General features: G+C 71.4%; 49 protein-coding genes and 2 pseudogenes (1 of these 51 cut by a window edge). 30 read left to right on the top strand and 21 right to left on the bottom strand.

All coding sequences use genetic code 11. The features are described from left to right. Both ACFU5K_RS16680 and ACFU5K_RS16675 read right to left on the bottom strand, forming a co-directional pair. Window positions 1-867, bottom strand: partial view of an NADP-dependent succinic semialdehyde dehydrogenase gene (locus tag ACFU5K_RS16680; protein ID WP_384061743.1) — the 5' portion only. Its footprint begins 540 nt before the window's first position; only the first 867 of its 1407 coding nucleotides appear in the window; the start codon lies at window positions 865-867; its stop codon lies off the left edge, out of view. Window positions 868-1016: 149 nt separating this feature from the next. Then, on the bottom strand, window positions 1017-1478 hold the full coding sequence (locus ACFU5K_RS16675) for an ATP-binding protein (RefSeq protein ID WP_384061740.1): 462 nt from the start codon (window positions 1476-1478) through the stop codon (window positions 1017-1019). Between the two features lie 405 nt (window positions 1479-1883). On the opposite strand from ACFU5K_RS16675, the gene ACFU5K_RS16670 reads away from it, so the two are divergent. From ACFU5K_RS16670 to ACFU5K_RS16655, 4 genes are all read left to right on the top strand, one after another. Then, the gene (locus ACFU5K_RS16670; protein ID WP_384061737.1) at window positions 1884-2819 is read left to right on the top strand and encodes a DUF3048 domain-containing protein; all 936 of its coding nucleotides are present in this window, start codon (window positions 1884-1886) and stop codon (window positions 2817-2819) included. 204 nt (window positions 2820-3023) lie between these two features. Beyond that, a complete protein-coding gene (locus ACFU5K_RS16665; protein ID WP_384061734.1) occupies window positions 3024-5963 on the top strand; it encodes an ATP-binding protein in 2940 nt (979 codons plus the stop codon). Window positions 5964-6502: 539 nt separating this feature from the next. Further along, window positions 6503-10165: a S8 family serine peptidase gene (locus ACFU5K_RS16660; protein WP_384061731.1), complete on the top strand. Its 3663-nt coding sequence runs from the start codon at window positions 6503-6505 to the stop codon at window positions 10163-10165. Next, window positions 10165-10806: a hypothetical protein gene (locus ACFU5K_RS16655; protein WP_384061728.1), complete on the top strand. Its 642-nt coding sequence runs from the start codon at window positions 10165-10167 to the stop codon at window positions 10804-10806. The genes ACFU5K_RS16660 and ACFU5K_RS16655 overlap by 1 nt, the downstream gene beginning before the upstream one ends. A 140-nt stretch (window positions 10807-10946) precedes the next feature. Here the strand turns inward: ACFU5K_RS16655 and ACFU5K_RS16650 are convergent, their stop codons facing one another. From ACFU5K_RS16650 to ACFU5K_RS16630, 5 genes and pseudogenes are all read right to left on the bottom strand, one after another. After that, window positions 10947-13043, bottom strand: coding sequence for a xanthine dehydrogenase family protein molybdopterin-binding subunit (locus tag ACFU5K_RS16650; protein WP_384061725.1), 2097 nt, complete (start codon window positions 13041-13043; stop codon window positions 10947-10949). A 65-nt stretch (window positions 13044-13108) separates the two neighbouring features. Next, the gene (locus tag ACFU5K_RS16645; protein WP_384061723.1) at window positions 13109-14104 is read right to left on the bottom strand and encodes an FAD binding domain-containing protein; all 996 of its coding nucleotides are present in this window, start codon (window positions 14102-14104) and stop codon (window positions 13109-13111) included. Then, window positions 14101-14673 carry a 2Fe-2S iron-sulfur cluster-binding protein gene (locus tag ACFU5K_RS16640; RefSeq protein ID WP_384061721.1) on the bottom strand — a complete coding sequence of 191 codons (573 nt, stop codon included), beginning with the start codon at window positions 14671-14673 and terminating at the stop codon, window positions 14101-14103. The genes ACFU5K_RS16645 and ACFU5K_RS16640 overlap by 4 nt, the downstream gene beginning before the upstream one ends. Before the next feature lie 35 nt (window positions 14674-14708). Further along, window positions 14709-15104: a hypothetical protein gene (locus ACFU5K_RS16635; protein ID WP_384061718.1), complete on the bottom strand. Its 396-nt coding sequence runs from the start codon at window positions 15102-15104 to the stop codon at window positions 14709-14711. 272 nt (window positions 15105-15376) lie between these two features. Then, a pseudogene (locus ACFU5K_RS16630) lies at window positions 15377-15532 on the bottom strand (LLM class F420-dependent oxidoreductase); the annotation flags it as partial. 88 nt (window positions 15533-15620) lie between these two features. On the opposite strand from ACFU5K_RS16630, the gene ACFU5K_RS16625 reads away from it, so the two are divergent. The 3 genes from ACFU5K_RS16625 (at window position 15621) to ACFU5K_RS16615 (ending at window position 17835) form a co-directional block, all read left to right on the top strand. Beyond that, window positions 15621-15956 (top strand): DUF6479 family protein, encoded by a 336-nt coding sequence (locus ACFU5K_RS16625; protein WP_384061717.1) that lies wholly within the window; start codon window positions 15621-15623, stop codon window positions 15954-15956. Between the two features lie 30 nt (window positions 15957-15986). Next, the gene (locus tag ACFU5K_RS16620; RefSeq protein ID WP_384061715.1) at window positions 15987-16901 is read left to right on the top strand and encodes a cation diffusion facilitator family transporter; all 915 of its coding nucleotides are present in this window, start codon (window positions 15987-15989) and stop codon (window positions 16899-16901) included. A gap of 109 nt (window positions 16902-17010) precedes the next feature. Beyond that, on the top strand, window positions 17011-17835 hold the full coding sequence (locus ACFU5K_RS16615; RefSeq protein WP_384061712.1) for a VOC family protein: 825 nt from the start codon (window positions 17011-17013) through the stop codon (window positions 17833-17835). A 5-nt stretch (window positions 17836-17840) separates the two neighbouring features. Here the strand turns inward: ACFU5K_RS16615 and ACFU5K_RS16610 are convergent, their stop codons facing one another. After that, window positions 17841-18428 (bottom strand): DUF6328 family protein, encoded by a 588-nt coding sequence (locus ACFU5K_RS16610; RefSeq protein ID WP_384061709.1) that lies wholly within the window; start codon window positions 18426-18428, stop codon window positions 17841-17843. Window positions 18429-18792: 364 nt separating this feature from the next. Between ACFU5K_RS16610 and ACFU5K_RS16605 the strand changes: the two genes are divergently transcribed. Next, on the top strand, window positions 18793-19179 hold the full coding sequence (locus tag ACFU5K_RS16605) for a VOC family protein (RefSeq protein WP_384061706.1): 387 nt from the start codon (window positions 18793-18795) through the stop codon (window positions 19177-19179). Between the two features lie 94 nt (window positions 19180-19273). On the opposite strand, the gene ACFU5K_RS16600 is transcribed toward ACFU5K_RS16605, so the two are convergent. Then, on the bottom strand, window positions 19274-19768 hold the full coding sequence (locus ACFU5K_RS16600; protein WP_384061704.1) for a GNAT family N-acetyltransferase: 495 nt from the start codon (window positions 19766-19768) through the stop codon (window positions 19274-19276). Window positions 19769-19811: 43 nt separating this feature from the next. Beyond that, window positions 19812-20216 (bottom strand): DUF1992 domain-containing protein, encoded by a 405-nt coding sequence (locus ACFU5K_RS16595; protein ID WP_384061701.1) that lies wholly within the window; start codon window positions 20214-20216, stop codon window positions 19812-19814. A gap of 232 nt (window positions 20217-20448) precedes the next feature. Here ACFU5K_RS16595 and ACFU5K_RS16590 point away from each other — a divergent pair, with 232 nt between their 5' ends. Next, window positions 20449-21024, top strand: a complete 576-nt coding sequence (locus ACFU5K_RS16590) for a hypothetical protein (RefSeq protein ID WP_384061699.1) — start codon at window positions 20449-20451, stop codon at window positions 21022-21024. Further along, a complete protein-coding gene (locus ACFU5K_RS16585) occupies window positions 21021-21644 on the top strand; it encodes a hypothetical protein (RefSeq protein ID WP_384061696.1) in 624 nt (207 codons plus the stop codon). Before ACFU5K_RS16590 ends, ACFU5K_RS16585 begins: the two co-directional genes overlap by 4 nt. A gap of 78 nt (window positions 21645-21722) precedes the next feature. Here the strand turns inward: ACFU5K_RS16585 and ACFU5K_RS16580 are convergent, their stop codons facing one another. Both ACFU5K_RS16580 and ACFU5K_RS16575 read right to left on the bottom strand, forming a co-directional pair. After that, window positions 21723-22520: a tyrosine-protein phosphatase gene (locus ACFU5K_RS16580; protein WP_384061693.1), complete on the bottom strand. Its 798-nt coding sequence runs from the start codon at window positions 22518-22520 to the stop codon at window positions 21723-21725. Between the two features lie 107 nt (window positions 22521-22627). Beyond that, window positions 22628-23122, bottom strand: a complete 495-nt coding sequence (locus ACFU5K_RS16575) for a DUF6325 family protein (protein WP_384061691.1) — start codon at window positions 23120-23122, stop codon at window positions 22628-22630. 190 nt (window positions 23123-23312) lie between these two features. Here ACFU5K_RS16575 and mutA point away from each other — a divergent pair, with 190 nt between their 5' ends. From mutA to meaB, 3 genes are read left to right on the top strand one after another with little or no spacing between them, the layout of a single operon-like run. Then, complete coding sequence (mutA, locus tag ACFU5K_RS16570) at window positions 23313-25169, top strand: methylmalonyl-CoA mutase small subunit (protein WP_384061689.1); 1857 nt, start codon at window positions 23313-23315, stop codon at window positions 25167-25169. Further along, the gene (gene scpA, locus ACFU5K_RS16565) at window positions 25169-27409 is read left to right on the top strand and encodes a methylmalonyl-CoA mutase (protein ID WP_384061686.1); all 2241 of its coding nucleotides are present in this window, start codon (window positions 25169-25171) and stop codon (window positions 27407-27409) included. The genes mutA and scpA overlap by 1 nt, the downstream gene beginning before the upstream one ends. Window positions 27410-27419: 10 nt before the next feature. Beyond that, window positions 27420-28439: a methylmalonyl Co-A mutase-associated GTPase MeaB gene (meaB, locus tag ACFU5K_RS16560; RefSeq protein WP_384061747.1), complete on the top strand. Its 1020-nt coding sequence runs from the start codon at window positions 27420-27422 to the stop codon at window positions 28437-28439. Window positions 28440-28542: 103 nt separating this feature from the next. Here the strand turns inward: meaB and pgm are convergent, their stop codons facing one another. Next, window positions 28543-30189, bottom strand: a complete 1647-nt coding sequence (pgm, locus tag ACFU5K_RS16555; RefSeq protein ID WP_384061683.1) for a phosphoglucomutase (alpha-D-glucose-1,6-bisphosphate-dependent) — start codon at window positions 30187-30189, stop codon at window positions 28543-28545. Between the two features lie 747 nt (window positions 30190-30936). Between pgm and ACFU5K_RS16550 the strand changes: the two genes are divergently transcribed. From ACFU5K_RS16550 to ACFU5K_RS16510, 9 genes are all read left to right on the top strand, one after another. Continuing rightward, complete coding sequence (locus ACFU5K_RS16550; protein ID WP_384061680.1) at window positions 30937-32112, top strand: glycosyltransferase family 4 protein; 1176 nt, start codon at window positions 30937-30939, stop codon at window positions 32110-32112. Beyond that, the gene (locus ACFU5K_RS16545) at window positions 32109-33596 is read left to right on the top strand and encodes a sugar transferase (protein ID WP_384061677.1); all 1488 of its coding nucleotides are present in this window, start codon (window positions 32109-32111) and stop codon (window positions 33594-33596) included. Before ACFU5K_RS16550 ends, ACFU5K_RS16545 begins: the two co-directional genes overlap by 4 nt. Before the next feature lie 3 nt (window positions 33597-33599). Continuing rightward, window positions 33600-34967: an O-antigen ligase family protein gene (locus ACFU5K_RS16540; RefSeq protein ID WP_384061674.1), complete on the top strand. Its 1368-nt coding sequence runs from the start codon at window positions 33600-33602 to the stop codon at window positions 34965-34967. Beyond that, the gene (locus tag ACFU5K_RS16535; RefSeq protein ID WP_384061671.1) at window positions 34964-36589 is read left to right on the top strand and encodes a lipid II flippase MurJ; all 1626 of its coding nucleotides are present in this window, start codon (window positions 34964-34966) and stop codon (window positions 36587-36589) included. Before ACFU5K_RS16540 ends, ACFU5K_RS16535 begins: the two co-directional genes overlap by 4 nt. Beyond that, entirely contained in the window at window positions 36579-37349 is a 771-nt protein-coding gene (locus tag ACFU5K_RS16530; RefSeq protein ID WP_384061668.1) for a polysaccharide deacetylase family protein, read from the top strand. The genes ACFU5K_RS16535 and ACFU5K_RS16530 overlap by 11 nt, the downstream gene beginning before the upstream one ends. Further along, window positions 37346-38491 carry a glycosyltransferase gene (locus tag ACFU5K_RS16525; RefSeq protein ID WP_384061666.1) on the top strand — a complete coding sequence of 382 codons (1146 nt, stop codon included), beginning with the start codon at window positions 37346-37348 and terminating at the stop codon, window positions 38489-38491. Before ACFU5K_RS16530 ends, ACFU5K_RS16525 begins: the two co-directional genes overlap by 4 nt. Beyond that, window positions 38488-39162 carry a YveK family protein gene (locus ACFU5K_RS16520; RefSeq protein WP_384061663.1) on the top strand — a complete coding sequence of 225 codons (675 nt, stop codon included), beginning with the start codon at window positions 38488-38490 and terminating at the stop codon, window positions 39160-39162. The genes ACFU5K_RS16525 and ACFU5K_RS16520 overlap by 4 nt, the downstream gene beginning before the upstream one ends. Continuing rightward, window positions 39159-40322 (top strand): GNAT family N-acetyltransferase, encoded by a 1164-nt coding sequence (locus tag ACFU5K_RS16515; protein ID WP_384061660.1) that lies wholly within the window; start codon window positions 39159-39161, stop codon window positions 40320-40322. The genes ACFU5K_RS16520 and ACFU5K_RS16515 overlap by 4 nt, the downstream gene beginning before the upstream one ends. 110 nt (window positions 40323-40432) lie before the next feature. After that, on the top strand, window positions 40433-40744 hold the full coding sequence (locus ACFU5K_RS16510) for a chaplin (RefSeq protein WP_384061658.1): 312 nt from the start codon (window positions 40433-40435) through the stop codon (window positions 40742-40744). Window positions 40745-40835: 91 nt separating this feature from the next. Here ACFU5K_RS16510 and ACFU5K_RS16505 read toward each other — a convergent pair whose 3' ends face one another. Then, a complete protein-coding gene (locus tag ACFU5K_RS16505; protein ID WP_384061655.1) occupies window positions 40836-41696 on the bottom strand; it encodes a tyrosinase family protein in 861 nt (286 codons plus the stop codon). 18 nt (window positions 41697-41714) lie between these two features. After that, window positions 41715-42170: a tyrosinase family oxidase copper chaperone gene (locus ACFU5K_RS16500; protein WP_384061653.1), complete on the bottom strand. Its 456-nt coding sequence runs from the start codon at window positions 42168-42170 to the stop codon at window positions 41715-41717. Window positions 42171-42505: 335 nt separating this feature from the next. On the opposite strand from ACFU5K_RS16500, the gene ACFU5K_RS16495 reads away from it, so the two are divergent. Then, complete coding sequence (locus ACFU5K_RS16495; RefSeq protein ID WP_384061650.1) at window positions 42506-43768, top strand: cytochrome P450; 1263 nt, start codon at window positions 42506-42508, stop codon at window positions 43766-43768. 137 nt (window positions 43769-43905) lie between these two features. Beyond that, window positions 43906-45099: a glycoside hydrolase family 26 protein gene (locus ACFU5K_RS16490; protein WP_384061646.1), complete on the top strand. Its 1194-nt coding sequence runs from the start codon at window positions 43906-43908 to the stop codon at window positions 45097-45099. A gap of 139 nt (window positions 45100-45238) precedes the next feature. On the opposite strand, the gene ACFU5K_RS16485 is transcribed toward ACFU5K_RS16490, so the two are convergent. Beyond that, entirely contained in the window at window positions 45239-46660 is a 1422-nt protein-coding gene (locus tag ACFU5K_RS16485) for a hypothetical protein (RefSeq protein ID WP_384061643.1), read from the bottom strand. A gap of 154 nt (window positions 46661-46814) precedes the next feature. On the opposite strand from ACFU5K_RS16485, the gene ACFU5K_RS16480 reads away from it, so the two are divergent. Beyond that, window positions 46815-48086 carry a molybdopterin-dependent oxidoreductase gene (locus ACFU5K_RS16480; RefSeq protein WP_384061640.1) on the top strand — a complete coding sequence of 424 codons (1272 nt, stop codon included), beginning with the start codon at window positions 46815-46817 and terminating at the stop codon, window positions 48084-48086. Window positions 48087-48396: 310 nt separating this feature from the next. Here ACFU5K_RS16480 and ACFU5K_RS16475 read toward each other — a convergent pair whose 3' ends face one another. The 3 genes from ACFU5K_RS16475 to ACFU5K_RS16465 are packed head-to-tail and all read right to left on the bottom strand — an operon-like array spanning window position 48397 to window position 50563. Continuing rightward, entirely contained in the window at window positions 48397-49182 is a 786-nt protein-coding gene (locus tag ACFU5K_RS16475; RefSeq protein WP_384061638.1) for a class I SAM-dependent methyltransferase, read from the bottom strand. Beyond that, on the bottom strand, window positions 49179-49829 hold the full coding sequence (locus tag ACFU5K_RS16470) for a DUF2064 domain-containing protein (protein ID WP_384061635.1): 651 nt from the start codon (window positions 49827-49829) through the stop codon (window positions 49179-49181). Before ACFU5K_RS16470 ends, ACFU5K_RS16475 begins: the two co-directional genes overlap by 4 nt. Next, window positions 49826-50563: a glycosyltransferase family 2 protein gene (locus ACFU5K_RS16465; RefSeq protein WP_384061633.1), complete on the bottom strand. Its 738-nt coding sequence runs from the start codon at window positions 50561-50563 to the stop codon at window positions 49826-49828. Before ACFU5K_RS16465 ends, ACFU5K_RS16470 begins: the two co-directional genes overlap by 4 nt. A 114-nt stretch (window positions 50564-50677) precedes the next feature. Here ACFU5K_RS16465 and ACFU5K_RS16460 point away from each other — a divergent pair, with 114 nt between their 5' ends. Then, window positions 50678-51448, top strand: coding sequence for a response regulator transcription factor (locus ACFU5K_RS16460; RefSeq protein WP_384061629.1), 771 nt, complete (start codon window positions 50678-50680; stop codon window positions 51446-51448). Window positions 51449-51452: 4 nt separating this feature from the next. After that, window positions 51453-52565, top strand: coding sequence for a sensor histidine kinase (locus ACFU5K_RS16455; protein WP_384061627.1), 1113 nt, complete (start codon window positions 51453-51455; stop codon window positions 52563-52565). Between the two features lie 52 nt (window positions 52566-52617). Here ACFU5K_RS16455 and ACFU5K_RS16450 read toward each other — a convergent pair whose 3' ends face one another. Continuing rightward, window positions 52618-53700: an NAD-dependent epimerase/dehydratase family protein gene (locus tag ACFU5K_RS16450; protein ID WP_384061624.1), complete on the bottom strand. Its 1083-nt coding sequence runs from the start codon at window positions 53698-53700 to the stop codon at window positions 52618-52620. A gap of 315 nt (window positions 53701-54015) precedes the next feature. Here ACFU5K_RS16450 and dhaK point away from each other — a divergent pair, with 315 nt between their 5' ends. Genes dhaK through ACFU5K_RS16435 form a run of 3 tightly spaced genes read left to right on the top strand, consistent with a single transcriptional unit; the run spans window position 54016 to window position 56072 of the window. Further along, complete coding sequence (dhaK, locus tag ACFU5K_RS16445) at window positions 54016-55008, top strand: dihydroxyacetone kinase subunit DhaK (RefSeq protein WP_384061621.1); 993 nt, start codon at window positions 54016-54018, stop codon at window positions 55006-55008. A gap of 39 nt (window positions 55009-55047) precedes the next feature. After that, window positions 55048-55665 carry a dihydroxyacetone kinase subunit DhaL gene (dhaL, locus tag ACFU5K_RS16440; protein WP_384061618.1) on the top strand — a complete coding sequence of 206 codons (618 nt, stop codon included), beginning with the start codon at window positions 55048-55050 and terminating at the stop codon, window positions 55663-55665. Then, complete coding sequence (locus tag ACFU5K_RS16435; protein ID WP_384061615.1) at window positions 55662-56072, top strand: PTS-dependent dihydroxyacetone kinase phosphotransferase subunit DhaM; 411 nt, start codon at window positions 55662-55664, stop codon at window positions 56070-56072. The genes dhaL and ACFU5K_RS16435 overlap by 4 nt, the downstream gene beginning before the upstream one ends. Window positions 56073-56284: 212 nt before the next feature. Here ACFU5K_RS16435 and ACFU5K_RS16430 read toward each other — a convergent pair. Further along, window positions 56285-56599, bottom strand: a pseudogene (locus ACFU5K_RS16430) (multidrug transporter); the annotation flags it as partial. Window positions 56600-56911: the final 312 nt, after the last annotated feature.

The raw sequence follows: 56911 nt of genomic DNA, 5'->3' as shown, positions 1-56911 counted from the left end.
GGTGAAGCGCTCCGCGAAGGCGTCGTACACGTCGGCGTGCACGATGAAGCGCTTGGCCGCGATGCAGGACTGTCCGTTGTTCTGCACGCGGGCGTTCACCGCCGTGTCGGCGGCCTTCTCGACGTCGGCCGAGGGCAGCACGATGTACGGGTCGCTGCCGCCCAGTTCCAGGACCGTCTTCTTCACCTCGTCGCCCGCGACGGAGGCGACCGCCCGTCCGGCCGGCTCGCTGCCGGTCAGCGTCGCTGCGACGACCCGGGGATCGCGCAGGACCGCCTCGACGGCGCCCGAGCCGATGAGGAGTGTCTGGAAACAGCCTTCGGGGAAGCCGGCCCTGCTGAACAGGTCCTCGATGTAGAGGGCGGTCTGCGGCACGTTCGATGCGTGCTTGAGCAGACCGGTGTTACCGGCCATGAGCGCGGGCGCGGCGAAGCGCATGACCTGCCAGAGGGGGAAGTTCCACGGCATCACGGCGAGCACGACACCCAGCGGGCGGTAGTGCACCCGGGCGCGCGAGGCACCGGAGTCCTTGACGTCGGTCTCGTCGGGGTGTTCATCGGCGAGCAGGCGCTCGGCGTTGGCCGCGTACCAGCGCATCGCCTTGGCGCACTTGGCAGCCTCGGCGCGGGCGGCCTTGACCGGCTTGCCCATCTCTGTGGTCATGGTGCGGGCGATGTCCCGCCGGTCCTCGTCGAGGAGATCCGCAGCCTGGTTCAGCAGGCGGGCGCGTTCGGCGAAGTCCGTCGTGCGATAGCTGCGGAACGCCCGGTGGGCGGCCGCGAGCCTGCGCTCGGTCTCCCGCTCGTCCAGTGCGTCGAAGGTCCTGAGCGTCTCACCGCTCGCGGGATCGACCGTCGCGATGGGCATGGGTGTTCCTCCTTGCATCGTTCTTCGACCGTGCGGTGCCACGCAGCCGGGCGCAACGCGGCCCCTCGCACACGCGTACCCGGCCGGCGCGGATCATGCGTGCCCGGGGCACGCCGTCCGCACCGGCCGGGCCGGATCGGGGCCGTTCGTCACACGAGTTCGGCGACCGGGGTGCTGCGGGAGGTACGGCCGCCCGGGAGCGGCGTACGCGGGAGCAGCTCGGTGGTGCACGGGGACTCGGCGTAGCGCGTGAACCAAACGACTTTGCCGCCCGCGGTCCGGCAGGTGCCCCAGCTGTCGCTGAGGGCCATGACGCGGCTGAGACCGCCGCCGCCGCCGTCGAGAAGCCGGGGCATCCGGGCGTCGTCGTCGGCCACGGACACCGTCAGGTGCCGGCCGGTCCAGCGCAGCTCGAGGACGCAGCGGTCCTCTTCGCCGACGTGCTGCCGGACGTTCGTCAGGAGTTCTTCGGCCGCCCGGCACACCGGCCGGACGTGCAGGTCGAGACTCCAGTGACGAAGGTGCGCGGCGACTATGCGCCGCATCTGCGAAATGCGCTCTGCCGACACCTGCAGTTCGACCGAATAGTGCCGGTCGAGTGGAACGGTCATCGTCGAGGCTCCTCACCGCGAGGCCCACGTGCTTCACCCCGTCTGTACCAACGACCCCCGAACACGAAGCGTGAGCTTTGGTCACTTCTGGTCACTCCTCAGGGTGAGCCCGAATGGCCGGTCTCGCAACCGAGGGGGTCAGGTTCGTCCACCTGGTGTGCCCAGCAGACCTGTGCATCTCCTCGCTCCGCCCGTCGAGGTCACCCGGGAGCAGGTCAAATTGCTGTTGCCACGCTAAAGGATCTTCACCAAGGTGGTGGCCGGCAGGCCGGGCAGCGTCGGAAGGGTTCCGATGCCGCGCCTGAGACGCTCCGGCCGGTCTTCTGCGCGATGATTGACGGACGAGTCATCCCCGCAGCAGACATGAGCCGGTTCCGCAGGGCCGGTTCGAAAGGGGCGGCAGCCATGCCTGCTTACGGAACGAAGAGATCAACCGCCGCCTTGCTCGCCGCACTGACGCTCGCCATCACCGCGGCCTGCGGCAGCTCTGATGGAGGGAAGACGACTCCTCAGACATCCGCACCTCGCGCCGACGTCCTCGCCGTGAAGATCGACAACGTAGCCGCGGCCCGGCCCGCGACCGGACTCGAGAAGGCCGACATCGTCTACGTGGAGCAAGTGGAGGCAGGTCTCAGCCGCATACTCGCCGCTTACTCCTCTGACGTGCCGTCGGTCATCGGCCCCGTACGCAGCGCTCGCGAGACAGACCTGGAGCTACTCCGGCAGTTCGACGAGCCCACGCTCGCGTACTCGGGCGCCCAGTCCGCCCTCCGGCCGTCAATCGAAGCGGCCCCCCTCGACGCGCTGCCGCCGTCGAAGGCACCGGATGCCTATTTCCGCAGCGGGGACCGCGCGGCACCGCACAATCTGTATCTGCGTCCAGGGAAGATCCCGCACGCCTCCACCGGCGTGAACGCGGCTGAGGACATCGGGCTCCGCTTCGCTGTGCCGCCCTCCGGCGGCACCCCCGTCAACGGGCGCACCGTGTCGTACCCGTCGGCACGCTTCACCTTCACCTGGGCTGCCGACCGGGACCGGTGGCTCGTGAGCATGGACGGCACTCCGGCCCGTACGACCTCAGGGGACCGGCTCGGAGCAGCCACAGTGGTCCTACAGGATGTGGACGTGCAGCCCTCACGCTTCCGGGACCGAGGGGGAAACACCTCACCCTTCAGCGCGACCGTGGGGTCCGGCTCGGCAGCCGTGCTGCGTGACGGCAAGTCGTACGACGTGGCATGGGAGCGGAACACCGCCGAGTCAGCCACCGACTTCACCACCAAGGACGGCAAGCCTATGACGTTCGCGACCGGCCAGGTCTGGATCGTGCTCGTACCGAAGTGACCCGGGGCCCCGAGTCGACACGTGCGGACTCCGGCGGCCCCGGTGACGCGAACGGCTCCGGCCCAGGCGACACGAGCGGGGTTGTGGGCTCTGTGTTGCCCCTGACATGCGCAGCGGGTGGCTGAGGCTGTCAGCGCTGGAGCCCTTACGTGATCTCCCGGGGATAATGTCGACGCTGGCGTAGTGGCGGACGGCTGAGGGGACATGGCGGTGGTTGGAGGGGTCAGTACGGACGGCGGTCGGCTCCCGGCGCTGTGCGCGCCGCGGTTCGTCGGCCGGGACGGTGAGATGGACACGCTCGGATCGGCGCTCGGACGCACCCCCGTGGTCGTCCTGATCGACGGGGAGTCGGGCATCGGCAAGACCCGACTGCTGCGCGAGGTCCTGGCGTTCCAGGCGGAGCAGGGGCGGCGGGCCCTGGTCGGCGCCTGCCTGGAGTTGCGGGTGCCGTACACCCTCGGGGCGGTGGTGGACGCGGTGCGCGACGGCCTCGACAACGTTGCCGGGTTGCGGCTGAGCGGCCTGGGCGGGGCACTGAGGCCGCTGTTCCCCGAGTGGGCCGACGACCTTCCTCCGGCCCCGGAGGCGCTGGAGGACGCCACCGCTGCCCGGCACCGGCTGTTCCGAGCCTTCGTCGAGGTCCTCGGCCGGCTCGACGTGGCGGTCCTCGTGTTGGAGGACCTCCACTGGGCCGACGAGACGACGCTCGAATTCCTGCTGTTCCTGGTTTCCCGGCGGCCGCAGCCGGTGAGCGTGGTGCTGACCTTCCGCCGGGACGAAGTGCCGCCTGACTCCCTGTTGTGGCGGCTGTCCTCCCGGGTGCCTTCCGACGCCCATGCGGTCAGGCTGACGCTGGGGCCGCTGGATGTCGACGAGACCGCCTCGTTCGTCTCGTCGATGTTGGCCGGTGAGCACGTGTCGGCCGAGTTCGCGGCCTTTGTTCACGAACGCACAGAGGGCGGGCCGCTGGCCGTGGAGGAAACGGTTCGGCTGATGCACGACCGGGCGGATCTGATCCGTCGGGACGGCGGGTGGGCACGGCGTCGACTGGACCGTATCGAGGTTCCGCCGACGATCCGCGACGCCATGCTCGAACGCGTCCAGCGGCTTCGGCCCGACACCCGCACCGTCCTCTACGCGGTGTCGGTGCTGTCCGGCCCGGCCGACTACGGGACACTCCGCGAGCTCACCGGTCTGCCGGAGGAACGGTTCGAGGCGCTGGCGGCCGAGGCGCTCGGGTGCGGCCTGCTGCGCGAGGACAGGCCCGGGCAGTGGGCGTTCCGGCATTCGCTGGCGTGCCATGCCGTGTACGACACGATCCCGGCCGGGGAACGGCGTGCCATGCACCTGCGGGCGGGCCGGGCGCTGGAGCGGTGGCCGCTGCCCCCCGTGGCGCAGTTGGCCCGTCATTTCCGGCTGGCCGGCGACGTCGAGGCCGCGTGGCGGTACACGGAGGAGGCTGCCGACCTCTGTGTGCAGTCCGGGGACGTGGCCACCTCGGCGCTGCTGATGCACAGCCTGGTCGCCACCGTCTCGCTCCCCGCCGCCGTACTGGTACGGCTGGTGACGAAGATTCAGTTCCAGGCGCTGTCCGGCTCCGACCCGTACTCGGCGATCATCGAATCGCTGCGTTCGGCCCTCGGCGGCCAGGTTCTGACGCCGGTGGAACAGGCGTCGGTCCGCTTCCAGGTCGGCCGGGTGCTCATGGTGGCGGGCGAGATCGAGGCGGGCCGCCGCGAGATCCTCACAGCGGTGCCCCACCTTTCGCCGGGATCACCTGAGACGGCGCGCGCCCGCGTGCTGCTGGCCCTGCCCCTGGGGGACCCACGACCCGTATCGGAGCACCTGCGCTGGCTGCGGGAGGCGCCGGCGCTGACGCCGTCGATGGCTTCCCTCGACCGACTGCACTTGTCCGTGGAACGCGCGTTCGCGCTGCTCATGCTGGGTGAGGAGGCCGGATGGGCCGCGGCCCGCGAGATCCCGGACGACGTCGTGGATCCGCGAGCGGCGTCCATCGTGGCCAGCGGCCATACGAACGTCGGCGAGGAGGCGACGCGGTGGGGGCGGTACGACGAGGCACGGGCGCGACTGGCCAAGGGGCGGACCGTCGCCGAGCGACACCACCTCCTCGACTACCTCGACAGCATCGCCTCCTCCCGGGCCCACCTCGACTGGTTCACCGGCGCCTGGTCGGGACTCGCTGAGCAGACGGCGCGGCTCGTCGACGACGACAGCGGTGTACGGCTGAAGGACCGGTGCGAAGCGGCACTGGTGGCGGGCTTGCTGCAGGCCGCCGCCGGAGACCGCGACGCGGCGACGGAGCGGCTGCGTTTCGCCGCGCGCGATGACCAGCAACGCATCGAAGCCGCGGCCGCGCTGGCCCAGTTGAGCCTGCGTGACGGGAACGTCGACGAGGCGCTGCGCCTCACCGACGAGCCCGCCGAGATCGCCGTCGGCGGCGGACTGTGGTCCCGGGCCGTCGAGTTCGCCCCGGCGCGCACCGGGGCCCTGGTCGCCGCCGGTCGGTTCGCTCGCGCCACGGACGTGGTGAACACCTTCGAAGCGGCGTTGGGCGACAGGGACGCTCCAGCGCCGCAGGCGTCCTTGGTCCTGTGCCGGGCGATCCTCGCGGAAGCCGACGGCCGCCTCGCGGACGCCGCCACGCTGTTCGCCCGTGCGGCCACCGCGTGGGAGGCACTTCCGCGCCCGTACGACGCGCTGCTCGCCCGGGAACGCTCCGCCCGCTGCCTGCTCGCGGAAGGCAGGGACGAGGCCGGGCTGTCGCTGCTGTCCGGCGTCGCGCGGGCGCTGGCGGAACTCGGCGCCCCCAACGACGCCGACCGGATCATCCGGTTTCTCAACCTGCGGGGAGGGGAGGTCCCCGCGGTGACGCGCGGCCGAGGGCGTCCCGGCTACGGCAACCGGCTCTCGCCGCGGGAGCTGACAGTGGCACGGCTACTGACCGAAGGACTGACGAACCGCCAGATAGCAGAGGCTCTCGTGGTGTCGGCGCAGACGGTCGCCAGTCAGGTGAAATCGGCGATGCGCAAACTGGACGTGACCTCGCGCACAGCACTCGCGGTCAGGGTCGTCGAGTCGGGCCTCGTCGGCGCAGTGAGGCAACCGTCCCCGGGCGACGAGTGAATGAGGCCCGACGTTGCGGGGACGAAGAAAAATCGGTGAAGGGGCGGCGGAATTAAATCCCGCATCTGACGGATCGCGCCGGCAGCCGGCCTGATCGCACACTCGTCGCCATGCAGCCCGCCGAACCACCGACGCCCGCGCCAGCGGCCGACCCACCCGAACCTGAAGAGGGTTCCCAGGGTGAACCTGCTCCGGCCGGGCCGCCGCTCGGCCCGGTGTACGCCGCCACCACCGACAGCGCGGGGGCTGGTGCCCACGACCTAGGCGAGTACGAACCGCTCTAGTGCCGCACCAGGAAAGCTCGTTGGGACCATACCGGGCTCGTGGGCCCCGGCCTCGAACCTCTCCGCGTGATCGCCGGTCGGCGCGGCTGCGCCCTGCCTCGCTCCTCCACCGCGAGATCCGAAGCACCGGACCCCGCTCCCTCATCCGGCCTCCCGCACCGGGAGTCCCCTCCGCCGATAAGCGTCGTCCCGCACGCCTCCCCGACGTGCCTCTCCCCCCTGTTCCCCGTCCTTCCTCTCACAGGAGACCCATAGATGAGGCCAAGCGCAAGAAGGCGCAGCGGCAGACGCCGGGGCGCGGTGACCGTCGGTCTGACCGTCCTCGGCATGCTCGTGTCGACGACGGCGACCCACGCCGCCGAACCGGCCCCGCGGACAACGCCATCCGGTGTCGCACCGGCGAACAGCCCTGTGGCGATCGCCGACGACGACCTGGCGCGGGTGATCTCCGCGTCCGGGGGATCGGTCACAGTCACTCTGATCACAGGCGACAGGGTGCACGTCGGTGTCGATGACGACGGCAAGCCGGTCGTCCGCGACATCGAGGGCGCGGCTCGGCCCGACGGGCCCCCGGTCGTGTTCCACACCATCACCCGCCAGGGCAAGGTGTACGTCGTGCCGGACGACGCCCTCGCGCTCGTCGGCAAGGGAGTGCTCGACTGGGGTCTCTTCGACCTGAGCCGGCTCGCGACGCTCGCCGCGGCGGGCAAGGGCGGCAAAACGCCGGTGCTCGTCACCTACACCGGCGCGGCCGGCGCCGACACGACGCGGAAGTTCGCCGGGGCGTCCGGCGGCAGGGCACTTCCCAGCATCAACGGACGCTCGATGAACATCGCCGGCGGCGGACGGTGGTGGCAGGGCGTGCGGGGGAAGACGGATCCCGATTCCGCCGCCACCCGGTCCGCAGGCTCCCTGGCCGGGGTCAAGAAGGTCTGGCTCAACGGCATGTCCAGGGTCGACCTCGATCAGTCGGTCCCGCAGATCGGCGCGCCTGTCGCCTGGGAGCGGGGCTACGACGGCACCGGCGTGAGCGTGGCGGTGCTGGACACCGGTATCGACCCCACCCACCCGGACGTGGCCGGAAGGATCGCCGGACAGGTCGACTTCACCGGCAGTCCCACGGGCATCAAGGACGGGCACGGACACGGCACGCACGTGGCGTCCACGGTCCTCGGCAGCGGCGCCGCGTCGAAAGGGCTGCGCAAGGGCGTCGCCCCTGGCGCCAAGCTGCTGGTCGGCAAGGTCTGCGACGACAACGGGCAGTGCCCCGACGACGGGATCATCGCGGCCATGGACTGGGCCGCCCACTCGGGGGCCAAGGTCGTCAACATGAGCCTCGGCGGTGAGCCCACCGACGGCACCGACCCGATGAGCCTGGCGCTCAACGAGCTCAGCCGTACCACCGGGACCCTGTTCGTGGTCGCGGCCGGCAACTCCGGCTTCGTCGCCCAGAAGGTGGTCTCTCCTGGCTCCGCCGACGACGCCCTGACCGTGGCGGCCGTCGACAAGAACGGCGACATGGCCAACTTCTCCAACCGCGGACCGCGGATCGGGGACGGAGCCGCCAAGCCGGACATCGCGGCTCCGGGCGTCGACATCGTCGCGGCACGCGCCGCCGGCACGGCCATGGGTACCGTGGTGGACGAGTTCTACACCGCGTCCAACGGGACCTCGATGGCCACACCGCACGTGGCGGGCGCCGCGGCCATCGTCGCGCAGCAGCACCCGGAGCTGACCGGTCAGCAGATCAAGTCGCTGCTGATGGACACCGCCGGCGACCTGGGGCACGACCTGTACGCCCAGGGCACCGGCCTGGTGGACCTCGCGGCCGCGACCAATCCGCGGGTCGTCCCGAGGGGGAACCTGAACTTCGGCCGCCTGGCCTACCCTCACGCGGCGGTGACGAAGAAGATCACGTACACCAACCGCGGTGACGAGGCGACCACGTTGCATCTCACGATGCCGGTCTCCTACGCCGACGGCCGACCCGCCGCGGCAGGCCTGTTCACCCTCAGCACGAACAAGGTGACCGTCCCCGCCAACGGGTCCGCCGAGGTGTCGGTGACGCTCGATGGCAGGGTGCTCGGCGCCGACGGGGCCTACGGCGGCTACAACGGGCTGCTGAGCGCCCGGGACGACTCGGGCGCGATACGGCTGAGTTCGGGAGTCCACACCTTCGTCGAGGCCCAGAAGTTCCCGCTGACTCTGAACGTCGTCGTCCCGGCGGGTGCCACCGACGTCCGTTACGGCACCACCACCATCATGCCGGTCGACGACCAGGTACACCTGCACGCGGGCTCCAACTACGAGGTCGGCGCGGACACCGTGACCGAGCAGCTCTTCCGCGGCACCTACGCGGCGGAGATGTCGGTCAGCTGGCGGGACGCGAGCGGCGAGTGGCAGCAGGCCAACCCGATGGCACCGGAGGTCAGCCTCACCAAGGCGACCACGGTCACGCTGGACCTGCGCAAGGCCAAGCCGCTGCGCGTGCGGTATCCGGAGTCCACCGAGACCTACACGGCGTCGAGCACCGTCAACCGGGTTTCGGAGACCGGGGCATGGGGGACGATCACGGTTCTCACGACCGAGTACAAGGCGCGTGAACCGCACTGGTGGGTCCTGCCCACGGGCAAGGTGAGCGAAGGCACCTTCACCCACGACTTCTACAGCTCGCGAACGACTCCCGTCGTCACCATGCGGACCACCGGCGGCGGTGCCCCCCTCAACCTGTCCGTCCGGTACGGGACCCCGGACGCCGTGGTGACCGAGACGCAGGGATGGCTGCGCGACAATGGGGACCCGAGCACCCGCGAAGCCGCGATGCCCGTTCCCCGACTGCCGGTCAAGGGCCACCTGCAGGTGGTCCACGCCGGCACCGGGTCAGCCGCCGAACTGGCGGACGTCAACGCCCGGGGCAAGCTCGTACTCCTGACACCGACCGATATCTGTCAGAGCACATGTGACTTCCCGAAGCTCCGGGACGAGCGGGTGGCGGCCGCTGCCGCAGCCGGCGCGGCCGGCGTGCTGGTCGCGGCACCGGACCTCACCTCGCTGGGACGGACCTCGGACTTCGACCAGTGTGCGGACGGCCCGCAGAGCTGCCCGGCCGTCCAGCCGTACGCCGCACTGCCCCTCGTGACCGTGCCCTACACCGAGGCGGAAGGCCTGATCAAGCGGATCAAGGCCGACCGGTCGCATGTCCGGATCAGCCTCGGCGGCAGCGTCGTACCGAGGGCGTACGCCGCCAGGTACCACGATGAGGGACAGATCCGGCCGAACGCCTACCGGGTCGGCAAGGACGATCTCGACCGGGTCGACCTCTCCTTCCACGGCGCACGGCCCGGAGTGGTCCACCAGCTGAGTTGGAGGCAGTACTTCCAGGGCAACCCCACCACCTCACACGTGGCCCTTCCGCAGCCGTTCACGCGGCAGACCGTGACCGCCTTCGTCAAGCGGCAGGACGACGCCATCAACAGCTTCACCGCGTCGTGGGCCGACCAAGGGGCGGACTTCTTCATGGAGCACAACCGCTCCGAGATGAACGACCTGCTCCTCACCGGCAGGAACGAGATCCACTGGAACGCGGGGCCGGCCGTACCAGGTGCCGTGCCTCAGGTGCGGACCAAGTCCGGCTTCTCGGTCGCGGCCGGACCGTGCGCGGGCTGCCGGCAGGGCGACAGCTTCTACCCCACGTTCTACCTGACGGGCAGCGGCGGTGGTCGCCAGGCGCTGATCGGCATCGTCGACGACGAGCTTCTCCAGCACGACTTCAGCGAACTCTCGAGCTGCGGGAAGACTCCCTCGCCCACCGTGCCGAACCTCGATTCCACCTGCGACTTCACACTGCTGGACGCGTCCGGTGACAAAGTCGGGCGTCGCACGGAGCACCTCCCCGACCAGGGCTGGGACAGCCTGTGATGGCACTCGAAACCGCTGAGGAGACCAACGCGATGAACACCCCTGTGCCGTCGGCACGGCGCCGCGGAGGGGCCCTCATGCTCCTCGCGGCCGCGGCGATGCTGGCGCTGTCCGGCTGCAAGGGCGGTGACCTCGTCTCGTACGACCTTCCGGCGAAGTCGGCCCGGTACACCTTCGAGGCGACGACCAACGACGTCAGGACGGTCTGGCGGTACACCTCCGCCACGGCGACCGAGGACGACATCCCGAAGAACAACCCGTGCATGGGCGATGTGGTCGCCAGCAATCGGGCGGCCTGCCGCCCGGAGCCGCTGATCTTCCTGCGCTACGACTTCGATCTGGCCCTGGACAACACCGTCAGGGCGGGGGAGGCCCACGAGATCACCGTCGTCGGCTACTACCAGGAGCGCCTCACTGCCCTGCCCAAGGTGACATCGCTGAAGGTGGAAAGCACTTTCGACGGGGGCAGGACCTGGCGCCCGTCGACCACCAGGGCCACCGGAAGGAACACCTTCACCACGACGATCAAGAACCCTCGGCGGGACCAGGCCGCCCAGGGCGTCGGACTGAGGATCAGCGCGACCGACAGCCAGGGCAACACGGTCAAACAGACCATCCCCACGGCCTACACGCTGCGCTGACGACAGCCCCCCCCCCCCCACGGCTGACAGAACGGGGCGAGACCTGGTCTCGCCCCGTTCTCGCGTGGCGCGGAGCGCGGCACCTGGCCGGTGCTCTGGCGCGAGCACCCTGGCGACGGGACGGGCCTCGTCACCTGCCGTCACGGCAGGTAGGGCAGCAGCTTGTCCGGGGTGAGGGGGAGCGCGCGGAGCCGTGCACCGGTGGCGTGCCGCACGGCGTTCCCGATCGCGGCGGCCGTGCCGACGATGCCGATCTCGCCGATGCCCTTGCTTCCCATGGGGTTGAGGTGGGGGTCGTCCTCGTCGATCCAGTGCGCCTGGATGTCAGGGACGTCCGCGCACGACGGCACGTGGTAGGAGGCCAGGTCGCTCTCTGTGTAGTCCCCGAAGACCGGGTCCATGGTGCTGCCCTCGGTGAGGGCCATGCCCAGCCCCATCACCATGCCGCCGATGAACTGCGACCGCGCCGTACGGGAGTTGAGGATGTGCCCTGCGGCGTAGACGCCGAGCAGCCTGCGCACCCGCACCTCACCCGTGAGGGAGTCGACGGCCACCTCCGCGAAGTGGGCGCCGAAGGCGTGGCGCGCGTACGGGGGCTCCTTCTCCGTCTCCTCACCGGTGTCGGCGGTGACGGTGATGCCCCCGGGCGGTACCGGCCCGCCGTGCCCGGCCAGCCTGGCACGCAGGGCGGTGGCCGCCTTGTGCACGGCCGATCCCCAGGAGGCCGTACCCGAGGAACCCCCGGCCAGGGGTGCGGTCGGCAGGTCGCTGCTGCCGATGTCGATCCGCACGTCCTCCGGTGGTACGTCCAGGACCGATGCCGCGATCTGCGCGAGGACGGTGCGGGCCCCTGTACCGATGTCGGTGGCATTGACGCCGATCCGGTAGGAGCCGTCCGATGCCGCGTGGGCGGACGCGGCCGACTTCGACACGAGCACGGGATACGTCGCCGACGCGACCCCGGTGCCGAGCAGCCATGGACCCTCCTCACGGGACGCGGGCTGCGGGTCCCTGCCGGACCAGCCGAACATCCGGGCACCCTCGGTGAGACAGGCCGCGAGGTTACGGCTGCTGAAGGGAAGGCCGCTGTCGGGTTCGGTCTGCGGCTCGTTGCGCAGCCGGAGCTCGACCGGATCCATCCCGAGGGCGTTGGCCAGTTCGTCCATGGCCGACTCCAGCGCGTACATCCCGGAGGCCTCTCCCGGCGCGCGCATCCAGGAGGGGCTGGGCACGTCGAGGGGCACGACCATGTGAGCGGTGCGGCTGTGGGGCGATGCGTACATGATGCGGGCGGGAACGGCGGCCTGCTCGACGAACTCCTTGATCCGCGAGGTCTGCGTCACGACCTCGTGCGAGACGGAGGTGAGCACGCCGTCGCGGCCGGCGCCCAGCCGCACCCGCTGGAGGGTGGGTGCGCGGTGGCCGACGACCGCGGCCATGTACCGCCGGGGAAGGGCGAGCTGGACCGGCAGCCCGGTGTGCAGCGCGGCCATCGCGGCGAGGACGACCTGAGGGCGGGGAGTGCCCTTGGAGCCGAACCCTCCGCCCACGTGCTCGGAGACGACGGTGACGGCGTCCGGACCGAGGCCCAGGGCCTGGACGAGGGCGTCGCGCACCGTGGAGGATCCCTGGCTGGAGTCGTGGACGGTCAGGTGCCCGCCCTCCCACACGGCGGTCGAGGCGTGGGGTTCCATCGGGTGGTTGTGCAGACCGCCCAGGGTGTAGGCCGCGTCGATACGCACGGGTGCCGCGTCGAACGCCGCACCGGCGTCACCCCGTTCCCGCAGACCCGGGAAGCCGCCGTTGGCCTCGTCCGGGACGCGGAGGCCCGCGTGGTCCTCCGTGAGAACGACGTCGTGCCCGGTGGTGGAGTACTCGACGTGTACCGCGGCGGCACCGGCTCTGGCCGCCTCCGTGCTCTCCGCGAGGACGAGGGCGACGGGCCAGCCGCGGTGCGGTACCCGGTCGTTCTGGAGCACGGCGAGGATGGGGTCGTCCGGCTCGTTCAGCTTCGGCGCGTTGTCGTGCGTCAGGACGGTGTGCACCCCCGGCAGCGTGAGCGCGTCGGCCGTGCGGATCGCGGTGACCCGCCCGCTCGGGACGGCGGCGGGCACGATCCAGCCGTGGAGGAGGCCGAGCCTGGTGTGCTCCGCGGCGTATCGGGCGGTACCGGTGATCTTGTCCCGGCCTTCGCGGCGTACGACGGGGGCACCCAGCGGCTGCGGGGAACGGCTCATGGCGTAGGACCTCGGTTCGTCGTGTGTTCGGCCGGAGAGCAGGCGGGCGGGACCACTGCGGCGGATCAGGCGGTCGCGGCCCGGGAGCTGAGTTCGGTGAGGGCGCCGACGGCAAGCCTGCGGGCCAGGTCCACCTTGAAACCGTTGTCGCGCAGGGGAACGGCGGCCACGAGTTCGGCGTCGGCCGCCCGGGCGAAGGTCTCCCGGGTCGCAGGCGCGCCTCGCAGTACGTCCTCCGCGGCCCGTGCGCGCCACGGCCGGTGCGCGACGCCGCCGAACGCGAGCGCGCCGTGCTCGACGTGGCCGTCGCGCACGCTCAGCACGGCGGCGACGGAGACCAGTGCGAAGGCGTAGGAGGCGCGGTCCCTCGCCTTGCGGTAGAGGGAGCCGGCAGCGGCGACGGGGGGCGGGAGCACCACCTCGGTGATCAGTTCGCCGGGCCTGATCATGGTGTCCTGGTCGGGATTGTCGCCGGGCAGCCGGTGGAAGTCCGTCACGGGCACGGTCCGCTCCCCCTCGGGCCCGTACAGCCGGACGCCGGCGTCGAGCGCCGCGAGCGCGACGGCCATGTCGGAGGGGTTGGTGGCGACGCAGTCCTGCGAGTGGCCGAGCACGGCGAGGTCACGGTGGGCCCCCCCGCGCGCCGGGCAGCCGGAGCCGGGGACACGCTTGTTGCAGGGTTTGGAGACGTCCTGGAAGTACGGACACCGGGTGCGCTGCAGTAGGTTCCCGCCGGTGGTCGCGGTGTTGCGGAGCTGCCCGGAGGCACCCGCGAGCAGTGCCTGCGACAGAGCGGGGTAGTTCTTACGCACGTCGGGGTGGGCGGCCAGGTCGCTGTTGCGTACGGTCGCGCCGATCCTGAGGCCGCCGTCATCGGTCCGGGTCACCAGGTCGAGGGGCAGCCGGCTGACGTCGATGAGAAGGCCGGGCGATTCGACCCCGAGCTTCATCAGGTCGACGAGGTTGGTCCCGCCGCCGAGAAAGCGAGCGCCGGGATGGCCCGCCCCGGCGCGTACGGCTTCGGCCACGGTGGCGGGGCGCTGGTAGGCGAAGGGTTTCACGAAGCCACGTCCTCGATCGCTTCGACGATGTGGGGGTAGGCGCCGCACCGGCACAGGTTGCCGCTCATCCGTTCGCGGATCTCGTGGGCGCCGAGGGGTGCTGGTCCGTCATCGGCGAGACCGGAGGGCGGCGTGACGTGGGAGGGGAAGCCGTCCTCGGCCTCGGCGAGCATGCCGACCGCCGAACAGAGCTGTCCGGGGGTGCAGTAGCCGCACTGGAGCGCGTCCCGCTCCAGGAAGGCGGACTGCAGCGGGTGCAGCCGGTCACCGTCGGCCAGCCCCTCGACCGTGGTGATGCGGGCGTCCGACTGGGCGACGGCGAGCAGCAGACAGCTGTTCGCACGCCGGCCGTCGACGAGCACGGTGCAGGCACCGCACTGGCCGTGGTCGCAGCCCTTCTTCGCTCCCGTGAGCCCGAGGTGCTCGCGCAGCATGTCCAGCACGGTGGTCCGGTGATCGAGCGTCAGGGTGTACGACGTGCCGTTGACGTGCAGCGTGAAGGTGGAACGGTCGTCGGGGACCGGCACGGGTGCAGTGTCCGTGCCGAAGGCTCCGGGAGTGACGTCCATGTGCGCGTACCTTCCGTGATCGGGTGCATCTCTCGTCACGCGGGGCGGTGGCTCTCCAGCCTCAGCCGGATCTCCTGTTCCTGGTCTCCGGCCGCCGTGCCGACCAGGCGGACGGTGAACGCGTCCTCAAGGGTCCTGCGAAAGCGGTCGACAGCCCAGTAGCCGCCCTGCGCCTCGATGGCCACAGGTGCGGACAGCTGTGCTGGCGCGGGCCCCTCCTTCGTCTGGGACACGTCGACGGTCGCCGTCCACACGGTCGGACGGGTGTCCGAAGCGCTCTCGGGCGTGTCGCTCGCAGGGCGGTCGGAGACGAAGGAACGGCGCAGCACCTCGAACACGGTGCGCGCGTCCTGGGTGGGGCAACCGCTCAGGGTCACGACGACGTCGCCGCTCTCCTGGTGCTCCTGCTTCTGTTCCTGTGCGTTGTTCACCCTGGTTCCCTTTCACTTGGAGCGCTGTGAGCGCTGCTCGCCGGGCCCGCGCTGCGGGCCGACCGCGTGGGCGGGGTCCTCGGCGAGGCGATCCCTGCCCCGACGACCCGCCGAGACGCATCACCCCAGGCTCACCCCGCGGCTGCGCGTCGGCGACACGAGCCCGCGCCGGGGGGACGGCCGTCCGGTGATCCCAGCGGGCCGCCTACCCCGTCAACGAGCACGTCGTCGGCACCGGATAGCCCTCCGCCCAGGTCCGGCTGGACATGCCGGGCATAGGGTGCGTGACTCTGGGAATCCAACCTGGGGAACTGGTGGTCGGAGGTGACGGAGAAGTCGAATCCGGCCCGTTCCGCCAGGACCACGTCGTTCACGAGAGCGCGTCGGCCCGCTTGCTCGGTCAACATCGTGTAGCCGATTCGCACCATGTGAAACACATTTACCGTGACATCGTCATAAAACATGAATTCATGTCAATGGCTGTCTGTGATCGATTCTCCGGGGTATGCGCCATGCATGGACGTTACGAACGGAGCAAGCAATTCGCTCGCCGCCATCCTCGCCGACGACGGCCCCGGGGCAGTGGGCGTGATCGTCGGCATCGCGGGGCTGGCAGTGGTGGTTGTGTTGATCGGCGGCTTCTGGTGGGGGATGCGGCGCCGGGACAAGGAACTTCCGCCACCTCGCCCGGAGGAGCAGCCGGAGAGGCCCGAGCACCGCACGGAGATCCGGGAGAGTGGTCAGCACACCTCGGACAGCTTCCCGGACAACGGCAACGCCCTCTCGCCGTACGAGCTCGGCGGCCACGGTAACGAGGTGATCCCGCCGGACCCCGAGCGCCCGCGCGACTGACAGCAGCACCACCACATCGGGGGGAAACAGATGAACCGGTCGAAGTCCGACGACCGGACCCGGATAACGGTCCTGGTCGCTCTCGCCGCCAACCTCGTCATAGCCGTCGCGAAGGGGGTGGGTGGATTCCTGTCGGGGTCCCCCGCCCTCCTCTCCGAGGCCGCCCACTCCGTGGCGGACAGTGTGAACGAGGTCTTCCTGCTGGCCGCCCTGCGGCGCAGCCACCGCCCCGCCGACAGCCGTCACCCCTTCGGATACGGCAAGGAACGCTACTTCTGGTCGCTGCTCGCTGCGGTCGGGATCTTCGTCGTCGGGGGCTGTTTCTCGTTCTTCCAGGGCTTCGAGGCACTGAGCGCCGGGGACCACGAGTCGCCCGAGGGGTACACGGTGGGGCTGGTCGTCCTCGCGTTCGCGCTCCTCGCCGAAGGCGCTTCGCTCGTCCGCGCCCTGGTGCAGCTCCGCGGCGAGAAGGGTGCTGCCCGGGACCCGGCCCTGCGCACGGTCGTCGCGGAGGACAGCACCGCGGTGCTCGGTGTCGTTCTCGCCATGGCCGGCATGATCCTGCACCTGGCCACGGGGAACGCCGTGTGGGAGGCATCCGCTTCCCTGGCGATCGGCCTCCTCCTGGTCTACGTCGCCTTCCGGCTCGGCAAGGACGCCCGCGACCGGCTGATCGGGGAGTCCGCCGACCCCGAGCTGCGCAAGGGCGTACGGGAGCTCCTGACCTCCCAGCCCGAGATAGACAACGTGGCCTCGCTGTTCACGATGGGACTGGGCCTCGACTCCGTGATGCTGGCGGCCAGGGTGGATCTGGCACCCGGCATCGACAGCGAGGAGATCGAGCGGGTCTCCGTCCGGATCAAGCGCTCCATATCCCGGGCCTGGCCCGAAGCCGAGCATGTGTTCCTCGACATCACGAACGCGCCGCCGCAAGGCGGGGTCTGAACACTCCCTCCGCGTGTTGCGGGAGTCGCCCCGGCGGATGACGCTGGTCGTGGCCGTGCGGCAGCGGAGAGTAGGGGTCCTGCCGCGGAATCGACGAGGCAGAGGGACCATGACCACTGGCGAACGGCGGACCGACCACGAACCCGCAGCACTCACCGGTGCCGGTGCGCCGTGCTGGGTCCACCTGGTGACCCGCGACCTTCTGGATGCCCGGCGTTTCTACGGGGGCGTCTTCGGCTGGACGTTCCGTCCCGGGCCGCTGGGCAGGGACTTCGTGATGGCCCGCTCGGACCGTGTGCCCGTGGCGGGCATCGGCGCGGTCGCGTCCGCCTACCGGGTGGCCGTGGCCTGGACGCCCTACTTCTCCGTCCGGGACGCCGATGTGGCGTCGGCCCGCATCCGTGAGCGCAGTGGCACCGTGGCCGTGGGCCCGCTGGCGATCGGAACCGGCCGCGCGGTGCTGGCCGCTGACCGGGACGGTGCGGCGTTCGGGGTGTGGGAGTGGACCGGCCGTGCGGCCTCCCTCAGACCGTCCGGGCACCGTGCGCACGCCTGGCTCCGCCTGCGCACCAGGAACGCCTTCGACGCCGCGATCTTCTACGGCGAGGTACTCGACTGGGCGAGCGGGGAGCGAGGCGGCTGCGAGGTGGCCTACGTGAAGGAAGAGGTGCTCGTACGCTGCGACGGACGCCCGCTCGCCCGGATCAGTTCGGGTGCCGTCGAGTCCGCGCCGGACCCCATGGTGCGTCCGCACTGGCAGGTGCAGTTCCCGGTTTCCGACGTCGAGGCGACGGTCGCCGCCGCAGAGCGGTTCGGTGGCACGCTGATGGAACGGCGGCCCGTACCCCACGGCAGCGAGGCGACATTGCGTGACCCGGACGGCGGGCTGTTCACCGTGACGGATGTGCGCAGCCCCGCCGCCGACGCCGACTGACGGGCTCAGCCCCGCGGCTCCGGGTCCTCGGTGTCGGAGGACTCCTCCCGCGCGCCGTCGACACCCTGCTTCCCGTTGTCCCGGGCGATGGCCCAGAGCGGGAAGACGAACCAGCAGACGGCGAACCACAGTGCCATCACGCCCACCAGCCACAGTGCCACGACGTTGTGCAGCGCCACCCTCAGGATGAGCAGGAGCGTGCTGCACATCGTGCAGAAGAGCAGGCCGAGCCCGAGTTTCGTCAGCCGCGAGGCCCAGGTCACCGTCTGTGGCTTCATCCGCCGGCCGGTGAGCAGCCGGTGGTATGACACGGGGCCTATCAGCGAGGCCGCGGTCGCGGATCCCAGCATGACCGTCACGACGTAGATGTTCCGGTCGACGGTCGAGAGGTCCGCGAACCGCGGCTGGAAGACGACGGCGAGCAGGAATCCGAAGAGGATCTGAACGCCTGTCTGGGCGACCCGGAGCTCCTGGAGCAGCTCGCCCCACTGCCGGTCCGCCCGCTCCGCCTCGGTCTCGCGCCGGCCGCTGTGCGGGTTGGTCCCCATGCCGTCTTTCTCGCCGTCACCCTCGGACGCCGGTCTCCGCCCCATTGATGCCTCCTCCAGCTCGAACGTATGAGCTGGTACAGGTTCCCCGCGGATCCGCTGCGAATCCTCGGTGACGCGCATCGCCGGGCAGCCACGGGGAGAGCGTGCCCACGGATGTTGTCCATGGTGGCAGCGAACGGGAAGAGCACCACGCCACGAGGAAGAGGAGGAGCACGAGCCCGCGCGGCCCGAGGCCACAGCCTCGACGCGCAGCGACGACTCGTCCGAGGGCTGTCCCGTGCTCCCTGGTGCGCCCGTCAGGGAGCACGGGACAGCCCTTAGGATCGGGGTACGGCATCGCGCGTCGGTCACCGGCCGGGTGAGGCGTGGAGGTAGCCCGTGAGATGCCTGTTGGAGGCATTCCACAGTGTCAGTCGAGTTGAATCACACCATCGTCCACTGCCGGGACAACCGGGAGTCCGCCGATTTCCTGGCCCACATTCTGGGCCTCACCACCGGAACCGAATGGGGACCCTTCATTCCGGTCGTCCTCGCGAACGGCGTCACGCTGGACTTCGCGGCCATTCCCGCTGAATCGATCACCGCGCAGCACTACGCGTTCCTGATCTCGGAGGCGGAGTTCGACACCGCTTTCGACCGCATCAGGGCGCGGGGCGTCGAGTACTACGCCGACCCGCACATGAAGCGACACGCCGAGATCAACCACAACGACGGCGGACGCGGAGTCTACTTCGCCGATCCCAGCGGACACGGCCTGGAGCTCATCACCCGTCCGTACGGCGGCTGGTCCTGAAGGACCGAGGCGCCGCAGCGACCGGTCCGGCTGCCTGAGGAGTCAGCCGGGCCGCTCTGAGCCGATGGGGGCACCCGGCGCCGGGACCGTCGGCTCAGGGCGCCGCTTCGATCCCGCCGGTGATCCTGAGAACCATGTCCGGGCGGTCCCACATCACGGCGGGCGGCCGGGCGGCGACGGTGCCGGTGCGCTCGGCGCCGACGCTGCGGTAAAAGCCCTCGGCCGGCGGGTGTGCGACCACGCGCACGTCCGACAGGCCCGCCCGACGGGCCTCGTCGCACAGATGCCCGGCCATGAACCGCCCGATACCCCGCCCCTGGGCCTCGTCGGCCACGAACATCAGGTCGAGCTCGGGAGGGGACAGAATCAGCGAGTAGAAGCCGAGCACCCGGTCGTCCTCGTCGACGGCGACATGGACGGCGTGCGCCTCGATGTAGTCCGGCCCGACCTTGTATCCCGCGACCATGGGTGCGTATGGGCCCTCGTAGGCGCGTGAAGAGGTCACCAGGCGCGTCAGCCGTCTCGCGTCCCGCGCGACGGCTCGCCTGATCCGCACCTCGCTCCGCCGGGCCGTGATGCGCGATCTCATGCAGCGAGTATTACGCACCCCGACGGCCCCCGGCACACCCCGCTCAGCTCCGCTGCCGCCTCGCCCGCCACTCCTCCACCGTCGCGTCGACGTCGAACGGCTTCAGGTTCAGCGGCGGCCCCTCCGGGGGTCTGGCCAGCGCGGCACGGATCCTTTCGTTCATCTCCTCCAGGATGCGGCGGACCTCCGCCTCGGACCGTGCGCGCAGCGCCTCGTGCCGGGCGTCCTCGGCGGCCTTGCGCAGCGCAAGGGACGGCGGGAGCACCGACAGGCCCTCACGCTGCATCTTGGCCTTGATCCACCACTCGGCGTCGTAAGGCCTCTCCAGCCCGGGAATCGGCTTGCCCAGGCCGGGCAGATCGGCGAAGTCGCCCCGCTGCTCGGCCTCGCGGACCTGCCGGTCCACCCACGTCTCGAAGCTGACACCCGCGGGTTTGCGCTCGGTCACCGGACACCCCTCTCTCTCCGAACTCCTGCCGGACCGCTCGGCGTTCGGCCGAGGCCGCCCGGGAGCCACCTCTTCCAGGTTAACGGGAATCCGCCTGCTTGAAAGTCGCCCACGGGGTTACACGGCTGGTACACGGAGCCCGGGGGGACACCCGGCCGGGCCCGATCAGGAAGGGGTTGACGAGAGTGGAAGAGCACGACGCACCGACCGCGAACCGGCGGGAGAACGCATCATGACGACCGTGGTGATCATTGTCGCCGTCGTCCTGTTGGCAGCGCTGGTCTTCTTCCTCGTCCGTGGCCGGCAGACCGGCGGACGAGGTCTGCAGCGCCGCTTCGGGCCTGAATACGAACGCACCGTGGCCCGCCACGACGGCGACACCAAGGCTGCCGAGCACGAGCTGGCCGAGCGGGTGAAGCTGCACGGCTCACTGTCCGAGCAGCCGCTCGCACCTGGAGCGCGCGAGACGTACGTCCGCCGCTGGGCCGAGGTGCAGGAAAAGTTCATCGACTCCCCCAGGGACGCGGTGGTCGAGGCCGACGCGCTTCTCGCGCAGCTGGCCCACGACCGGGGTTTCCCGGCCGGCGACAGCTTCGAGGAGCAGACGGCGGCCCTCTCGGTCCACCACGCCGAGCAGGTCGACGGCTACCGCAGGGTGCACACGGCAGTGCGCGGCCAGGGCGGTACGGAGGAGATGAGGAAGGCCCTGATCGAGTCCAGGGCGCTCTTCGACGTACTCCTCGCGGACGCACCGGAGGAGCCGGCCACGACGGGCCGGCCCGAAACGAAAGGCAGTGCAGCGGCATGACCGACAACAGCGACCCCAGGACAGAGCCCGGCACCACCACGGAGCCGCGCCGCACCACGGCACCCGGCACCGCGCGTGAGTCCGCGGACGGAGCCGGCACCACCCGTGAGTCCACGACCTCGCGCGAGTCCATGACCGGGACGGGCCTCACCCCCGGAGTGACGCGTGAAGACACGCCCAGGGACGGGCTCACCCCGGACACCCCCGGCGGCGCCACGACGGGCGACGGCAGAGACCGGTCGGCGAAGGGCGGAACCCACGCCGGTCTCAGCACTCCGGCCGCGCCCCGGAAGGCCGCCGCGGGGCGGTCGGACAAGCGGACCGGCCACCAGGAGGACCACGGGGCGGACCGGCCGCTGGTGTCACGGGACGACCAGGACAAGCTGTCCCAGCGCATGCAGCAGGCTGTCACCGACTTCGTCGAGAGCCCCCGCCGTGCGGTCGAGGAGGCGGACAGCACGTTCGACCAGATCGTCTCCGGCCTGACCGAGGCCCTCACGGAACGCAGGCGGGTCCTGCGGGCCAGCTGGCAGGAGCAGGACACGGAGGCCCAGACGGAGGAGCTGCGGATAGCCCTTCAGCGTTACCGCGATCTCAGTGAACAGCTGCTGAAGATCTGAGCGGTGCGGCCTCGCGAGCCGGCCCGGTGCGCGTCCCCAGGGACGCCGCACCGGGCCGGTTCGCGTCGGGGACGCCCGTCAATCCGGTACGGCGAGATCGGCACGAAGCCGGTCGGCCACCGCACGGGGCAGCCGCAGGGCCTTGTCCAGGTAGCCGTCGAATCCGCCCCAGCGCTCGTCCATGGCGTCCAGAGCCGCCTCGAGGTAGCGGGGCCTCGCCTCGACGACCGCGGAGGCGATGTCGGGGTCCCCGCCCGCGTCGAGGAAGTCGCGCACCGCGGGGCCGAACGCGGCCCTGACCGCCAGGTTCACGGCGAGGAACTCCGCGCGTACGACGTCGCGTGAGGCGCCCGCCGTCATCAGCAGCAGCGCGGTCGCCCAGCCCGTGCGGTCCTTGCCGGTCGCGCAGTGGAAGAGGAGCGGCCTTGCCCGGGGGTCCGCGGCGGTGTCCAGGAAGGCCCGGTAGGCCGCGGCCGCTCCCGGGGAGAGGACCATCTTGCGGTAGGTCTGTGCGAACAGTTCCTCCGCCCTGCCCGCGCCGAGCAGGGCCGCTGCTCCGTCCGGGTCATTCAGCAGCGCCCTGATCCGCGCCGGTGCGACGCCCGGGTTGTCACCTAGGACGTCTGCGACGAACAGTCTGGCGCCCGGGGGCAGGCGGTCCGGAGCCCACTGACGCTCGTCGGCGGTACGCAGATCCACGACAGTGCGGATGCCGAGGGCGGCAACCGCCAGGTCGTGCTCCGCGTCGAAGTCGCTCAGCTGACCGGAGCGCAGCAGGATCCCCTGACGCAGACGGTGGTCGCGGCCCAGGGCGATGCCGCCCAGATCGCGCAGGTTGACGACGGTGGCTGCGGGGACGGCCCGGGCGGTCTGCACGATGAACTGCCTCTTTCCCGACACACTGCAGGTCGGAATCAACGTCGCACGGTGTGCGCATATCGACAAAAGGAACGCGGGACGCGGGCGTATCGGCCAACCGGCTGTCAGTCGGCGAGGATCCTCGTCTTCTGGGCGGCGAATTCGGCGTCGGTGAGAACGCCCTGCTTCCTCAGCTCGGCGAGCCGTTCGAGCAGCGTGATGACGTCGTCCCCGCCGTCCGCTGGGACGCGCTCGTGCGCCACGAGATGCCCGCCGGCGGCCTCGACGGCTCGCGCGAGGGGCACGGACCAGAGGTCCTCCCACACGACCAGCGCGGCGGAACTTCCCTCGGGCAGGCTCTCGACCACGCCGAGGTCCGCGATCCGGGGCAGGCCGGACGGCCCGTCACCCGGCGGCGCGAACGACACCAGCCCCTGAGGGTCCATCTCCCGAAGCTCCACGAGCTGGAGCGTGCCGCCCTCGCCCTTGCGGGCGAAGGTCAGATCGAGGATGCGTACCGCCTCCGACGTGACGGCGTCGGCGAGTACGGGCGCGATCGCCTCGGCGAATCGGGCGCCGGGAAACGTGACGACGAGGTACTCCACGGGTCCCACGTCCACGATGCGTCCTTCCCCTGCGGTGCTGGGTCGCCAAAAGCATAACTTCGGGCATTAGGTGACGCACTGTGAAACTTCCGGAGCAAAAGAAGTGGTTCACTTCTCAACCGAAAGAATTGCGCACACGACGGAGAGTGCAAGGTCACAGCCTGTGGCCCTCCTGCACGTCAGAGTGCTGACCTAGCATCTGACCATGACGGTCCTGCCTGCTGACGGGCTCCCTCTGGCCGCCGATTTCCCCGACCCCTCCCACGACCAGTGGCAGAGCCTTGTCGAAGGCGTACTGCGCAGGTCCGGCAAGGAAGTCACGGGTACGGCCGCCGAGGAAGCACTGTCCACCGCACTCGGGGACGGGCTCACCGCCCGCCCTCTGTACACCTCCGACGACGCGTCGGCCGACCCCGGCCTGCCCGGCTTCGCGCCCTTCACGCGGGGCAGCAGGGCCACGGGGAACACGACGGACGGCTGGGACGTGCGCCAGCGCCATGCCCTGACCGATCCCGTGCGTTCCAACGAGGCCGTGCTCAGCGATCTGGAGAACGGCGTCACCTCGCTCTGGATCGCCGTGGGCGGCGCCGCCGGGGTGCCGGTCTCCGGCCTCGCCCGCGCATTGGAGGGCGTCCACCTCGACCTCGCGCCGGTCGCACTCGACGCGGGCCTTGATGCCGGGCCCGCCGTTGCCGAGTTGCTCGCGCTCTACGAGGCCCGGGGCGTGGCCACGGAAGCGGCCCGCGGCAGCCTCGGGCTGGACCCGCTCGGGCAGGCCGCCCGCACGGGCGCGGAGCCGGGCACGGACGAGGCCGCGCACTGGGCGCGGACCTGCGGGCGGGAGTACCCGCGCCTGCGGGCGATGGTCGTGGACGCACTGCCCTACCACGAGGCGGGCGGGTCGGCCGCCGAGGAACTGGGGGTCTCCCTGGCCACGGGCGTCGCCTACCTGAGGGCGCTGACCGCCTCCGGCCTCACCGTCGAAGAGGCCTGCACACAGCTGGAGTTCAGGTATGCGGCAACGGCCGACCAGTTCCTGACGATCGCGAAACTGCGTGCGGCACGGCGGCTGTGGTCGCGCGTGGCCGAGGTCTGTGGAGCACCGGGCGCGGGTGCGCAGCGGCAGCACGCGGTGACCTCTTCCGTGATGATGACGCGCCGGGACCCCTGGGTGAACATGCTGCGGACGACGCTGGCCTGTCTGGGTGCGGGTGTCGGTGGAGCCGAGTCCGTCACCGTACTGCCGTTCGATCACGCTCTGGGCCTGCCGGACGCGTTCGCCCGGCGGATCGCCCGCAACACCTCCACCATCCTGATGGAGGAGTCGCACCTGGCCCGGGTGACAGACCCCGCGGGTGGTTCCTGGTACGTCGAGCGGCTGACGGATGAACTCGCCGCCGCGGCCTGGACGTTCTTCCAGGAGATCGAGCGGGCCGGCGGCCAGGCCGTGGCGCTGCGCTCCGGGATGGTCGGGGAACGGATCGCGGCCACCTGGGCCGCGCGGAGCAAGGACCTGGCGCGGCGCAAGGAGCCCGTGACCGGGGTCAGCGAGTTCCCGAACCTGTCGGAGCGGCCGGTGGAGCGCGAGGCCTCGCCCCTCGCTCCCTCTTCCGGTGGACTGCCGCAGGTCAGGCGGGACGAGGCGTTCGAGGCTCTGCGCGCGCGGTCGGACCGGCATCTGGCCGCCACGGGAGCCCGCCCGAAGGTGTTCCTCGCCGCGCTCGGGCCCGCTTCGGTGCACACGGCGCGGGCGTCCTTCGCGGCGAACCTCTTCCTGTCGGGCGGCATCGAGCCCGTGCACGAGCCCGTCTCGGTCGACGCCTCGACGGCGGCCGCGGCCTTCGCCGCGAGCGGGGCGACGACCGCCTGCCTGTGCTCGACGGACGCCCTCTACGCCGAGCAGGCCGAAGACGTCGCCGCGGCCCTCAGGGCCGCGGGCGCAGAGCAGATCTTCCTGGCCGGGCGTCCCGGCGAGTACACCGGCGCCGACGTCCACGTCTTCGCCGGCTGCGATGTCGTCGCCGTCCTCTCCTCCGAACTCGACCGCATGGGAGTGGCGTGATGCAGACCCCCGAGACCCAGACCACCGGGACCGGCGTGCCCGTGGTGCCGGACTTCTCCGTCGTGTCCCTCGACGGTGGCGCTCCGCCCGAGGTGTCCGAGGACCGGTGGCACGCCGCTGTGAAGGAGTCGGCGGGCCGGTCCGACGAGGAGCTCCGCTGGGAGACCCCGGAGGGCATCGAGGTCAAGCCGCTGTACACCGGACGGGATCTGGAAGGGCTCGACTTCCTCGGGACCTACCCGGGCATCGCGCCGTACCTGCGGGGTCCCTACCCGACGATGTACGTCAACCAGCCCTGGACGATCCGTCAGTACGCCGGATTCTCCACGGCCGAGGAGTCCAACGCCTTCTACCGGCGCAACCTCGCGGCGGGACAGAAGGGCCTGTCCATCGCGTTCGACCTGCCCACCCACCGTGGCTACGACAGCGACCACCCACGTGTGACGGGTGACGTCGGCATGGCGGGCGTGGCGATCGACTCGATCTACGACATGCGCCAGCTCTTCGACGGCATCCCGCTGGACCGGATGTCGGTGTCGATGACGATGAACGGTGCGGTGCTTCCCGTCCTCGCGCTCTACATCGTGGCCGCCGAGGAACAGGGCGTCGCACCGGAGAAACTCGCCGGGACCATCCAGAACGACATCCTCAAGGAGTTCATGGTCCGCAACACCTACATCTATCCGCCCGCACCCTCGATGCGGATCATCTCCGACATCTTCGCGTTCACCTCGCAGAAGATGCCGCGCTACAACTCCATCTCGATCTCCGGATATCACATCCAGGAGGCCGGCGCGACGGCCGATCTGGAGCTCGCCTACACGCTGGCCGACGGGGTGGAATACCTGCGGGCAGGCCAGGCCGCCGGGCTGGACGTGGACGCCTTCGCCCCGCGGCTCTCCTTCTTCTGGGCGATCGGCATGAACTTCTTCATGGAGATCGCGAAGCTGCGGGCGGCCCGCCTGCTGTGGGCCAAGCTGGTCAAGGAGTTCGGTCCGGAGAACCCCAAGTCCCTCTCGCTGCGCACCCATTCGCAGACCTCCGGCTGGTCGCTGACCGCACAGGACGTCTTCAACAACGTGACGCGCACCTGTGTCGAGGCGATGGCGGCGACCCAGGGGCACACCCAGTCGCTGCACACGAACGCGCTGGACGAGGCGCTCGCCCTGCCCACGGACTTCTCCGCACGCATCGCCCGCAATACCCAACTGCTGCTCCAGCAGGAGTCCGGGACCTGCCGGGTGATCGACCCGTGGGGCGGCAGCGCGTACGTCGAGAAGCTCACGAACGACCTGGCGCGGCGCGCCTGGCAGCACATCGAGGAGGTCGAGGCGGCAGGCGGGATGGCCAAGGCCATCGACGCGGGCATCCCGAAGCTGCGGATCGAGGAGGCGGCGGCTCGTACGCAGGCGCGGATCGACGCCGGGCGCCAGCCGGTCATCGGGGTGAACAAGTACCGGGTCGGAACCGACGAGAAGATCGACGTGCTCAAGGTCGACAATTCCTCGGTGCGCACCCAGCAGATCGAGAAGCTGCGCCGGCTGCGCGAGGAACGGGACGAGAGCGCCTGCCAGGAGGCGCTGCGCGCCCTGACCGAGGCGGCCGGACGGGATCCCGGGCCGGCACTCGAGGGCAACCTTCTCGCGCTGGCCGTCGACGCCGCCCGGGCGATGGCCACGGTCGGAGAGATCTCGGACGCCCTGGAGAAGGTGTACGGCAGGCACGCGGGCCAGATCCGTACGATCTCCGGGGTGTACCGCAAAGAGGCAGGAGAGTCCCCGTCCGTGGACCGCACCCGCACCCTCGTCGGGGACTTCGAGGAGGCCGAGGGCCGGCGTCCTCGCATCCTCGTCGCCAAGATGGGCCAGGACGGCCACGACCGCGGCCAGAAGGTGATCGCGACCGCCTTCGCCGACCTGGGCTTCGACGTCGACGTCGGCCCGCTGTTCCAGACGCCCGGCGAGGTCGCCCGGCAGGCCGTCGAGGCGGACGTGCACATCGTGGGCGTCTCGTCCCTGGCGGCCGGGCACCTCACCCTCGTGCCGGCGCTGCGGCAGGAGCTGGCGGCCGAGGGCCGGGAGGACATCATGATCGTGGTCGGTGGGGTGATCCCGCCCCAGGACGTCGAGGCGCTCCACGAGGCGGGCGCGACCGCGGTGTTCCCGCCAGGAACGGTGATCCCGGACGCAGCCCATGACCTGGTCACGCGACTCGCCGCCTCGCTCGGTCACGAGCTGTGAGCCGCTGACCGTGGCCGCGAGGATCGACATCGACGCGTATGCCAAGGGTGTGCTCGACGGGAAACGAGCTTTCGTGGCCCGCGCGATCACTCTTGTGGAGTCGACCCGTCCCGATCACCGGGCGATGGCGCAGCGCCTGCTGAGCGAGCTCCTGCCGCATGCGGGGCGGGCCCGGCGGATCGGCGTCAGCGGGGTGCCGGGCGTGGGGAAGTCCACGTTCATCGATGCGCTCGGCACCCTGCTGACGGGCCTCGGGCACCGGGTCGCGGTGCTGGCCGTGGACCCGTCGTCCAGCCGTACCGGCGGTTCCATCCTCGGCGACAAGACCCGGATGGAACGGCTGGCGGTGGACGCGCGGGCGTTCGTCCGCCCCTCCCCCACGGCGGGGACGCTCGGCGGTGTGGCCAAGGCGACGCGCGAGTCCATCGTGGTGATGGAGGCAGCCGGCTACGACGTCGTGCTCGTGGAGACGGTCGGGGTGGGGCAGTCGGAGACGGCCGTCGCCAACATGGTCGACACCTTCCTGCTGCTCACCCTCGCCCGTACGGGTGACCAGTTGCAGGGCATCAAGAAGGGCGTGCTGGAGCTCGCCGACGCCATCGCCGTCAACAAGGCGGACGGCCCGCACGAGCGTGATGCCCGCTCCGCGGCGCGTGAACTGGCTGGCGCGCTGCGGTTGATGCATCCGGTGGACGCGGCCTGGGCTCCCCCGGTGCTGACGTGCAGTGCCCGGGAGTCGACCGGTCTGGACCAGTTGTGGGAACGGCTGGAGCAGCACCGCACGCTCCTGGAGTCCACCGGCCGGCTGACGGCCAAGCGCCGTGAGCAGCAGGTGGACTGGACGTGGACCATGGTCCGCGACGAGCTCCTGGACAGTCTGCGCGGCCACCCTGCCGTACACGACCTCACACCGGGCCTCGAACAGCAGGTTCGAGCAGGCGAGTTGACGGCCACGCTGGCGGCCGAGCAGATCCTCCGGGCGTTCCGGGGTGAGGAACGCACGGACGAGGAACAAGCGGAAGGGACCTGAGCCAGGGCCCCGGGCACGTGACCGCGCACGCCAGGCCGCGCAGAGGATCCCGGGGCGGGCGGACCCAGAAGCCGGGTCCGCCCGCTGGCCGCCCGTCGACGGGTCAGTCCGTGGAGCCCAGCGCCTCGGAGACGAGGGCGCGGGCCTCGTCCTGGACCGTGGCGAGGTGCTCCGGCCCCTGGAAGCTCTCCGCGTACACCTTGTAGACGTCCTCAGTGCCGGAAGGACGTGCCGCGAACCAGGCGCTCTCGGTGCAGACCTTGAGCCCTCCGATCGCCGCGCCGTTGCCCGGCGCCTCGGTGAGTACGGCGGTGATGGGCTCACCGGCGAGCGTGTCCGCGCGGACCTGCTCGGGGGACAGCTCGGCCAGCACCGCCTTCTGCTCGCGCGTCGCGGGGGCGTCGACCCTCGCGTAGGCGGGGTCGCCGAAGCGCGCGGTGAGTTCGGTGTAGTGCTGCGAGGGGGTGGAGCCGGTGACGGCGGTGATCTCGGAGGCCAGCAGGGCGAGCAGGATGCCGTCCTTGTCGGTCGTCCATACCCGGCCGTCGCGGCGCAGGAACGAGGCACCGGCCGACTCCTCACCGCCGAAGCCCAGGGTGCCGCCGAACAGCCCGTCGACGAACCACTTGAAGCCCACCGGGACCTCCACGAGCCGCCGGCCGAGGTCTGCGGCGACCCGGTCGATCATCGAGGAGGAGACTAGCGTCTTGCCGATTCCGGTACCGGCCGGCCAGCCGTCGCGGTGGGAGTAGAGGTAGCGGATCGCGACGGCAAGGTAGTGGTTGGGGTTCATCAGCCCACCGTCGGGCGTGACGATGCCGTGCCGGTCGGCGTCGGCGTCGTTGCCGGTGGCGATGGTGTAGGCGTCCCGCTGCTCGATCAGGGACGCCATGGCGTACGGCGACGAGCAGTCCATCCGGATCTTCCCGTCCCAGTCCAGCGTCATGAACCGCCAGGTGGGGTCGGCGAGCGGGTTGACGACCGTGAGGTCGAGCCGGTGGCGCTCGGCGATCCGCCCCCAGTAGGCCACCGAGGCGCCGCCCAGCGGGTCGGCACCGATCCTGATCCCGGCATCGCGCACGGCGTCCAGGTCGAGCACGGCGGGGAGGTCGTCGACGTAGCCGGTCAGGAAGTCGTGGCGGCCCGTGGTCCCGGCAGCGAGCGCCCGGGCGTAGGGGATCCGCCGGACCTCCTTCAGCCCACCCTCGATCAGGGCGTTGGCACGGTCCTGGATCCACGAGGTGGCGTCCGATCCTGCGGGTCCGCCGTGCGGCGGGTTGTATTTGAAGCCGCCGTCCCCGGGCGGATTGTGCGAAGGCGTGACCACGATGCCGTCGGCGAGAGCGCCGGTCCGGTCGCGGTTGTACGTCAGGATGGCGTGCGAGACGGCCGGGGTGGGCGTGTAGCCGTCGTCCGTGTCGATCAGGACGGTCGCGCCGTTGGCCGCGAGAACCTCGACGGCCGTGACCCTTGCGGGTTCGGACAGTGCGTGGGTGTCGGCGCCGAGGAACAGCGGCCCGTCGGTGCCCTGCTGGTGCCGGTACTCGCAGATGGCCTGGGTGGTGGCGGCGATGTGGTCCTCGTTGAACGCGGCCGCCAGGGCCGAACCGCGGTGCCCCGAGGTTCCGAACGCCACCCGCTGGCCGGGCTCGGACGGATCGGGGTGGACAGCGTAATAGGCCGTCACCAGCCGTGCCACGTCCACCAGATCGCCGGGCTGTGCCGGCTGACCGGCCCGTTCGTGAACCATCACGTCTCCTCTGTCTTCGGCTGCCTCTCGCGGACCGTCCCGGACTGGACGATCATCAGGAGTTGTACCCGATCCTGTCTCGTCGACCGCGCTCCGGGCACGGGACGGGACCAGCAGTACATACGCAGCGAACGGGGTCTCAGGGGCGGTTCGGCGTGATCGGCCGGTTCCCGCGTGAGGCGCCCCGGCATCGGCGAGATCACCGGATGCCACCCGTGGGGCATCGATGAACATCGGACAACGAATTCGGAGCCCACGCGGGCGCGGAGCCGAAGCCTTTGCCGTCCGACTTTCTAAAGGGCTGTCCCGTAATCCCTGGTGGATCAGCGCGCGGCGTCGGATGCGGTGCATCGCAAGGCGGAGGAGCGCTCGCATACTGGATGCATTCGGGCGTTCCGACAACGCAGCGAGGCGCCGTAGCTGTCGTCGCGCGCCCGCCAGGGATTGTGGGACAGCCCTCAGGTGGCGCGGAAATATGAACAGAGGCATACACCACGGCAATCATGCGACAGCCGCCGGTAGAAAATCTTATTGCCTCATCTGACACGCCGCGGCATTCGGGGGAGATTTGTCCGACGACCCGACAGGGCTAACGGCGGAGCGGCGAGCGCGAGTCGTACGTGTTTTCCCACTCGGCGTCTGTCACAGTGCGTTTCGGTTTTACCCACTTGATCTCCGCCGCCATATTCCTTGCCGCCGGTGTTTACCCGAACCGGCTCTTCGGGGGCTTGTGAAAGAGAGCCGTGCGTGCTGCAGAAGAATTGCACCGAGGAAAATCGACTGACGGTCCTTCACCTGGTCCAGCCGGTGGAGGGAGGAGTCGCGAGGGTCGTGACCGACCTCGTCGCGGCTCAAGTCCGCGCGGGTCTGCGTCCCGTCGTGGCCTGTCCACCGGGCGGTGAGCTGGCCTCCGGAGCGGCCGCAGCAGGGGCTCGCGTGTGCGAATGGCCCGCCGAGCGGGCTCCCGGTCCCCGGCTGAGCCGGGAGGTCTCCACCGCGAGCCGCCTGATCCGCTCGTGCCGTCCGGATGTGATCCACGCCCACAGCGCGAAGGCCGGGCTCGCCGGCCGACTGGCCGTACGAGGCCGCGTACCGACCGTCTTCCAGCCGCACGCCTGGTCGTTCGAGGCCCTGGAAGGGCGGGCCGCCGGCCTCGCGAGGTCCTGGGAGCGGTTCGGGGCCCGCTGGAGCGACCGCATCCTCTGCGTCAGCGAGTCCGAGCGGCGCGCCGGCGAACGGGCAGGCATCGCAGCGCACTGGTCGGTGATCCACAACGGCATCGACCTGGGCCGCTTCCGGCCCGCGGGCCGGGACGCCGCGTCGGCCGGCCGCGCCTCCCTCCCGCTCCTCGAAGGCGTCCCGGCCGACGCTCCGCTCGTCGTGTGCGTGGGGCGCCTGAGCCGGCAGAAGGGCCAGGACGTCCTGCTGCGGGCCTGGCGGATCGCGAGCACGGACGGTGCGCGGCTCGTCCTGGTCGGCGACGGCCCCTGCGCGCCGGAACTGCGGCGCACCGCACCCGACGGGGTGCTGTTCGCAGGGGCCACCCCTGACGTACGGCCGTGGATCCGGGCCGCGGATCTGCTCGTACTCCCCTCGCGGTGGGAGGGGATGGCGCTCGCCCCCCTCGAAGCCATGGCCTGTGGCACACCCGTCCTGTTGTCCGACGTCAACGGGGCCAGGGAGAGCCTGCCGGCCGGGCACCTGCCGCACTGCCTCGTGCCGCCCGAGGACCCCGCGGCCCTCGCCGCGGCCCTGACAGCCCTGCTGACCGATCCCGCGCTGCGGGCGGAGCTGGGCCGGACGGCGCAGAGCCGCACGCGGTCGGTCTTCGACGTGACGAAGACGGCCGGGGCGGTCCTGCACCTCTACCACGAACTTGTCGGCAAGTCCCGCCCCACGACGAGGAAGCGCACCGAGCGATGACGACGGAGAGTGCCCCTGTTCCCCGAGCCGCCCAGGCAACTGCCGTACGGAGCGCGGCTTCCGCTGTACGACCGCCACGCCGTGGCGGTGACGACGCACCGTCCGCGCAGGCAGCCGCCGGTGTCCGCCGGCGCAGGGCGCCCGCCGCGCTGATGGCCTCCGACGGGCTCGCCCTCGGCCTGGCCGTGGCACTGGTGGCCCCCGGCCCGTGGCCACCGGTCGTCCTCCTCCTGCAGATCGTCCTCCAACTACTGCTGCACGCCTACCGGGGCCTGTACCGGACCGGACTGTCCCCCTCGGTCCTGGCGGAGCTGCCCGCGCTGACCGGCCTCGCCCTGGTGCAGTGGTACGTCACCGCAGAAGCCCTGACCACGTACGACCCCCGCTACTCGGCAGGATGGACGGCACCCGCCTGCGCGTTCGGTGTGCAGCTCCTGCTGAGCTGCTGCGCACGCGCCGCGGTCCACCGGGTCCGGCTGAGGTCCGCCGCACGCAATCCGCAGTCGACCCTGGTGGTCGGCGACGGACCGCTCGCCGACCGGGTCGTCGCCGTCCTGCAGGAGCACACGCGCTACGGCATGCGGCCGGTGGGCCGGGTGGGAGCCCCGGCCGCTGCCACGGACGGAACGAAGGACGCTCCCGCCGGTGAGGCCCCGCTGCCTGTACTCACGTCCGTGCAGGACGCGAGTAGGGCCGTCATCCAGAATTCCGTCCGTCACGCGGTGTTCACGATCCCGCCCGAGTCGGCTTCCGACGGCGCCGAGCTCTTCGCGCTCTTCGCCAAGCACGGCTGCCGGGTGTGGCTGATCACCGACCAGGGGGCGGTGGCCCGGTACCGGACCGGGCCCCGGCCGGACCACGTGTGGGGTTTCGCCGCCTACCCGCTGTGCACCGGCCCGCACCACCCCGTGGCCCACCGGCTTAAGCGGGCCATGGACGCCGTCCTCGCCGCGGTCGCCCTGATCGCCGCGTCGCCCGTCATGGCCGCCTGCGCTCTCGCCGTCCGCGTCTGCGACGGCCCTGGCGTCATCTTCCGGCAGGAGCGCATCGGCAGGAACGGACGGCCGTTCGTCCTCCTGAAGTTCCGCACCCTGCGTGCCGACGCGCACGAGTCGGCCACCCGGTGGAACGTGTCGGAGGACCGGCGCATGAGCGGAGTCGGCCGGACCTTGCGCAGGACGTCGCTCGATGAGCTGCCGCAGCTGTGGAACGTGGTGCGCGGGGACATGAGCCTGGTCGGACCGCGACCTGAACGCCCCTACTTCGTACAGCAGTTCAGCCGGGTGCATCCCGGCTACCGGACCCGCCACCGGATGCCCGTCGGCATCACGGGACTCGCGCAGGTGAACGGTCTGCGCGGCGACACCTCGATCGAGGACCGGGCCCGCTTCGACAACAGGTACATCGATACATGGTCGCTCTGGCAGGACATGTGCGTACTCGCGCGCACGGCCGGCTCTGTGTTCCGGCTCGGAGGAAGCTGAAACGTGGCACTCATCGCAAGCGCGGCACCCACCGTGCGTTCCGCACAACGGAGCACGCTCCTTCACGGGTTGGCCGGACGCTGGCCGCTGCTCCCGCTGATCGCGGCCGTGCTGCTGCTGGCCGTCCCGGACGACGGCACGGGGGCCGGGGCCGGGGCCGTGAACGGGGTACCGGCCCCCGACCTCCTCTCCGGCGTCGCCGTCCTCGTCTGCGCGGGCCGTCTGCTGTATCTGCGGCGGCGTCCGCTGACCGTCGCGGCGGGCCTCGTACTGGGCCTGCCTGCCGCAGGCCTCACCCTCGCCACCGTGACGGCGGCGGACCCGGCGGCAGCGCTCCCGGGGCTCGCCCGGTACCTGCAGATCTTCGTCCTCGTACCGGCCGCGGTCCTGCTGCTGGTCCGGGACGCCCAGGGCTTCAGACTCGTCGCCGGTTCGCTCGTCCTGCTGGCGGCCGTCCAGGGAGCGACGGGTGTGCACCAGTACGTCACGGGTTCCGGCGCCTCGTACATGGGTGAGGACATCCGCGCGGTGGGCACCTTCGGCCCCAGCGACGTGATGGGCATGGCCACCGTCGTCGCCTACGGCCTGCTCGCCGCCGTCGCGTACGCGCTGCGCACCCCGAAGGGTACGCCGTCCTGGCTGAAGCCGTGGGCCCCCCTGACCGCAGCGTTGCTGGTCGTCCCGCTCACCCTGTCCTTCAGCCGGGGCGCCTGGATCGCGACCGCGGCCGGAGCGCTCGCCATGATCGCGATGACCGGCGGCCGGCAGGCCGTACGGGCGCTGGCCGTCCTCGCGGCCGCGGGGATCGTACTCGTCGGCGGCTTCGGCGTCGGGTCCGAGATGATCTCGCAGCGGCTCGCCAGCATCACCCAGGTGACGAGCGCGCCGGACCGTTCGGTCAACGACCGCTATGCCATGTGGGCCGCCGCTACGGACATGTGGCGTGAGCGGCCCGCGACCGGTGTCGGCCTCAAGGGCTTTCCCGCGCACCGCGACGCACACGCCTCCATCGGCCTCTCGGCGGGCAGCGACACGGCGGGGGCGGGACAGGAGTTCCGCAAGCAACCGCTGCTCTCCCCCCACAACATGTATCTGCTGGTCCTCAGCGAGCAGGGACTCATCGGCCTGACCGCGCTGGCCGGTTCCTGGGCGGCGCTGCTGGTCGGCGGGGTGCGCAGGCTGGCGCGCGCCCGGGCCCGGGGCTCCGCCGCCGTCGACTGCGGACTCGCCGCGGTCGGGCTGATGACCTGGCAGACCGTCGACTTCCTGTACGCGGACATCGGGGGCCCGTCCACCGTGCTCACCGGAATCGTGCTCGGCCTCGCCGCGTGGTGGGCGCTGGCCGGTCCGGAGAGGACGACCACCGCGTGAGCACGACCACCGCAGGAGAGGCCGGCGAGGCGTCGGACGTCGCTACGTCCGTCCACGAAGTCCCGGCCCGGCCCGGAAGGTTCCTCGCGCGGGCGGCGGGAGGCGCTGCCGGACTGACCGTGGTCGCCGCCCTGCTGGGGCTCGTGCGGGACCAGGCGGTCGCCCGGCTCTTCGGTGCCAGTCATGACAGCGACGCCTTCCTGATCGCGTGGACCGTTCCCGAGATGGCGGCCACGCTGCTGATCGAGGACGGCATGGCACTGCTGCTCGTACCCGCGTTCAGCCTGGCCCTGACCAGGCGCGCCGCGGGCGGACACGTCACGGACCCCGTGCGCGCCCTGGTGGCCGACACCCTTCCGCGGCTGTTCGCCGCCCTGGCCTGCGCGGGCGCGCTGCTCGTCTGGGGAGCGCCCTGGGCCGTCGCCGTCCTGGCGCCCGGACTCGACGATCCCCGGCTCGCGGTGGACTGCACCCGTCTGACGGCCGTCACCGTGCTCACCTTCGGCGTCACCGGCTACTTCAGCGCGGCCTTGCGGGCGCACGGGCGCTTCCTCGCACCGGCCGGGGTCTACATCGCGTACAACATCGGCATCATCGCCGTGACGCTGGCGCTGCACTCCGCCTGGGGGGTGCGCGCGGCTGCCGCCGGGGTCGCCGTCGGCAGTCTGCTGATGATCCTGACCCTGCTGCCCACGTTCGTAAGGCTGTTGCCGCGGCGGGCCGGAGGTGCCGGGCTCGGCGCCGCTCGCGGGGAGGGTTCCACGCTGCTCGGTGCGACGGTCCTGGCGCCGGTCGTCCTGTTCGTGGTGAGCCGTCAGTCCCAGGTCTTCGTCGAGCGGTTCCTCGCCTCTTCCCTGCCCGACGGCGCCATCTCACACCTCAACTACGCCCAGAAGGTCGCGCAACTGCCGATGGTCCTGTCCATGATGATCTGCACGGTGACCTTTCCGGTGGTGGCAAGGGCCATGGCGTCCGGCGACAGAGAGGGCGCCCGGCGGCGGGTCGAACGTGACCTCGCGATCGCCGGGACCGTGGTGCTGCTGGGCACCGCGATGGTGCTCGGCTGCGCGCCGCTGATCGTCGAAGTCCTATTCCAGCGCGGGGCCTTCGACGCCACCGACACCGCGGCCACAGCGGGTGTCATGCGGGTCTACGCGCTCGGTCTGCTGGGCCACACGCTGGTCGGCGCCCTGTGCAGGCCCTACTTCTCCGCCGGCCGTCCCACCTGGTACCCCCTGGGCGCGATGGGGGCGGGACTGCTCGTGACCACTGCGGCCGGGCTGGCCATGGCCGGTCCGTTCGGCGTCGACGGCATCGCCGCGGCGAACGCCGTCGGCATCAGCACGGCCGCACTGCTGATGCTCCTGGGACTGCGCAAGCGGGCGGTGCCCGTCCGGGCGAGGGCTGTGGCCGTGTCGCTCGTCCGCCCGGCCGCCGCAGCGGCGGTCGCCGCGACGGCGGCCCGCCTCACCACCGAACTGGTACCCGGCCCCCTGGCCGGCCTGGCCGCGGGGTGCCTCGTCGTGCCCGCGGCCTTCCTTCTGACCGCACTCACGCTACGCGCTCCCGAAGCCGCCCATCTGCTGGTACTCGTCCGACGGAGGTTCTCCCATGGCCGCTGACACCTCGGCACCTCGTGCCCCCGCCCCCCCGCTGCGCGACCGCCCGTGGATCCTCACGTACCACTCGGTGAGCGATCCCACTGACGATCCGTACGGCATCACCGTCTCCGCCGCGCGCCTGGACGAGCAGTTGACCTGGCTGCGGCGCCGCGGCCTCACCGGTGTGGGGATCACCGCGCTGCTCCGCGCGCGGAGCGCGGGCGAGCGCGGACTGGTCGGCCTGACGTTCGACGACGGATACTCCGACTTCGTCGACGAGGCGCTTCCCGTACTGCTCGCCCACGGCTGCGGGGCCACGGTGTTCGTCCTGCCCGGCCGGCCCGGCGGCTCCAACGTCTGGGATCCCCTCGGCCCACGCAGACCGCTGCTGACTGAGGAGGGCGTCCGGACCGCCGCCGCGGCGGGCATGGAGATCGGCTCCCACGGCATGCTCCACCGGGATCTGACAACGCTCTCGGACGACGAGCTGCGCCAGGAGACACACGACAGCCGGGACGCGCTGCGCCGCATCACCGGGCACGCCCCGGCCGGATTCTGCTACCCGTACGGCACGGCGGACCGGAGGGTCGTCGAGTCGGTGCGGGACGCGGGGTACGTCTACGGCTGCGCCCTCGCCCCCGGCTCGCTGTCGGGGCCGCTCGCCCTTCCCCGCACGCACGTCAGCCAGGCCGACCGGGGCACCCGTCTGCGGGCCAAGGAGGTGCGGCACCGGCTGCGGCAGCGCCGTGCCGCCGCATCGCGGCGAGGTGACGCCGGGTGAGGGCGCTGCACGTCATCACCGGACTCGGCGTCGGCGGCGCCGAGCAGCAGTTGCGGCTGATGCTGCGTCATCTTCCGGTGCGGTGCGACGTGGTGACGCTGACCAACCCGGGAGCGGTCGCCGAGGGGCTGCGCGCGGACGGCGTCCGCGTCCACCACCTGGGCATGCGCGGCAACCGTGACCTGGCGGCGGTGCCCAGGCTGGCCCGGCTCATCCGCCGCGGAGCCTACGACCTGGTGCACACCCACCTGTACCGGGCCTGTGTCTACGGCCGGATCGCGGCGCGCCTGGCCGGGACGCCCGTGCTCTCGACAGAGCACTCACTGGGGCGCGCGGAGATCGAGGGACGTCCTCTCACCCGTGGCACCCGGGAGCTCTACCTGCGCACCGAGCGGCTCGGGGCGGCGACGGTCGCCGTCTCCGACACCGTCGCCGGCCGGCTGCGCGACTGGGGCGTGCCCGCCGCCCGGATCCACACCGTGCCCAACGGCATCGACCCGGCCTCCTTCCGCCACGACGAGGGACGACGGCGCTCCACGCGGGCACTGCTGGGGATTCCCGGTGACGCGTTCGTGGTGGGCGGCGTGGGCAGGCTCGTCCCCGGAAAGCGCTTCGACCTGCTGATCCGTGCCGTCGCCGCCCTTCCGGACGCCTGGCTCGTACTCGCCGGGGAGGGTCCGGAAGCCACCTCGCTGCGCGCCCTGGCGGCACGGCTCGGGGTGACCGGCCGTGTCCGCCTCCTCGGGGAGTGCGGCTCCACGGATGCGGCCCCCGGCATGCCCGCGGTCCTCAGCAGCGTCGACGTGTTCGTGTCCGCCTCCCGTGAGGAGACTTTCGGTCTGGCGGCCGTCGAGGCACTCGCGGCAGGACTGCCCGTGCTGTACGCGGTCTGCCCCGCCGTCGAGGACCTCCCCTCGGGCCACGCACCAGGCGCATGCCGTGTCGCCTCCCCTTCGGACACCCCCCACCTCGCGGCCGCACTGACGTCAGCGCTGACGCACCGGATGGAGAGCGGTACCGGCCGGCTTCCGCCCCCGCCGGCCGTGGACCACTACGACATCAGACGCAGCAGCCGACGGCTCATGGACGTCTACGCACAAGCCATCGACACAGAACCCCCGACCTGGAGAGCACACCGATGACCGAGTCCCCCGCGCAGCCGGCCGTCCCCGTACGGATCCGCAGGCTCCGCCCCTCATCCCTACGGCCCAGCTGGTGGCCCCTTCCCGCCTGCGTCCTCCTCGGAGCGGCCTGCGGATTCGCGTACGGCACGCTCGCCACACCCCAGTACACGGCCACCAGTTACGCGATGGTCACCGCGGGCAAGGCCGTCGACCCCGCCGCGGCGCTGGGCTACGCGCAGTCGTACGGCCGTCTGGCAACCAGCGACGCGACCCTCTCGTACGCCAGGGGGGCCGCGGGTGAGCCGGTGCGTGAACTGCGCAGGCACGTGCTGTCCGAGACCTCCCCGGACTCACCGATGATCGCCGTCTCCGGCACGTCGGACGATCCCGACCGCGCCGCGGACATCGCCAACGCCGTGACGGAGGCCGTGGTCGTCAGCAGCGGGCACGTGGCGAAGGACACCGGCGTGAAGCTGATCAAGTTCTCGCACGCCGTGCCACCGGGCGATCCCGTGTCCCCGTCCGTCCCCCTCGGCACGGCGGTGGGCGGGAGCGCGGGCGGGCTGATCGGCGGGCTGGTCCTGCTCGTCCGCCCGCGCCCCGGACGCAGGGACGACGCCGTGCAGGTGCCCGCCCCCGCCCAGGGCGGCGTCGCCGCGCCGGCCGAGGAGAAGGAGCTCGTGGGATGAACACCGACCGTCGACGGCTCACCGTCACTCTCTGCCGCGACCTCGCGGAGTTCACGGAACTCGCCGCGGAGTGGGACGCTCTGCACCGCCGCTGTCCGACCGCCACACCGTTCCAGAGCCATGCGTGGCTCCGCTCGTGGTGGCTCTCCTACGGAGTCCCCGGCCGGCTCCGCGTGCTGCTGGCACGACGGAACGGGCGGCTGATCGGGGCGGCGCCGCTGATGCTCGTGCACCGCCCGATGCCCCTCCTCATGCCGATGGGCGGGGCGATCTCCGACTTCTTCGACATCCTGGTGGACGGCGAGGACACCGGGACGGCGGTGACCGCTCTGGAGCGCGGGCTCCACAGGGCCGCCTCGCACACGGTCGTCGATCTGCGGGAGGTACGGCCCGACGCCTCCGCACAGCTGCTGTTCGGCACCTGGTCCGGTGCCCGGAGCAGGCTCACCGACTCGACCTGCATGGAGCTGCCCGCGGAGCCGATCGACGCCCTCATCGGACGGATGGGCGGTTCGCGGGCCCAGCGGTCCCGGGCCAAACTCCGCAAGGTCGACTCGCTGGGCATCGAGTGCCGCGAGGCGCCCGTCCACCGGGTGGCGGGTGCGATCGGCAACCTGCTGCACCTGCACGAGCTGCAGTGGCTCGGCAGGGGGGTCAACCCGGAACACCTGCGCCCCCGGTTCTGCGCGCACCTGGTGCGCTCCGCACGCCGGATGGTGCGGGACGGAGAGGCCACGGTGCGGGAGTTCGTCCTCGACGGGGAGGTAGTGGCGGCGGACCTGTCCCTCGGGTCGGCTCAGCTCACCGGAGCCTATCTGTACGGCGTCGACCCCCGCCTCAGGGAGCGGAAGGTGGACGTCTCGTCGATGCTGCTGCGGGAGATCGCGCGGGAGGCCGCGGGTTCGGGGCGCGGAGTGCTGAGCCTTCTGCGCGGCGCCGAGCAGTACAAGAACAACTGGTCTCCCGAAGCGGTCGTCAACCAGCGTCTGCTGCTGGCCCGTTCCGCCCTGGAGCCGATGCTTCGTCTGCGCGAGGGGCAGGTGGCCATGCGTGACCTGGCCGCGGAGACGGTGAAGGCCCGCTTCCCGGCCGCGCGGGACTGGCGCGCGCGGCTGAGCGAACTCCCGGTGACCGGCCTCGCCAGCGTCAGCCGGAGTTGATCCTAGATGATTACTTTTGCGGTGATCCGTTACCGTCTGCCGATTTCCGCGTTGTCAGTGCATGCCAGCCGCACCCCCCGCGGCCGGTCTGGAATCCTCAAGGAGAATTGATGTCGCGTATCTCGAAGGTGGCCGCTGTCATGGCAGGTACCGGTGCCCTGGTCGCCGGCGGTGCCGGCATGGCCTTCGCCGACGCCGGCGCGGGCGCCGTGGCCGCCGGCTCCCCCGGTGTGCTTTCGGGCAACGTGGTCCAGGTGCCCGTCCACGTCCCGGTCAACGTCTGCGGCAACACGGTCAACGTGATCGCCCTGCTGAACCCGGCGTTCGGCAACACCTGCGCCAACGTGTCGGACCACCAGGAGGTCGAGGCCGAGCACCACGACGACGCCAAGGCCGAGGGCGACTACGGCTACGGCCACTGATCTCCCTGACGGGACCTGCCGGGCCCCCTCCCTCCGCGTCGGTGCGGAGAGCGGGGGCCCGGCCGCGTGCAAGGGTGGGACCGACGGCCGCTCAGACGTAACGGTAGAGCCGGGAGTGGTCCATGAGCTGTGAGGGCGGCACGTCCCACGGCGGCATCGGACGGTCGTACGGGAAGATCCTGTCCTGCTGCGGGTCGTCGGCCGCCAGTGCGCCGGCGGGCAGGTAGCGGGAGCGCGGGTGGGCCTTCTGCCAGCGCGTCCAGAGCAGGTCGATGAACGCGTGGTGCAGCCAGAAGACCGGGTCGTCGGGCGAAGCCGCGCCGGCCATGGAACCGCCGATCCACCGATGGACCAGGTTGTGGTTGGCGACGCCGCGGGCTCCCCTGATCCCCCAGCCCTCGATCCTGTTGCGGAAGCCGCGGGTGCTGACGCTGTTCCAGGGCTCGGCGTCGTAGAGGGGGTCCTTCAGCGCGCGATCCACCTCAGCCGCACCCGGAAGGGTGACGGGTGAGGACGGCCGGCCGAAGTTCCGCCGCAGGAAGGGTTCGTCCGTGACCGGTGCGCTGATCCGCCAGTTTCCCCGCCGGTAGGCGAAGGGACCCGTCATGACCTGCCGGTCGCCCGGTCTGCCGTTGCCTCCGAGGAGGTCCTCCCCCCACAGGGACGCGCTCGGCGTGTTGTCCCGGGTCCAGTCCCAGTACGGGATCGAGACGCGGGAGTCGACGCCCCGCAGGGCCTTCTCGAACTCCAGCAGGTATCTGCGGTGCCAGGGGAAGAAGGACGGGGTCATGTGGGCGGGACGCGGCCTGCTGTCGGCATCGGAGACGTAGAACTCACGGTGCATGTCGACGAATTCGTCGTAACGTCCCGAGCGTTTGAGCTCCAGGATCGCGTCCACGAGGCGCTTCTTCTCCGGGCGGGTGAGGTCGCGCTGATTCTTGCGGCTGTACACCAGGCTCGTCCTCCGGGGTCAGATGGCGTGCGGGGGCGCTGCGGACAACTGGGCGGCACCGATCTCGTCGACCGCCGCGCGGGCCGTCTCGAGCAGCGTGGGGTACGACTCGTAGTGGTTGACGGAGCTGAGGTAGCTCCCGTCCGCGCGCCGCATCACGTGCAGGGCGTGGCCGTCGATGCGGACGTCCGTCTCCGGCGCCGCGGCCTCCGCCGCGGCGGCCTGGGGCCGCGCCCCGGCGGGAACCACGGGGGTGACCCCTCCGCGGATGTCGCGCCCCTTGTACACCTCGGAGAAGCGCTCGGGCCCGACGGCGTCCCGCCCGTTGCCCGCACCGGTCCTCTGTCCCCGCAGGAGCACCGGGGCGAGCACGCCGCCGGTGCCTGCGACCACGGCGACGGTGAAGGCGGTCCTCAGGACCGCGCGACGGGCCGGCCCAGCCGGCTCCTCGATCGTGCGGCTGTTCGGTTTCATGGTGGGTGTACCTGCCTCTCGTCCGCTTCCGCGAGGTGTCTCGCTCACGTGGGCAACGAGACGCGGGGCCAACGGTTCTCATGGATCAGGACGCTCCCGACAGTGTTCACGGGCCCACGGCAGCGTGCGCGACGTCCGGCCGACTGTCGGATACGTCCCATTAGACCCTGAGGGGGCGTGCCCTCCGCCCCACGACTCACCACGGGTACGCACCCGGGCCGGACGGCCCCGGTGCGTACCGCACCCGTGGGAATTGTCCGGACGCTCCGGCCGTGTCTGCCTCGCTGCGGAGCCCGCCGGGCCAGCATGGCCGTCCGAACTCCCGGAGGTTGTGCATGAACGCGTCGACGCAGGCACCCACGGACCGCGTACGAGGGACGGCGGGTGCCGATCTGGCCGACCCCGCGTTCTGGAGGCTGCCGCGATCACGGCGGCTGTCGGAATTCGCCCGGCTCCGGGAACTCGACGCACCGGTCCGCTTCACGCCGGGCAGCGGCTCGCGCACGCCGTTCTACGCCCTCGTGAAGCATGCCGACGTACGGGCGGCCAGCCGGCAGCCGCTGCTCTTCGCGAGCGCACCCGGGGTCACCACCCCGGAACCGGCGCCCTGGGCCAAGGCGGTGTTCGGCAACTCCATGGTGAACATGGACGGCGCCGAGCACGCGGGCCTGCGCAGGACCATCTCACGTGCCTTCACGCCGAGGCTGCTCGCCGCGGCCGAGGAGAACATCTCCGCCGTCGCCGGGCGTCTGGTGGACGAGATGGCCGCCGAAGGCCCCGGCGACTTCATGCGGTCGGCGGCCTCGCGCATGCCCTTCGAGGTCATCTGCGACCTGATGGGCATCCCCGCCCGCCACCGCGCCGGGATCCTCGCGCGTGTCGACCACGCCTCCGAGTACGTGGGGGTCCAGCGCCGGGGACGGGCGCGGCTGCGCGTGCCCGGGCGTGGTCTGCGCTCCCTGGCTCGTATGCAGTTCGATATGGCGGGCATCGCCCGTGAGCGGCGCCGTGAACCGGCGGACGACCTGATCTCGGCCCTCGTCCGCGCCGACGTCGGCGGGCAGGCCCTGTCCTCCCGCCAGCTCGGTGCGTTCTTCTCCCTGCTCCTCGTGGCCGGTGTGGAGACCACCCGGAACGCGATCGCCCACGGGCTGGTCCTGCTGACCGCACACCCGGACCAGCGGGCACTCCTGCGATCCGACTTCGAGCGGCACGCCGACGGCGCGGTCGACGAGATCGTCCGCCATTCGACGCCCATCATCCAGTTCCGCCGCACGGTGGCCGCCGAGTGCGAGGTCGGGGGCCGCACCTTCCTGCCGGGGGAGAAGACCGTGCTCCTCTACGCCTCCGCGAACCGGGACGCCTCGGTCTTCGCGGACCCCGACGCCTTCGACATCACCCGGTCGCCGAATCCGCATCTGGGATACGGCGGCGGCGGGCCGCACCACTGCCTGGGCGCGCATCTGGCAAAACTCGAGATGAAGGCCCTGTTCCGCGAAATGCTCGAACGACTGGGGGATGTGAGGTCGCTGGGCGAACCCGTGCTGATCGACTCGAATTTCGACAATCGCGTCGGCTCTCTCCCCCTCACCTTCTGATGTATCACCCGATCGGACCTCTCGAAATCGACCCGTGTCGCGAATGGGCTATTCCCGCATGGTCCCGCAGGCCGTTGTTGAATCTTTCTCCTTAATGTCGTGATGGTCGGATACAGGCCGCAATCCAAGGAGGAGCAGTGCCCGTACAGCGCCGTCTCATCAATTTCGGTATCGGGGCGACCGCGTTCGGCCTCCTCGTGAGCGGCGCGGTCCTCGTCGACCACGACGGCACGGACACGGAGGCCGGAAAGGGCTCCGCGCGGAGCGCACCGGAACCGGCCGGCACGACCGCCATCGGGGCCTACCTGCATTACGGGCCCAAGGGTGTGCAGCGGATGGCGGAGCTGTCGCGATGGCTCGGCGGCACCGAGCTGCGGGTCGGACACAGCTACCTGCCGGGCGACCTGTGGCAGAACATCGAGGGACGGCCCGGCTTCCTCGCCTACTGGGCAGCGTGGCGGCGCGCGGACGCGAACCGGATGTTCGTCCTCAACACGCCCATGATGGAGCGCAACGAGGCCCGCGTCTCCGACAGCGAGGTGCGGCGACTGCTGCGGGCCGGGGTGAACGGGTCGTACGACGAGCACTTCCGCAAGCTGGCCGAGCATCTGGTCCTGCTGGGCATCCCGGACACCGTGCTCGTCCTGGGCTGGGAGATGAACGGGACCACGTACACGCACCGCTGCGGCCCGGACCCCGTCGCGTGGAAGTCGTACTGGAAGCGCATCGTCACCACGATGCGGTCCGTGCCGGGCCAGAAGTTCCGGTTCGACTTCGCACCGAGCAGGGGACGCGACGCGGTGCCCTGGACCGAGTGCTACCCGGGTGACGACGTCGTGGACATCATCGGCATGGACTCCTACGATCAGCCGCCCGCCCGTACCTTCGACGAGCAGGTCAGCGAACCCTACGGGCTGCAGAAGCAGGTCGACTTCGCGGCCGAGCACGGCAAGCCGATCTCCTTCCCGGAGTGGGGGCTCTTCCGCAACGGCGACAACCCCGAGTACATGCGCCGCATGCTGGAGTGGATCGACCTGCACAAGCCGCTCTACCAGACGGTCACCGACTACTGCCCGCACGGGGTGTGGCAGTGCTCCGAGAACCCCCGGTCCTCGGCGGTCTTCCGGGAGAGGCTGAGCGGGCTCCCGAACGCCGAGCCGTCCGTGCCGGCGCCCGACCCGAGCGGGACTCCGACCGCGCCGAAGCCGGACAAGCCCACACCGACGGTTCCCCTGCCGGACACCAACGCGGACGAGTGGTGCGTCAGCATCCCGCTGAGCGACTGGTTCGGCCAGTGGCTGACGGACCGCGAGTTCTGCGTACGCCGCTGAGGTCGGCCACCGGGCGATGTCACATCCGCGTCCGCGCCTTCGCCGACGCGACGGAACGGGTATCCGGTACGCCGTCTCCTGCCTCTGGCGGTGGGCGACAGCGTGCCGTGCCACACCGGCAAGATGAGCCGCTGGCCGCTCACCACCCGGTCCAGAGCAGATGGTTGACGAGCAGGGCGACGACTGCCTGGGCAGTCAGCCAGCCACGCCGGCCGGTGTCCGGGAGCAGAGCGGTCGCGGGCACCAGCCAGACCATGAAGGGCTGCCAGATGCGTTCCGTCTCGGCCTTGCTCATTCCCGAGAGGTCCGCGACGGCGAGCACCAGGAGGGCGGCGATGGTGAGGGCGGCCAGTCTCTGAGCGGGTGTCAGCGTGCCCGGACGCAGACCGCGTACGGCAGCGGGGGCCGCCACCGCCGCCCGGCGCAGACCGGCAACGGTGGCGAATCCAACTGCCAGCGTGGTGCAGGCCAGGTTCGCCCAGACCCAGTAACCGTAGGGGCGGGTTCCGCCGGCGCCCTGGTAGTAGCGCTCCACCAGCAGGTGGTAGGCCTCCCACCAGTTGAAGCCCGCCAGGGTGAACGCCACGGGCGCGACCAGCGCGCCGAGCACCAGGGGGCCGAGCGGACGCACCGTACGGGCGAGCAGGAGGACGGCCGCCAGGAGGGCGCCGACGAGTGTCAGACCGTAACTGAGGTAGCAGGTCAGCCCGAACAGCAGTCCGGAGCCGAGCGCCGCGGCTGCCGGGTGCCTGGCCGTACGGGTCGCGGCGAGGGCCAGCAGCGCCACCGACCAGGCCGCGACGGCGGCGAAGTAGCCGTCGGCCGAGGTTCCCGTCCAGACGGCGAAGGGAGCCAGCACGAGGAACGGGGCCGCGCGCCGTGCGAGGGCTTCGTCCGTCAGGGCTCGCAGCGCGACCAGGACGGCAACCGCCGCTGAGCCGCCGAGCACGATGCACCACATGCCCGCCCAGGCTCCGCCTCCGAGTCCGGCCCGGTCCAGGCCGACGAAGGTGAGCGTGGCGCCCGGCGGGTGTCCGGCGACGTGGGCGGGCCAGTTGCCGGGCGGCCCGATGACGATGTGGTCGGTGAAGCCGCGCAGTGCGGCGCCGATGTCGTCGAACCTGTCGATGACCCGGAGGTATTCGTGCTTGGTGGTCAGTCTGCGTTCGATCCCGCGGTACCAGCCATCGATGAGGGCGAGCGAGAGGATCCAGGCCACCGAGCCGGCCCAGCAGGTGAGGAGCAGGCCTCGCCAGGGCATTCGGGCCGCGAGCCGGGGTCCGTAGCCGATGACCGCGACGGCCACGGCCAGGGCGGCGGGGGTGCCGGGGCCGAGGTGCGGGTCCCAGGAGGCCAGGAGGGGCGGCCAGTGGACCTGCAGGCTGCCGTCGCCCTCCTGGATCACCCATCCGACCCCCATGGCCACGGCCACCAGCAGCGCCCCCGCCGCGGCGGCCGCCAGATCCCGGCGACGGCCGGCGTGAGCGGTCGGAGCGGCGGGCACGGGATGTTCGGGGGGTTCGACGGTACGGGTCGGGTCACTGCGTTCCTCGGTCGTCACAGACGCACGCTACGCACCGGCGGGGCTCGCCGGGCGGAACGTCGCCGCCACGTCACAGATCCGTCAGATCCCGAGGCGCGGCACGGGTCGACGTCAGACTTTCGTCAGGAGTCGTACGCCCCGAGGCGCAACGTCTCCGCATAACGTCGCCACCATGCGAGACAGACATCATCAAGCCCGTGCGCGCGTCCCCTCCCCAGGCTTTCCGCTCCCCACCGAGCCCGCGTTCTGGCGCAGTCCGGTGCGCGGGGCACGGTTCACGGCCGTACTCGGGCTGGTCCTCCTCGCCGGGATCACGCTGCTGTTCGTCACGGGTCTCCTGTCGTACGCGGCATACAACCCGGACCTCGCCGCCGTGAACGACAAGACGCCGGACAAGGGGTTGCTCGGCTTCTACCTGTTCGACTGGCCCACGGGACCACGCTGGCTGTACCGGCTGACGCAAGGGGTCCACGTCACCCTCGGCATCGTCCTCGTGCCCGTCCTGCTGGCGAAGCTGTGGTCGGTGGTGCCGAAACTCTTCGCGTTGCCGCCGGCACGGTCGGCCGGGCACGCGCTGGAGCGTCTGTCGCTGCTGCTGCTCGTGGGCGGGGCGCTCTTCGAATTCGTCACGGGCCTGCTGAACATCCAGTTGGAGTACCTGTTCCCAGGGTCCTTCTACCCGCTGCACTTCTACGGGGCGTGGGTCTTCTTCGCCGCGTTCCTCGCCCACACCTGTCTCAAACTCCCCCGTGCGCTGCGGGTGCTGCGCGACGGGCTCCCCACCGGGGAGAAGGACGAGTTGGCCTCGCCCCGTCCCTCCGAGCCGACCGTCTCCCGGCGCGGCGCCCTGGCCGTCGTGGGGGCGGGGTCGCTGCTCCTGCTGGTCACCTCCGCCGGGCGGAGCTTCGACGGCGGGCTGCGGCGCACCGCACTGCTGACCCCGCGCGGCGGCGCCGAACCGGGGCCGGGTCCCAACGGCTTCCAGATCAACAAGACCGCCGCGAAGGTGGGCATCACCCCTGCCGACACCGGGGAACGCTGGCGGCTCACCGTCGTCGGACCGGCCGGGGAGATCCGGCTCTCGCGCACGGAACTGCTCGCCATGGACCTGCACAGCGCGGCGCTGCCCATCGCGTGCGTGGAGGGGTGGTCGACGTCGGACCAGTGGTGGCGCGGTGTCCGCCTGCGCGACCTCGCCGCGCTCGCCGGGTTCCCGGACGAGCCACCCGGGGTGCTCGTGGAATCCCTGCAGCGCAGCGGGCCGTTCCGGACGGTGGCGCTCCGGGGCAACCAGGTGCGCGATCCGCTGTCACTGCTCGCGCTGGGCGTCAACGGCGAGGCGCTGTCGCCCGATCACGGCTATCCCGCACGCGTCATCGTGCCGGCCGCCCCCGGCGTGATGAACACCAAATGGGTGAACCGCCTGACGTTCGGAGAGCTGTGATGAGGGTTCTGCGCCGCTGGTACGGGGAGGGGCCGCTGCACCTGCTGCTGATGCTCTCGTCCCTCGCCCTGGCGGGATACGCGGGGGTGCGACTGCTCGACGGGGACACCTTCCTGATCGTGGTGTGGTTCGTGGGCGCCGCGTTCGTCCACGACCTGGTCCTGGTGCCGCTGTACTCGGCGGCGGACCGTGCGTTGCGCGTCCCCTTCGCGCGACGTCCGGCGCTGGTGAACTTCGTCCGCGTTCCGCTGCTCCTTTCCGGTCTGCTCCTGCTGATGTGGTTCCCCCTGATCACACGTCACGCGGAACGCTACGAGCCGGCGAGCGGGCTGTCCCCCGACAGGTTCCTGGCCAACTGGCTGCTGATCACCGCCGCGCTGTTCGCGGTGTCGGCGCTCTGGCTGGTGCTGCGGACGGTGCGGGCCGGGCGCAGGGCGAGGAACGGGCGGCCGTCGGCCTCCCACTGATCCACTGGCTTCCAGCCCTGTGACCGGGCGTGGCCGAGCATGGCGGGCACCCCGACGCGGGCCCAGGGGAAGTGGGGGCCGGTTCCGGCCTGCCCCCGGCCGTCGTCGAGCCGCACGTGGACCTGCTCGTCCACGTCCTGGGGCGCGGCCTCGGTGATGAGCAGTCCGCCGGGGGCCAGCACGGCGGCGATCCGGCGCAGGAGCGCCCTGGGGTCACCGCCGATCCCGATGTTGCCGTCGATGAGCAGGGCTGTTCCCCACCGCCCTTCGCCGGGCAGCGGCTCGAACACGCTGCGGCGGAGCGCCGAGCCGCCGATCCGCTGGGTGCGGCCGATGGCGGCCTCGCTCACGTCGATGCCCAGCGCCCGGTGTCCGCGCGCGGCCAGGGCGGCGACCAGCCGGCCGGGCCCACAGCCGATGTCGATGACGGTCCCCTCGCTGCGGTGCAGTGCCGACAGGTCGGCGGCGTCGGCCTCCGCACACCAGCGTTCGACGTCGAGTGGCAGCAGCCACCCGTCCTCACTCCGGAGGAAGAGCGGGCCGTGCCCCTGGCTGAGTGCTCGCGCGTACGGATCGGCCGTCGCCCACGGGGCTGAGGTCTCGTCTGCCGGTGGCAGCGCCGTACTCATCGGACCACCGCCCGGCTCAGTCGTGTATGGGCCTGGGCGAAGCGCCCGTGCGGCGCGATGGCGGCGACGTGCGCCGCGTCTTCGGCGGTGTCCACGTCGCGCAGCGGCGGAAGGTCCCGCACGGTGAGGCCGAATTCCGTCAGGCGGGCCCGCTGGAGTGCGCCCGTGTCGGGGCGGGACATCGGAACGCCCCGCACGAGGCCGGGGTCGGGGGCCGCGAGGCCGAGAGCCCAGAAGCCGCCGTCTTCGGCCGGCCCGAACCAGGCGTCACACCCGTCCCAGCCGTCCGGGGAGAGCGCGGGGGCCAGCAGGGCGGGAGTGATCTGCGGGGTGTCCATGCCGACGAGGAGCGCCGGCCCCGTACACGTGGCGAACGCCGCCGCGATGCGCTCGTCGAGGGTGCCCGCGCACTGCGGCACTACGTCGAAGCCCGGAGGCGTCCAGGGGCCGGGGCGGCCTTCGAGGACCAGGACCCGCCGCCGCGCGGGCAGGGCGAGCACGGTCCGCAGCGTGTCCTGAAGGGCCGCGGCGGCGAGTTCAGCGGCCTCTTCGGGGCTGAAGGGCGGTGTGAGCCGCGTCTTGACCCTCCCGGGGAGAGGTTCCTTGGCGATGACGAGCAGCGCCGTCGCTCCGTGCGATGTACTCATCGGGCCGCCTCCGCCCTGGCGCCCCTCGGGGTCGGTGATTCCGGTTGCCTCAGCACCGCACGCATGTCCCGGACCGCGTGCCAGGTACCCCGCCAGGTGCCGGTGACCTTGGACTTGCCGGTACGGGGCAGATACGGCACGTCCGTTTCGGTGACGCGCAGTCCGGCGTCCGACGCGCGCACCACCATCTGCAGGGGATAGCCGCTGCGACGGTCCGTCAGGCCGAGGGCCAGCAGCGTCTCCCTGCGCACGGCCCGCATCGGCCCGAGGTCGTGCAGCCTCAGGCCGGTACGGCGGCGGAGCATCCTGGACAGGGCGATGTTGCCCGCCCTCGCGTGCAGGGGCCACGCGCCGCGGGCCGTGGGGCGGCGCCGGCCGAGAAGCAGGTCGCTCTCGCCCTCGGCGATCCGCCGGACGAAGCCGGGGAGGAGCGCCGGGTCGAGTGAACCGTCGCAGTCGCAGAAGCAGACGTACTCCGCCTCGGCGGCGAGCAGTCCCGCGTGACAGGCCGAGCCGAAGCCGCGGCGTGGTTCGTGCACCACGGTCGCGCCGAGCGCGCGGGCGATGTCCGCCGACCCGTCGGTGGACCCGTTGTCGACGACGATGGCCCGCCATCCTTCGGGGACACGGGCCAGCACCCGGGGCAGGGCAGCGGCCTCGTCGAGGCAGGGCAGAACGATGTCGGCGCGGAGGGGTGCGGGATCAGCCGGTGAGTATTCGGTCACGCCGATCACCCTACGGAGCGAAAACCGGCATTCCGGGCTTCGGGTTCTTACGAAACGTGGACGTCGACCATGTGGCGGCCGGGGGCCCTCCGCCCCAACGGTCTCTGATGCCACAGTGGTGCCATGCAGAACATCTCTTCCCCTCCGGACCCCGGCGCCGTTTCACCGAACGGTCGCAAGGACGGCGTGTCGCGCGGCCGTGTCCTCGTCGTCGACGACGATCCGACCGTCGCGGAGGTCGCCGCCGGGTACCTGGAACGGGCGGGCTACGAGGTCGGGCGGGCGGACGACGGGCCCATGGCGCTGGGCAGCTTCGCGGAACAGCGGCCCGATCTGGTGGTGCTCGACCTGATGCTGCCCGGCATGGACGGCTTCGAGGTGTGCCGGCGGATGCGTGCGCGGGGGCCCGTGCCCGTCATCATGCTCACCGCGAGGGGGGACGAGGACGACAGGATCCTGGGACTGGAGACCGGTGCCGACGACTACGTGACCAAGCCCTTCAGCCCGCGCGAGCTCGTGCTGCGGGTGGAGGCGGTCCTGCGCCGGGGCCGGCGCGCCGGCCCCGGCGGCCCCGCCCGGCTCGGCGGAGCGGGGATCGGCCTGGAGCCTCTGGCCCGTCGTGCGACCCGCGACGGCAGGGATCTCTGCCTGACGCTCCGCGAGTTCGACCTGCTCGCCTTCTTCCTGAGCCACCCCGGTCAGGCCTTCACCCGCGAGGAGCTGATGCGGGAGGTCTGGGGCTGGGACTTCGGTGATCTGTCGACGGTGACCGTCCATGTGCGGCGCCTGCGCGGGAAGGTCGAGACCGACCCGGCCCGCCCCCGTCTGATCCACACGGTGTGGGGCGTGGGTTACCGCATGGACCTGCCCGACGACGACACCTCCGGGAACTGAGCACATGGCCGACATCCTCCTCATCGCCCTCCTCGCCTTCCTCGGCGCCGCCGCTGCCGGGCTCCTCGGCGCCCTGGCCCTGCGGCTGCTCCGCCACCGCCCCCTGGTGGTCTCCCTGACCGTCGTCGCCGCGGTGGCGGTGACCGCGATGCTGGCGGGCACCCTGACCGTGGCCTGGGCCATGTTCCTGTCGCCGCACGATCTGACGGTGGTGACGACCGTCGTCGCCATGGCCGCCGCGGTGTCCCTCGCGACCGCGGTCCTGCTGGGCCGCCGGGTGGCCGCCAGCAGCCGCGACCTGACGATGGCTGCCCGCTCGTTCGGGGACGGGGGCACGTTCGACGCCCCCGAGGGGCATGCGACCGCGGAACTCGCGGCGCTCACACGTGAACTGGCGGCCACCAGCGGGAAACTAGAAAGCTCCCGGGAGCGTGAGCGCGCCCTGGAGAGGTCGCGCCGGGAGCTCGTCGCGTGGATCTCGCACGACCTCCGGACCCCCCTGACCGGGCTGCGCGCCATGTCAGAGGCGCTGGAGGACGGCATGGCCGCGGACTCCGGCCGCTACCTTCGGCAGATACGCCTTGAGGTGGAGCGCATGAACGACATGGTCGGTGACCTCTTCGAACTCTCGCGCATCCACGCCGGGTCGCTCGCGCTGGCGCCCACCCGGGTCTCCGCCCACGACCTGGTCGGCGACGCCCTCGCCGGTGCCGATCCGCTGGCCCGCGAACACGGGGTCCGCCTGGTCGGCGACCTGGTCGACGCGGTGCCCGTGGAGGTCGACAGCAAGGAGATGAGCCGGGTCATGGGCAACCTCCTGATCAACGCGATCCGGCGCACCCCTGCCGACGGGACGGTCGCGGTCGCCGCGCGGCGCTCACCGGACGGTCTCGTGCTCTCGGTGACCGACGGGTGCGGCGGGATCCCAGAGGAAGATCTCGCGCGGGTGTTCGACACTGGGTGGAGGGGCAGCCCGGCCCGTACCCCTCCGTCGGGAGCCGGCCTCGGGCTCGCGATCGTCCGCGGAATCGTCGAGGCGCACTCCGGGCGAACCGGTGTCCGGAATGTGGCGGGTGGCTGCTGCTTCGAGGTCACCCTCCCCGCCGCCTCGGGCTGAAGGCACCTGGCCACCCGGCGGGTCCTCGGACGAGAGCCGCCGGACGCCCGGGCTATGGACGCGACTCCGCGGCGGCCCGCAGAGGTGCCGTGGCGAACTCCCGCATCCCCGCGGCGAAGTCCGTCTCCGGCTTCCAGCCGAGTTCCTCGCGCAGGCGCCGCGAATCGGCGGTCACATGGCGGACGTCCCCGAGCCGGTACGCGCCGGTGACGACGGGGTCCGGACCGCCGTGGGCCGCCGACAGCGCCCGGGCCATCTCGCCGATGGTGTGCGGGGTGCCGCTGCCCGTGTTGTAGGCGTCGAAGGTGCCCGGCGCCCGCTCGTCCAGTGCCGCGAGAGCCACGGCGTTGGCCGCCGCCACGTCCCGAACGTGCACGAAGTCCCGCCGCTGCGCGCCGTCCTCGAAGACCTGGGGTGCCTCGCCCCTGGCCAGGGCCGACCTGAAGAAGGACGCGACACCGGCGTACGGGGTGTCGCGCGGCATCCCCGGGCCGTACACGTTGTGGTAGCGCAGCGCCACGGCCCGTCCCCCCGTCGCACGGGTCCAGGCGGCGGCGAGGTGTTCCTGTGCCAGCTTGGTCGCCGCGTAGACGTTACGGGGGTCGGCGGCCGCCTCCTCGGTGACCAGCCCCGGCACCAGTTCCGAGCCGCAGGAGGGGCAGTGCGGCTCGAACCGCCCGGCATCGAGGTCGGCCACCGCCCTGGGACCCGGCCTGACCACGCCGTGCCGGGGGCAGTCGTAGCGTCCCTCGCCGTAGACCACCATGGACCCCGCGACGACCAGGTCCCGTACGCCCGCCGCCGCCATCCCGGCGAGTAGCACGGCGGTGCCCAGGTCGTTGCACCCGACGTACTCCGGTGCGTCGGCGAAGTCCTTCCCGAGTCCCACCATCGCCGCCTGATGGCACACGGCGTCGATCCCGGCCAGGGCGCCGGCCACGGCTTCCCGGTCGCGTACGTCCGCGACGAGCGTCGTGACCCCCGGCGGCAGTTGCGCCGACGCGGGTGAACCGGAGGATCCGTGCGCCGAGGGGAGCAGGGCGTCGAGGACCACCGGCTCGTGCCCGCCCCGGGCGAGGGTCCGGACGACGTACGACCCGATGAACCCGGCTCCGCCGGTGACCAGTACACGCATACCGACACGCTAGGCGGCCCGCGGACCGGAGGGACAGTGCGGCACGCCCACGTCACGGGACCGTAAGAACCCCACGGGCTCGCGCCGGGCGCGGCCGCCGCGCGGCGGGGGGGCGGCTCTCGTGTGCGCGGCCCGCGCGCAGACGGACGCCTCTGCGTCCCTCCGACGGCTGGGATCCGACTCCCTCCGACGCGTCGCTTCCCGATCACACGGGTCTCTTCGATACTGGGGCCGTACGCACCTGAGACAAGAGGATCGGATTCACGCCGACGGCCGGCACCAGTGGTCTGCCGTCGCTCTCCCCTGGAGGAACCGTTGCGCATGCTCATCAACGTGCCGGAGACCGTGGTCGCTGACGGCCTTCGCGGTATGGCCGCCGCACACCCCGAACTGGTCGTCGACGCCGAGAAGCGTCTCGTAGTACGGCGCGACGCGCCCGTCGCCGGCAAGGTGGGGCTCGTCTCCGGTGGCGGGTCCGGGCACGAGCCGCTGCACGCGGGATTCGTCGGGCCGGGAATGCTCTCCGCGGCGTGCCCCGGAGAGGTGTTCACCTCTCCCGTGCCCGATCAGATGGTGCGGGCCGCGACGGCGGTCGACAGCGGTGCGGGTGTGCTGTTCATCGTGAAGAACTACACCGGCGACGTCCTGAACTTCGACATGGCCGCGGAGCTCGCCGAGGACGAAGGTGTACAGGTCGCACGGGTGCTCGTCGACGACGACGTCGCGGTGGCCGACAGCACCTTCACCGCGGGCAGACGGGGCACCGGCGCGACGCTCTTCGTGGAGAAGATCGCCGGTGCGCTCGCCGACGAGGGCGCGCCGCTGGAGCAGGTGGAGGCGGTGGCACGCCGGGTGAACGAGTCCTCGCGGAGCTTCGGAGTCGCGCTCAGCTCGGTCACCACTCCGGCGAAGGGCACCCCGACCTTCGATCTCCCACCGGGTGAGCTGGAGTTGGGCATCGGCATCCACGGCGAGCCGGGACGTGAGCGGCGCGCGATGATGACCTCCCGGGAGATCGCCGACTTCTCCGTCGACGCGGTCCTGGAGGACCTGCGGCCGAGCGGCCCCGTGCTCGTCCTGGTCAACGGCCTCGGCTCGACGCCGCTGCTGGAGCTGTACGGGTTCAATGCCGAAGTGCAGCGGGTGCTGTCCGAGCGGGGGGTGACGGTGGCTCGTACCCTGGTGGGGAACTACGTGACGTCGCTCGACATGGCGGGCTGCTCGGTGACCCTCTGTCAGGCGGACGATGAGCTGGTACGGCTCTGGGACGCGCCGGTGCAGACGCCCGCGCTCCGCTGGGGCCGGTGAACGGAACTCCGTCGGCCCGTCCGAGGAACAGGAGATCTTGTGCTCGACACCGATTTCTTCCGTCGCTGGATGACCGCCACCGCGGCAGCCGTGGACCGCGAGGCGGACCGGCTGACCGAGCTGGACGCCGCGATCGGGGATGCCGATCACGGAAGCAACATGCGGCGCGGCTTCACCGCGGTGCGCGACGTACTGGAGAAGGAACCGCCCGCGACGCCCGGCGCCGTGCTCGCACTGGCGGGCAGGCAGCTGATCTCGACGGTCGGCGGGGCGTCCGGACCGCTGTACGGGACCTTGTTGCGCCGCACCGGGAAGGCCTTGGGCGACGCGCAGGAGGTCTCGCCCGCCGAGCTGGCCGAGGCCTTCGGCGCGGGGGTCGCAGCGGTGGCGCAGCTCGGTGGGGCGCAGGCGGGTGACAAGACGATGCTCGACGCGCTGCTCCCCGCCGTCGAGGTCCTGGCCGACTCCTTCGAACAGGCCCACGAAGCGGCGGTGGCCGGTGCCTCGGCCACCATCCCGCTGCAGGCGCGCAAGGGCAGGGCCAGCTATCTGGGCGAGCGCAGCATCGGTCACCAGGATCCGGGGGCGACGTCGGCCGCGCTTCTGGTGGGGGCGCTCGTGGAGGCCTCGGCACAGATCGCTGGAGGCGGAGCGTGAGTGAGGAGAAGCAGGTCGGGATCGTCCTGGTCTCGCACAGCGGGCCGGTGGCGGAGGCCGTGGCCGAGCTGGCCAGGGGACTGGCGGCCGGTGGCGCGACGGCCCCGGTGGCGGCGGCGGGCGGCACGTCCGCCGGAGGGCTCGGTACGAGTTCGGAGCTGATCGCCGAGGCGGCCCGCATGGTGGACGGGGGTGCGGGTGTGGCGATCCTGGTGGACCTCGGAAGCGCGGTACTGACCGTGAAGTCGATGCTGGCCGAGGGCGATGAACTGCCCGAGGGAGCACGGCTGGTGGATGCCCCGTTCGTCGAGGGCGCGGTCGCCGCGCTGGTGACGGCGTCCGCGGGCGGCGACCTGGACACCGTGGAGGCCGCCGCCTCGGACGCGTACGGCTACCGGAAGACGTGAGTGCCCGGAGGCGGCGGCGTAGCTCCTGAGAGTCTGTCCGGCCGCCCCCGCAGGGAGGGGCGGCCGGACAGACTCTGCCGGTTCCGCGCGGTCAGGATGTCGTGCGGGGCGAAGGCGACCGACGCGTTGCGCGCACCCTGGGCGACGGTCGCGGCCACGTGTGTCCGCTGCCCCGCCACGAGCTCCGCGGGCGCGTCGAGTGACAGCCCGTCGGCGACGAACTGGGCGTCGGACATCACCGCGAACCGCGAGTCCCGGCGTTCGGCCACGGCGGCCGGGTCGATCAACGGGTCTGCGGGTAGAGCCTGTTCGGGAACGTCCACCGTCGGTGGCACCTGGGCCGTCAGGTCGTCGATGACGATCTCGCCGGTGTACTGCCGTGCGGCGGCGGTCTCGGCGAGGTAGGAGCGGTACACCGACAGCGGCATCGCCACCCCCGGCGGCACGGCGAAGGTGACCTGCCGCCAGCCGGTCCAGGTGATCTACGGCCCTCGCAGCAGTTGGTCCGAACCCGCGGCGCCCTTCAGAGGGCGTTGAGTCCGATCTTCCTTGGTTCGTGATCGCTCGATCGAGGTACTGATCGCCGCCCGGGCCGTCTGCCGCTGACCTCCCGCGGGCAGGCGCTCAGCGGCCCTGGCCACGCCTCCAGTAAGCCGACTCCGACCTGGCGTTTTCCCGGTTCAGCGGCGGGAGGGGAGGAACTGGCGGGGCGGAGCAACAGTTCGTGACTCCTCCCCCTCCTGAAGGACTCCGTTGGGGAATCCGTGATTCGGGCTTCCTGGCATGGTCATGCAACAAGGTCGAGGCGGGCGAGGTGAGAGAGGCGGGATGTGCCGAGC

It is taken from the genome of Streptomyces sp. NPDC057428, from assembly GCF_042803195.1.
Classification (GTDB): domain Bacteria; phylum Actinomycetota; class Actinomycetes; order Streptomycetales; family Streptomycetaceae; genus Streptomyces.
The sequence above is the reverse complement of the archived record's forward strand: the minus strand, read 5'-3'. Positions and strand labels throughout refer to the sequence as shown.

Coding starts and splice junctions, on each gene's coding strand:
- ACFU5K_RS16500 (WP_384061653.1), bottom strand. CDS start 42,170: ATGAAACCGAACAGCCGCACGATCGAGGAGCCGGCTGGGCCGGCCCGT.
- ACFU5K_RS16475 (WP_384061638.1), bottom strand. CDS start 49,182: ATGAGTACGGCGCTGCCACCGGCAGACGAGACCTCAGCCCCGTGGGCG.
- ACFU5K_RS16665 (WP_384061734.1), top strand. CDS start 3,024: ATGGCGGTGGTTGGAGGGGTCAGTACGGACGGCGGTCGGCTCCCGGCG.
- ACFU5K_RS16675 (WP_384061740.1), bottom strand. CDS start 1,478: ATGACCGTTCCACTCGACCGGCACTATTCGGTCGAACTGCAGGTGTCG.
- ACFU5K_RS16510 (WP_384061658.1), top strand. CDS start 40,433: ATGTCGCGTATCTCGAAGGTGGCCGCTGTCATGGCAGGTACCGGTGCC.
- ACFU5K_RS16615 (WP_384061712.1), top strand. CDS start 17,011: ATGACCACTGGCGAACGGCGGACCGACCACGAACCCGCAGCACTCACC.
- ACFU5K_RS16480 (WP_384061640.1), top strand. CDS start 46,815: ATGCGAGACAGACATCATCAAGCCCGTGCGCGCGTCCCCTCCCCAGGC.
- mutA (WP_384061689.1), top strand. CDS start 23,313: ATGACGGTCCTGCCTGCTGACGGGCTCCCTCTGGCCGCCGATTTCCCC.
- ACFU5K_RS16460 (WP_384061629.1), top strand. CDS start 50,678: ATGCAGAACATCTCTTCCCCTCCGGACCCCGGCGCCGTTTCACCGAAC.
- ACFU5K_RS16455 (WP_384061627.1), top strand. CDS start 51,453: ATGGCCGACATCCTCCTCATCGCCCTCCTCGCCTTCCTCGGCGCCGCC.
- ACFU5K_RS16520 (WP_384061663.1), top strand. CDS start 38,488: ATGACCGAGTCCCCCGCGCAGCCGGCCGTCCCCGTACGGATCCGCAGG.
- ACFU5K_RS16590 (WP_384061699.1), top strand. CDS start 20,449: ATGACGACCGTGGTGATCATTGTCGCCGTCGTCCTGTTGGCAGCGCTG.
- ACFU5K_RS16655 (WP_384061728.1), top strand. CDS start 10,165: ATGGCACTCGAAACCGCTGAGGAGACCAACGCGATGAACACCCCTGTG.
- ACFU5K_RS16620 (WP_384061715.1), top strand. CDS start 15,987: ATGAACCGGTCGAAGTCCGACGACCGGACCCGGATAACGGTCCTGGTC.
- ACFU5K_RS16515 (WP_384061660.1), top strand. CDS start 39,159: ATGAACACCGACCGTCGACGGCTCACCGTCACTCTCTGCCGCGACCTC.
- ACFU5K_RS16625 (WP_384061717.1), top strand. CDS start 15,621: ATGGACGTTACGAACGGAGCAAGCAATTCGCTCGCCGCCATCCTCGCC.
- pgm (WP_384061683.1), bottom strand. CDS start 30,189: ATGGTTCACGAACGGGCCGGTCAGCCGGCACAGCCCGGCGATCTGGTG.
- ACFU5K_RS16470 (WP_384061635.1), bottom strand. CDS start 49,829: ATGAGTACATCGCACGGAGCGACGGCGCTGCTCGTCATCGCCAAGGAA.
- ACFU5K_RS16670 (WP_384061737.1), top strand. CDS start 1,884: ATGCCTGCTTACGGAACGAAGAGATCAACCGCCGCCTTGCTCGCCGCA.
- ACFU5K_RS16450 (WP_384061624.1), bottom strand. CDS start 53,700: ATGCGTGTACTGGTCACCGGCGGAGCCGGGTTCATCGGGTCGTACGTC.
- ACFU5K_RS16660 (WP_384061731.1), top strand. CDS start 6,503: ATGAGGCCAAGCGCAAGAAGGCGCAGCGGCAGACGCCGGGGCGCGGTG.
- ACFU5K_RS16585 (WP_384061696.1), top strand. CDS start 21,021: ATGACCGACAACAGCGACCCCAGGACAGAGCCCGGCACCACCACGGAG.
- ACFU5K_RS16650 (WP_384061725.1), bottom strand. CDS start 13,043: ATGAGCCGTTCCCCGCAGCCGCTGGGTGCCCCCGTCGTACGCCGCGAA.
- ACFU5K_RS16610 (WP_384061709.1), bottom strand. CDS start 18,428: ATGGGGCGGAGACCGGCGTCCGAGGGTGACGGCGAGAAAGACGGCATG.
- ACFU5K_RS16530 (WP_384061668.1), top strand. CDS start 36,579: ATGGCCGCTGACACCTCGGCACCTCGTGCCCCCGCCCCCCCGCTGCGC.
- ACFU5K_RS16600 (WP_384061704.1), bottom strand. CDS start 19,768: ATGAGATCGCGCATCACGGCCCGGCGGAGCGAGGTGCGGATCAGGCGA.
- ACFU5K_RS16495 (WP_384061650.1), top strand. CDS start 42,506: ATGAACGCGTCGACGCAGGCACCCACGGACCGCGTACGAGGGACGGCG.
- scpA (WP_384061686.1), top strand. CDS start 25,169: ATGCAGACCCCCGAGACCCAGACCACCGGGACCGGCGTGCCCGTGGTG.
- ACFU5K_RS16640 (WP_384061721.1), bottom strand. CDS start 14,673: ATGGACGTCACTCCCGGAGCCTTCGGCACGGACACTGCACCCGTGCCG.
- ACFU5K_RS16545 (WP_384061677.1), top strand. CDS start 32,109: ATGACGACGGAGAGTGCCCCTGTTCCCCGAGCCGCCCAGGCAACTGCC.